The sequence below is a fragment of the Pantoea sp. BAV 3049 genome, assembly GCF_009765445.1.
In the GTDB taxonomy this organism is placed as follows: Bacteria; Pseudomonadota; Gammaproteobacteria; order Enterobacterales; family Enterobacteriaceae; genus Erwinia.
In genome coordinates this window covers 3,691,606-3,747,502 of record NZ_WHOY01000031.1, presented here as the reverse complement: position 1 = coordinate 3,747,502, position 55,897 = coordinate 3,691,606, and the positions used below count along the sequence as shown (strand labels likewise).

General features: G+C 53.8%; 58 protein-coding genes and 1 tRNA gene. 21 read left to right on the top strand and 38 right to left on the bottom strand.

Features of this window, described 5'->3' with window-relative positions:
* The first annotated feature begins 557 nt into the window (after positions 1-557).
* From metK to ruvX, 8 genes are all read left to right on the top strand, one after another.
* Complete coding sequence (gene metK, locus GSQ70_RS18605; RefSeq protein ID WP_158783918.1) at positions 558-1,712, top strand: methionine adenosyltransferase; 1,155 nt, start codon at positions 558-560, stop codon at positions 1,710-1,712.
* A 413-nt stretch (positions 1,713-2,125) separates the two neighbouring features.
* Positions 2,126-3,520 (top strand): sugar porter family MFS transporter, encoded by a 1,395-nt coding sequence (locus GSQ70_RS18600; protein WP_158783917.1) that lies wholly within the window; start codon positions 2,126-2,128, stop codon positions 3,518-3,520.
* A gap of 72 nt (positions 3,521-3,592) precedes the next feature.
* Positions 3,593-4,117, top strand: a complete 525-nt coding sequence (locus GSQ70_RS18595; protein WP_158783916.1) for a SprT family zinc-dependent metalloprotease — start codon at positions 3,593-3,595, stop codon at positions 4,115-4,117.
* A gap of 107 nt (positions 4,118-4,224) precedes the next feature.
* On the top strand, positions 4,225-4,938 hold the full coding sequence (endA, locus tag GSQ70_RS18590) for a deoxyribonuclease I (protein ID WP_158783915.1): 714 nt from the start codon (positions 4,225-4,227) through the stop codon (positions 4,936-4,938).
* A gap of 76 nt (positions 4,939-5,014) precedes the next feature.
* Positions 5,015-5,746: a 16S rRNA (uracil(1498)-N(3))-methyltransferase gene (rsmE, locus tag GSQ70_RS18585; protein ID WP_158783914.1), complete on the top strand. Its 732-nt coding sequence runs from the start codon at positions 5,015-5,017 to the stop codon at positions 5,744-5,746.
* A 30-nt stretch (positions 5,747-5,776) separates the two neighbouring features.
* On the top strand, positions 5,777-6,721 hold the full coding sequence (gshB, locus tag GSQ70_RS18580; protein ID WP_158783913.1) for a glutathione synthase: 945 nt from the start codon (positions 5,777-5,779) through the stop codon (positions 6,719-6,721).
* A gap of 92 nt (positions 6,722-6,813) precedes the next feature.
* Entirely contained in the window at positions 6,814-7,377 is a 564-nt protein-coding gene (locus tag GSQ70_RS18575) for a YqgE/AlgH family protein (RefSeq protein WP_158783912.1), read from the top strand.
* Entirely contained in the window at positions 7,377-7,799 is a 423-nt protein-coding gene (gene ruvX, locus GSQ70_RS18570; protein ID WP_199257281.1) for a Holliday junction resolvase RuvX, read from the top strand. Before GSQ70_RS18575 ends, ruvX begins: the two co-directional genes overlap by 1 nt.
* 27 nt (positions 7,800-7,826) lie before the next feature.
* On the opposite strand, the gene GSQ70_RS18565 is transcribed toward ruvX, so the two are convergent.
* Positions 7,827-8,828, bottom strand: a complete 1,002-nt coding sequence (locus GSQ70_RS18565) for a type IV pilus twitching motility protein PilT (protein ID WP_158783911.1) — start codon at positions 8,826-8,828, stop codon at positions 7,827-7,829.
* Between the two features lie 15 nt (positions 8,829-8,843).
* Here GSQ70_RS18565 and GSQ70_RS18560 point away from each other — a divergent pair, with 15 nt between their 5' ends.
* The 4 genes from GSQ70_RS18560 to hemW are packed head-to-tail and all read left to right on the top strand — an operon-like array spanning position 8,844 to position 11,868.
* Positions 8,844-9,551: a YggS family pyridoxal phosphate-dependent enzyme gene (locus GSQ70_RS18560; protein WP_158785371.1), complete on the top strand. Its 708-nt coding sequence runs from the start codon at positions 8,844-8,846 to the stop codon at positions 9,549-9,551.
* 8 nt (positions 9,552-9,559) lie between these two features.
* Positions 9,560-10,111 (top strand): YggT family protein, encoded by a 552-nt coding sequence (locus GSQ70_RS18555; RefSeq protein WP_158783910.1) that lies wholly within the window; start codon positions 9,560-9,562, stop codon positions 10,109-10,111.
* Positions 10,112-10,142: 31 nt separating this feature from the next.
* The gene (locus GSQ70_RS18550; RefSeq protein WP_158783909.1) at positions 10,143-10,736 is read left to right on the top strand and encodes an XTP/dITP diphosphatase; all 594 of its coding nucleotides are present in this window, start codon (positions 10,143-10,145) and stop codon (positions 10,734-10,736) included.
* A complete protein-coding gene (hemW, locus tag GSQ70_RS18545; RefSeq protein WP_158783908.1) occupies positions 10,729-11,868 on the top strand; it encodes a radical SAM family heme chaperone HemW in 1,140 nt (379 codons plus the stop codon). The genes GSQ70_RS18550 and hemW overlap by 8 nt, the downstream gene beginning before the upstream one ends.
* 310 nt (positions 11,869-12,178) lie before the next feature.
* Here the strand turns inward: hemW and GSQ70_RS18540 are convergent, their stop codons facing one another.
* From GSQ70_RS18540 to trmB, 3 genes are all read right to left on the bottom strand, one after another.
* Complete coding sequence (locus tag GSQ70_RS18540) at positions 12,179-12,892, bottom strand: DUF2884 domain-containing protein (RefSeq protein WP_158783907.1); 714 nt, start codon at positions 12,890-12,892, stop codon at positions 12,179-12,181.
* A 66-nt stretch (positions 12,893-12,958) separates the two neighbouring features.
* Positions 12,959-13,285: a YggL family protein gene (locus GSQ70_RS18535; protein ID WP_158783906.1), complete on the bottom strand. Its 327-nt coding sequence runs from the start codon at positions 13,283-13,285 to the stop codon at positions 12,959-12,961.
* Positions 13,285-14,004 carry a tRNA (guanosine(46)-N7)-methyltransferase TrmB gene (gene trmB, locus GSQ70_RS18530; protein ID WP_158783905.1) on the bottom strand — a complete coding sequence of 240 codons (720 nt, stop codon included), beginning with the start codon at positions 14,002-14,004 and terminating at the stop codon, positions 13,285-13,287. Before trmB ends, GSQ70_RS18535 begins: the two co-directional genes overlap by 1 nt.
* 153 nt (positions 14,005-14,157) lie before the next feature.
* On the opposite strand from trmB, the gene mutY reads away from it, so the two are divergent.
* From mutY to mltC, 3 genes are read left to right on the top strand one after another with little or no spacing between them, the layout of a single operon-like run.
* Positions 14,158-15,243: an A/G-specific adenine glycosylase gene (gene mutY, locus GSQ70_RS18525; protein WP_199257341.1), complete on the top strand. Its 1,086-nt coding sequence runs from the start codon at positions 14,158-14,160 to the stop codon at positions 15,241-15,243.
* Positions 15,243-15,515 (top strand): oxidative damage protection protein, encoded by a 273-nt coding sequence (locus tag GSQ70_RS18520; protein ID WP_158783903.1) that lies wholly within the window; start codon positions 15,243-15,245, stop codon positions 15,513-15,515. The genes mutY and GSQ70_RS18520 overlap by 1 nt, the downstream gene beginning before the upstream one ends.
* A gap of 51 nt (positions 15,516-15,566) precedes the next feature.
* Entirely contained in the window at positions 15,567-16,646 is a 1,080-nt protein-coding gene (mltC, locus tag GSQ70_RS18515; RefSeq protein ID WP_158783902.1) for a membrane-bound lytic murein transglycosylase MltC, read from the top strand.
* 75 nt (positions 16,647-16,721) lie between these two features.
* Here mltC and GSQ70_RS18510 read toward each other — a convergent pair whose 3' ends face one another.
* Positions 16,722-17,549 carry a phosphoenolpyruvate hydrolase family protein gene (locus tag GSQ70_RS18510; protein ID WP_158783901.1) on the bottom strand — a complete coding sequence of 276 codons (828 nt, stop codon included), beginning with the start codon at positions 17,547-17,549 and terminating at the stop codon, positions 16,722-16,724.
* Positions 17,550-17,551: 2 nt separating this feature from the next.
* Positions 17,552-18,772 carry a Tm-1-like ATP-binding domain-containing protein gene (locus tag GSQ70_RS18505; RefSeq protein ID WP_158783900.1) on the bottom strand — a complete coding sequence of 407 codons (1,221 nt, stop codon included), beginning with the start codon at positions 18,770-18,772 and terminating at the stop codon, positions 17,552-17,554.
* Positions 18,773-19,081: 309 nt separating this feature from the next.
* Here GSQ70_RS18505 and GSQ70_RS18500 point away from each other — a divergent pair, with 309 nt between their 5' ends.
* The gene (locus tag GSQ70_RS18500; RefSeq protein WP_158783899.1) at positions 19,082-19,696 is read left to right on the top strand and encodes a TetR/AcrR family transcriptional regulator; all 615 of its coding nucleotides are present in this window, start codon (positions 19,082-19,084) and stop codon (positions 19,694-19,696) included.
* Between the two features lie 110 nt (positions 19,697-19,806).
* On the opposite strand, the gene GSQ70_RS18495 is transcribed toward GSQ70_RS18500, so the two are convergent.
* Together GSQ70_RS18495 and GSQ70_RS18490 are read right to left on the bottom strand one after the other, a co-directional pair.
* Positions 19,807-21,951 carry an ornithine decarboxylase gene (locus GSQ70_RS18495; protein WP_158783898.1) on the bottom strand — a complete coding sequence of 715 codons (2,145 nt, stop codon included), beginning with the start codon at positions 21,949-21,951 and terminating at the stop codon, positions 19,807-19,809.
* A 330-nt stretch (positions 21,952-22,281) separates the two neighbouring features.
* Positions 22,282-22,518, bottom strand: coding sequence for a hypothetical protein (locus GSQ70_RS18490; protein WP_158783897.1), 237 nt, complete (start codon positions 22,516-22,518; stop codon positions 22,282-22,284).
* A gap of 231 nt (positions 22,519-22,749) precedes the next feature.
* Here GSQ70_RS18490 and GSQ70_RS18485 point away from each other — a divergent pair.
* Positions 22,750-22,825: transfer RNA gene (locus GSQ70_RS18485), tRNA-Phe, on the top strand.
* A gap of 182 nt (positions 22,826-23,007) precedes the next feature.
* On the opposite strand, the gene GSQ70_RS18480 is transcribed toward GSQ70_RS18485, so the two are convergent.
* From GSQ70_RS18480 to GSQ70_RS18425, 12 genes are all read right to left on the bottom strand, one after another.
* Positions 23,008-24,009, bottom strand: coding sequence for a site-specific integrase (locus GSQ70_RS18480; protein ID WP_158783896.1), 1,002 nt, complete (start codon positions 24,007-24,009; stop codon positions 23,008-23,010).
* Positions 24,010-24,066: 57 nt separating this feature from the next.
* Positions 24,067-25,710 (bottom strand): TraI domain-containing protein, encoded by a 1,644-nt coding sequence (locus GSQ70_RS18475; RefSeq protein WP_158783895.1) that lies wholly within the window; start codon positions 25,708-25,710, stop codon positions 24,067-24,069.
* A 150-nt stretch (positions 25,711-25,860) separates the two neighbouring features.
* Positions 25,861-27,285 carry a UvrD-helicase domain-containing protein gene (locus tag GSQ70_RS18470; protein WP_158783894.1) on the bottom strand — a complete coding sequence of 475 codons (1,425 nt, stop codon included), beginning with the start codon at positions 27,283-27,285 and terminating at the stop codon, positions 25,861-25,863.
* A gap of 125 nt (positions 27,286-27,410) precedes the next feature.
* On the bottom strand, positions 27,411-28,094 hold the full coding sequence (locus GSQ70_RS18465; protein ID WP_158783893.1) for an N-6 DNA methylase: 684 nt from the start codon (positions 28,092-28,094) through the stop codon (positions 27,411-27,413).
* Positions 28,095-28,204: 110 nt separating this feature from the next.
* A complete protein-coding gene (locus GSQ70_RS18460; protein ID WP_158783892.1) occupies positions 28,205-29,137 on the bottom strand; it encodes a DUF1281 domain-containing protein in 933 nt (310 codons plus the stop codon).
* 105 nt (positions 29,138-29,242) lie between these two features.
* Entirely contained in the window at positions 29,243-30,229 is a 987-nt protein-coding gene (locus tag GSQ70_RS18455; RefSeq protein WP_158783891.1) for an ArdC family protein, read from the bottom strand.
* Positions 30,230-30,310: 81 nt separating this feature from the next.
* Positions 30,311-30,658, bottom strand: coding sequence for a hypothetical protein (locus GSQ70_RS18450; RefSeq protein ID WP_158783890.1), 348 nt, complete (start codon positions 30,656-30,658; stop codon positions 30,311-30,313).
* Positions 30,659-30,854: 196 nt separating this feature from the next.
* Positions 30,855-31,328 (bottom strand): DUF3085 domain-containing protein, encoded by a 474-nt coding sequence (locus GSQ70_RS18445; RefSeq protein ID WP_233268362.1) that lies wholly within the window; start codon positions 31,326-31,328, stop codon positions 30,855-30,857.
* A 75-nt stretch (positions 31,329-31,403) separates the two neighbouring features.
* Entirely contained in the window at positions 31,404-32,051 is a 648-nt protein-coding gene (locus tag GSQ70_RS18440; RefSeq protein WP_158783889.1) for a hypothetical protein, read from the bottom strand.
* An 85-nt stretch (positions 32,052-32,136) separates the two neighbouring features.
* A complete protein-coding gene (locus GSQ70_RS18435) occupies positions 32,137-32,502 on the bottom strand; it encodes a hypothetical protein (protein ID WP_158783888.1) in 366 nt (121 codons plus the stop codon).
* 96 nt (positions 32,503-32,598) lie between these two features.
* Positions 32,599-32,973 (bottom strand): hypothetical protein, encoded by a 375-nt coding sequence (locus GSQ70_RS18430; protein WP_158783887.1) that lies wholly within the window; start codon positions 32,971-32,973, stop codon positions 32,599-32,601.
* Entirely contained in the window at positions 32,966-33,334 is a 369-nt protein-coding gene (locus tag GSQ70_RS18425) for a hypothetical protein (RefSeq protein ID WP_158783886.1), read from the bottom strand. Before GSQ70_RS18425 ends, GSQ70_RS18430 begins: the two co-directional genes overlap by 8 nt.
* Positions 33,335-33,797: 463 nt before the next feature.
* On the opposite strand from GSQ70_RS18425, the gene GSQ70_RS18420 reads away from it, so the two are divergent.
* On the top strand, positions 33,798-34,415 hold the full coding sequence (locus tag GSQ70_RS18420) for a recombinase family protein (RefSeq protein WP_158785370.1): 618 nt from the start codon (positions 33,798-33,800) through the stop codon (positions 34,413-34,415).
* Positions 34,416-34,481: 66 nt separating this feature from the next.
* Here the strand turns inward: GSQ70_RS18420 and GSQ70_RS18415 are convergent, their stop codons facing one another.
* Entirely contained in the window at positions 34,482-35,381 is a 900-nt protein-coding gene (locus GSQ70_RS18415; RefSeq protein ID WP_158783885.1) for an integrase domain-containing protein, read from the bottom strand.
* A gap of 1,022 nt (positions 35,382-36,403) precedes the next feature.
* Between GSQ70_RS18415 and GSQ70_RS26095 the strand changes: the two genes are divergently transcribed.
* From GSQ70_RS26095 to GSQ70_RS18405, 3 genes are read left to right on the top strand one after another with little or no spacing between them, the layout of a single operon-like run.
* On the top strand, positions 36,404-36,793 hold the full coding sequence (locus GSQ70_RS26095) for a DUF2913 family protein (RefSeq protein ID WP_233268360.1): 390 nt from the start codon (positions 36,404-36,406) through the stop codon (positions 36,791-36,793).
* Positions 36,794-36,805: 12 nt separating this feature from the next.
* Entirely contained in the window at positions 36,806-37,141 is a 336-nt protein-coding gene (locus GSQ70_RS26090) for a hypothetical protein (RefSeq protein WP_233268358.1), read from the top strand.
* Positions 37,142-37,186: 45 nt separating this feature from the next.
* Positions 37,187-37,786: a hypothetical protein gene (locus tag GSQ70_RS18405; protein WP_158783884.1), complete on the top strand. Its 600-nt coding sequence runs from the start codon at positions 37,187-37,189 to the stop codon at positions 37,784-37,786.
* A gap of 137 nt (positions 37,787-37,923) precedes the next feature.
* On the opposite strand, the gene GSQ70_RS18400 is transcribed toward GSQ70_RS18405, so the two are convergent.
* The 17 genes from GSQ70_RS18400 to GSQ70_RS18320 form a co-directional block, all read right to left on the bottom strand.
* Positions 37,924-39,288 (bottom strand): hypothetical protein, encoded by a 1,365-nt coding sequence (locus GSQ70_RS18400; protein WP_158783883.1) that lies wholly within the window; start codon positions 39,286-39,288, stop codon positions 37,924-37,926.
* Between the two features lie 148 nt (positions 39,289-39,436).
* Positions 39,437-40,417 (bottom strand): hypothetical protein, encoded by a 981-nt coding sequence (locus GSQ70_RS18395; protein ID WP_158783882.1) that lies wholly within the window; start codon positions 40,415-40,417, stop codon positions 39,437-39,439.
* 91 nt (positions 40,418-40,508) lie between these two features.
* Positions 40,509-40,967 carry a hypothetical protein gene (locus GSQ70_RS18390; RefSeq protein ID WP_158783881.1) on the bottom strand — a complete coding sequence of 153 codons (459 nt, stop codon included), beginning with the start codon at positions 40,965-40,967 and terminating at the stop codon, positions 40,509-40,511.
* Positions 40,968-41,154: 187 nt separating this feature from the next.
* On the bottom strand, positions 41,155-42,516 hold the full coding sequence (locus GSQ70_RS18385; RefSeq protein WP_158783880.1) for a VasL domain-containing protein: 1,362 nt from the start codon (positions 42,514-42,516) through the stop codon (positions 41,155-41,157).
* A 70-nt stretch (positions 42,517-42,586) separates the two neighbouring features.
* Positions 42,587-43,057 carry a hypothetical protein gene (locus GSQ70_RS18380; RefSeq protein ID WP_158783879.1) on the bottom strand — a complete coding sequence of 157 codons (471 nt, stop codon included), beginning with the start codon at positions 43,055-43,057 and terminating at the stop codon, positions 42,587-42,589.
* 38 nt (positions 43,058-43,095) lie between these two features.
* Positions 43,096-43,548: a type VI secretion system baseplate subunit TssE gene (tssE, locus tag GSQ70_RS18375; protein WP_199257280.1), complete on the bottom strand. Its 453-nt coding sequence runs from the start codon at positions 43,546-43,548 to the stop codon at positions 43,096-43,098.
* Positions 43,541-44,077, bottom strand: coding sequence for a type VI secretion system lipoprotein TssJ (gene tssJ / locus GSQ70_RS18370; protein WP_158785369.1), 537 nt, complete (start codon positions 44,075-44,077; stop codon positions 43,541-43,543). Before tssJ ends, tssE begins: the two co-directional genes overlap by 8 nt.
* The gene (gene tssG / locus GSQ70_RS18365) at positions 44,058-45,161 is read right to left on the bottom strand and encodes a type VI secretion system baseplate subunit TssG (protein WP_158783878.1); all 1,104 of its coding nucleotides are present in this window, start codon (positions 45,159-45,161) and stop codon (positions 44,058-44,060) included. The genes tssJ and tssG overlap by 20 nt, the downstream gene beginning before the upstream one ends.
* Positions 45,116-46,879, bottom strand: coding sequence for a type VI secretion system baseplate subunit TssF (gene tssF, locus GSQ70_RS18360; RefSeq protein WP_158783877.1), 1,764 nt, complete (start codon positions 46,877-46,879; stop codon positions 45,116-45,118). The genes tssG and tssF overlap by 46 nt, the downstream gene beginning before the upstream one ends.
* Positions 46,880-46,900: 21 nt before the next feature.
* Positions 46,901-48,496, bottom strand: coding sequence for a type VI secretion system protein TssA (tssA, locus tag GSQ70_RS18355; protein WP_158783876.1), 1,596 nt, complete (start codon positions 48,494-48,496; stop codon positions 46,901-46,903).
* Complete coding sequence (locus GSQ70_RS18350; protein ID WP_158783875.1) at positions 48,496-51,915, bottom strand: ImcF-related family protein; 3,420 nt, start codon at positions 51,913-51,915, stop codon at positions 48,496-48,498. Before GSQ70_RS18350 ends, tssA begins: the two co-directional genes overlap by 1 nt.
* Positions 51,902-53,056 carry a hypothetical protein gene (locus GSQ70_RS18345; protein ID WP_158783874.1) on the bottom strand — a complete coding sequence of 385 codons (1,155 nt, stop codon included), beginning with the start codon at positions 53,054-53,056 and terminating at the stop codon, positions 51,902-51,904. The genes GSQ70_RS18350 and GSQ70_RS18345 overlap by 14 nt, the downstream gene beginning before the upstream one ends.
* A gap of 3 nt (positions 53,057-53,059) precedes the next feature.
* A complete protein-coding gene (locus GSQ70_RS18340) occupies positions 53,060-53,326 on the bottom strand; it encodes a PAAR domain-containing protein (protein ID WP_158783873.1) in 267 nt (88 codons plus the stop codon).
* A 55-nt stretch (positions 53,327-53,381) separates the two neighbouring features.
* Entirely contained in the window at positions 53,382-53,951 is a 570-nt protein-coding gene (locus GSQ70_RS18335; RefSeq protein ID WP_158783872.1) for a tetratricopeptide repeat protein, read from the bottom strand.
* Between the two features lie 148 nt (positions 53,952-54,099).
* The gene (locus tag GSQ70_RS18330; RefSeq protein ID WP_233268356.1) at positions 54,100-54,678 is read right to left on the bottom strand and encodes a DUF2931 family protein; all 579 of its coding nucleotides are present in this window, start codon (positions 54,676-54,678) and stop codon (positions 54,100-54,102) included.
* A gap of 68 nt (positions 54,679-54,746) precedes the next feature.
* The gene (locus tag GSQ70_RS18325) at positions 54,747-55,394 is read right to left on the bottom strand and encodes a DUF2931 family protein (protein WP_158783871.1); all 648 of its coding nucleotides are present in this window, start codon (positions 55,392-55,394) and stop codon (positions 54,747-54,749) included.
* A 97-nt stretch (positions 55,395-55,491) separates the two neighbouring features.
* A partial coding sequence (locus GSQ70_RS18320; protein WP_158785367.1) for a DUF2931 family protein occupies positions 55,492-55,897 on the bottom strand: 406 nt, incomplete at its 5' end.

Here is a 55,897-nt window from a genome sequence, read left to right as displayed (position 1 = left end):
TCTGAAGTATAACATCAAACACGTTGGACTCCGGGGAACGGGTCAGAGAGCCAATAGCCAATCTCCCTCAGCAAAAATCTGAGAGAACCTGAAAAACAGCTTAAGCGAAGTTACCCGGCGCTGGTGTCGGTATGATTACCGGCCGGTGAAAAATCATGGAGGGTGAAAAGCCAGCGCCAAAAACCCACGGCTGACGTGCCCGCCGCAGGCCCGGAGTGCAGTGCAGAAATCACCGGGCGAAACGCAGCGGCGTTTTATACAGCCACCAGACCAAAAATGCAAAATCTAATTGTGCGAAATGCAGCAGGTGTCAGGATAATTTTCCACTTTTCACCTGCACTGAAATTTCGTTTCAGTAAAAAAAACTGGCAATCTGCTTAACGTGTAACCTAATATAGCCATCCAGATGTTAATCCATCTATACTGGTTAACTTCTAAGCGTCTTAATATTTGTACTGCTCATGGCTTTGCCTGAGGGGGGCGCTGGAACAACCGCCAGGTTCAGTTTTTTGCGCTAAGCAGTCGAGTTCAACCCGTTTCAGTAAGGTAAAGATTAAATGGCTAAACACCTTTTCACTTCCGAGTCCGTCTCAGAAGGACATCCTGATAAAATCGCTGACCAGATTTCCGATGCCGTGCTCGATGCCATTCTCGAGCAGGATCCGAAAGCCCGCGTTGCCTGCGAAACCTATGTAAAAACCGGCATGGTGCTGGTCGGTGGTGAAATCACCACTACCGCATGGGTCGATATCGAAGAGATCACCCGTAATACCGTGCGTGAAATCGGTTATGTCCATTCCGATATGGGCTTTGATGCCAACTCCTGTGCGGTGCTGAATGCCATTGGTAAACAGTCTCCGGACATCAACCAGGGTGTTGACCGCGCCGATCCGCTGGAACAGGGTGCGGGCGACCAGGGCCTGATGTTTGGCTATGCCACCAACGAAACTGACGTGCTGATGCCAGCACCGGTGACTTATGCTCACCGTCTGGTGCAGCGCCAATCCGAAGTGCGTAAAAACGGCACCCTGCCGTGGTTACGTCCGGATGCAAAAAGCCAGATCACCTTCCAGTACGACGATGGCAAAATAGTGGGTATTGATGCGGTGGTGCTGTCCACTCAGCATTCTGAAGAGATCTCGCTGAAAGACCTGCAGGAAGCGGTGATGGAAGAGATCATCAAGCCGGTTCTGCCAACTGAGTGGATCAACGCCAGCACCAAATACCATATCAACCCGACTGGCCGTTTCGTTATCGGTGGCCCAATGGGTGACTGCGGCCTGACCGGTCGTAAAATCATCGTCGATACCTACGGCGGCATGGCTCGTCACGGTGGCGGTGCGTTCTCCGGTAAAGATCCTTCTAAAGTTGACCGTTCAGCGGCCTATGCGGCCCGTTATGTGGCGAAAAACATCGTCGCGGCTGGCCTGGCTGACCGTTGTGAAATCCAGGTTTCCTACGCGATTGGCGTGGCAGAACCAACTTCAATTATGGTTGAGACGTTCGGTACAGAGAAGGTTTCAACTGAACAGCTGACCCTGCTGGTGCGTGAGTTCTTCGATCTGCGCCCCTACGGTCTGATTCAGATGCTGGATCTGTTGCACCCGATGTACCGTGAAACTGCGGCATACGGTCACTTTGGTCGCGAACATTTCCCATGGGAAAAAACCGACAAAGCGGCGCAGCTGCGTGAAGCTGCTGGTCTGAAGTAAGCTTCAGCCTGCAGGTCCGAGGGCACCCATGGGGTGCCCTTTTTGCTGCCTGAAGACTGGCACATTGGCTGCGGCTGGCTACACTCTTTCTGCCGCTGACAGGTGATAATGTTAACGGTTACAGTAAGAAACGTTTTGTTTCCTCTGCATTTAAGAATTAGCAGCCTTAACAATCAGCATCAAAATGCGCTATTTTCAGTGCTGTCCGATATTGGGGCAACAGGGAACCAGGCGAAACTATTTAGTGCTATGACTAACTGGTTATAAAGCGTAAGCACGTGTGAAAACCCCGATTTTAAGAAAGATCTGGTGTGTAACCGATTACACCATTGTGATCTGTCGCACAGTCTTGCGCCCCAGGGTTTTCTAACATTCATAACAACAATAAGCAGTACTACTTACATGGAGGCTACATGCCTGATAATAAGAAACACAGCAGAACATCGAACAAGGCCATGACCTTTTTCGTTTGTTTTCTTGCCGCACTAGCTGGTCTGCTGTTCGGACTGGACATCGGCGTGATTGCCGGAGCCTTACCCTTTATTGCTAAAGACTTTAACGTCACCGCACATCAGCAGGAGTGGATTGTCAGCTCAATGATGTTTGGTGCCGCAGTGGGTGCAGTCGGCAGCGGCTGGATGTCTTCCTATCTTGGCCGTAAAAAGAGCCTGATGATCGGCGCAATCCTGTTCGTTATTGGCTCCCTGTGGTCAGCACTATCCAGTAACCCGGAGATGCTGATTTTTGCCCGTGTACTGCTGGGTCTGGCCGTGGGTGTGGCTTCTTATACCGCTCCGCTTTATCTCTCGGAAATCGCGCCAGAGAAAATTCGCGGCAGTATGATTTCCCTGTACCAGCTGATGATCACCATCGGTATTCTGGGTGCTTACCTGTCCGACACTGCCTTCAGCTACACCGGCGAATGGCGCTGGATGCTGGGCGTGATCACCATTCCTGCAGTTCTGTTGCTGGTTGGCGTCTTCTTCCTGCCTAACAGCCCACGCTGGCTGGCAGCGAAAGGCGACTTCCGTACCGCGCAGCGCGTGCTGGATCGTCTGCGTGACACCAGCGAGCAGGCGAAACGTGAACTGGATGAAATCCGCGAAAGTCTGAAGATCAAACAATCCGGCTGGAGCCTGTTTAAAGACAACAGCAATTTCCGTCGTGCCGTTTACCTGGGCGTGTTGCTGCAGGTCATGCAACAGTTCACCGGGATGAACGTCATCATGTACTACGCGCCGAAGATTTTCGAAATCGCCGGCTTTACCAATACCACTGAGCAGATGTGGGGCACGGTAATCGTAGGTTTGATCAACGTCCTGGCGACCTTTATCGCTATTGGTCTGGTTGACCGCTGGGGCCGTAAACCAACGCTGATCCTTGGCTTCCTGGTGATGGCTGCAGGCATGGGCGTTCTTGGCACCATGCTGCATATGGGTATCCACTCTCAGGGCGCACAGTACTTCGCCGTTGCCATGCTGCTGATGTTTATCGTTGGCTTCGCAATGAGTGCCGGTCCGCTAATCTGGGTTCTCTGTTCTGAGATCCAGCCGCTGAAGGGCCGCGACTTCGGTATCACCGTTTCCACCGCGACCAACTGGATTGCCAACATGATCGTCGGGGCGACCTTCCTGACCATGCTGAACTCGCTGGGCAACGCCAACACCTTCTGGGTTTACGGCGGCCTTAATCTGTTCTTCATTATCCTGACTCTGTGGCTGATCCCGGAAACTAAAAACGTTTCGCTGGAGCACATTGAACGTAACCTGTTGAGCGGCAAAAAACTGCGCGACATCGGTCAGCGTTAAGCCCGACTGCTGGCCGGGGAAACCCGGCCAGATTTATTGAAATCCCCCCGTCCACATCGTATTCTCTGCCCTATGAAACCCCTTCGACTCCCGATTGCCCTGCAGCAGGCCGTGATGCGTTCACTACGTGAAAAATTGCAGCAGGCTAACCAGCGACTTGAGCGCAACTATCCCGAACCGAAGCTGGTATACCAGCAGCGAGGCACCACCGCAGGTACTGCGTGGCTGCAATACTGGGAAATCCGCCTGAATCCGGTACTGCTGATGGAAAATCAGCAGGCATTTATTGATGAAGTGGTGCCGCACGAACTGGCGCACCTTCTGGTCTGGAAGTATTTCGGTCGCGTAGCGCCGCATGGCAAAGAGTGGAAGTGGATGATGGAAAGCGTGCTGGGAGTCGCAGCCAGCCGCACCCACAAGTTTGAGATTAACTCGGTACGCAGCCGCGCTTTCCCCTACCGCTGTGGTTGCCAGCAGCACCAGCTGACCGTCCGCCGCCATAATCGTGTGGTCAGGGGCGAAAGTGAATACCGCTGTGTCCACTGTGGTGAACGGTTATTACCTGGCACTTTCCAGCACGCTGAAAAAACCACCTGATGGCGCAAAAAGAGAGCAATAACACGCTGATTTGACTGCGTTCATTTCCTCAAGCCACGGGTATCTGCTACTCTCGCCCCCTTGCCTGAATGACAGATATATGGACTATGTTTCGCAAAATTATCCGCTTCTTTTCACTCTCTCTGCTGTTCCCCGCATTCTTTTCTCATGCCCTGAACCCCGATAACTACCGTCAGAACAGTTTTTCTCAGGCCAAAGAGTATGCCGCGTATATTAACGCTGCTGCGCCAGGTACGTTCTATTGCGGCTGTAAAATCCGCTGGAAAGGCAAAAAAGGCGTGCCGGATTTGGCCTCTTGCGGCTATAGCGTACGTAAGAATGCCAACCGGGCAAAACGCATTGAGTGGGAACACGTGGTTCCGGCCTGGACCTTCGGCCATCAGCGCCAATGCTGGCAACAGGGCGGCAGAAAACAGTGTGCCAAAGATGCCGGTTACCGCCGGATTGAGACAGACCTGCACAACCTGCAACCGTCTATTGGCGAGGTCAACGGCGACCGTGACAACTTTATGTACAGCCAGTGGAATGGCAGCGAGCATCAGTACGGCCAGTGTGAAATGAAGATCGACTTTAAGAATAAGCAGGCAGAACCGCCTGCACGCGCCCGCGGGCCAATTGCCCGCACCTGGTTCTATATGCGTGACAGGTATCAGATTGGCATGTCCAGGCAGCAAACGCAGCTGATGACCGTCTGGAACAGGCAGTATCCGGTAACGCCATGGGAATGCGAACGCGACAATCGTATTGCCAGGGTTCAGGGCAACCACAACCCTTATGTACAGCAGGCTTGCCAGCGGTAAAATCACTGACCTAAACTAGAGGTCACTATTTTGGCCGTGCCTGCGGGTACGGCCAGCTACTTTTATCAGGATCCCCATGCGTATACCCCGCATCTTTCATCCCGAGCCGCTGACCGTGGGCAGTGAAGTTGCTCTGTCCGAAGACGCCGCTAATCATGTTGGCCGCGTACTGCGCATGAGCGCGGGTCAGCCCCTGGAATTGTTCGATGGCAGTAATCTGACTTTTGCCGCAGAGATCGTGCAGGCCGACAAAAAAAACGTGCGCGTAACGATTACTGAAAGCCGCAACGACAGCCGTGAATCCCCACTGTACCTGCATTTAGGCCAGGTCATGTCGCGCGGTGAAAAGATGGAGTTCACCATTCAGAAGGCGGTAGAACTGGGAGTAAATACCATCACCCCCTTGTTTTCTGAGCGCTGTGGCGTAAAGCTGGATGCGGACAGGCTGGCGAAGAAGATCCAGCAGTGGCAGAAAATCGTGATTGCCGCCTGTGAACAGTGCGGCAGAAACAGCGTGCCGGAAGTACGTGAAGCGATGACGCTGGAGGCATGGAGCGCTGAAGAGGAGAGCGGCTTAAAGCTGAATCTGCATCCCAGAGCCAGCCACAGCATTAATACGCTCCCACAACCGGTCAACCGCGTGCGATTATTGATTGGTCCTGAAGGCGGCCTGTCGGCAGAGGAGATCAGCATGACGGCCCGGTACGGTTTCACCGATATCCTGTTAGGCCCGCGCGTGCTGCGCACCGAGACCACAGCTCTGACCGCAATTACTGCTCTGCAGGTGCGGTTCGGCGATTTAGGGTAAGAAGAATTAAGCCATAACCGGAGAAACAGAATGATTAAGCTTGGCATTGTGATGGACCCTATTACCTCCATCAATATCAAGAAAGACACCAGCTTCGCCTTCTTGCTGGAAGCACAGCGCCGTGGTTACGAAATTCATTACATGGAGATGAAAGATCTCTACCTGCGCGGCGGTGAAGCACGTGCGCATACACGTCATCTTAGCGTTGAGCAGAACTATGACAAATGGTTTGAATTTGGTAGCGAGCAGGATATTGCGCTGGCCGATCTGAACGTTGTACTGATGCGTAAAGATCCCCCATTCGACACCGAGTTTATCTACGCCACCTACATCCTCGAGCGCGCAGAAGAGAAAGGCACGCTGATCGTGAACAAGCCGCAGAGCCTGCGTGACTGCAACGAGAAGCTGTTCACCGCCTGGTTTGCAGAGCTGACGCCGGACACGCTGGTAACCCGCAGCGCACAGCAGATCCGTAACTTCTGGCAGGAACACGGCGACATTATCCTCAAGCCGCTGGACGGCATGGGCGGCGCGTCAATTTTCCGCATCAAGAAAGAAGATCCGAACCTGTCAGTGATCATTGAAACACTAACCGAGCACGGCAATTTCTACTGCATGGCGCAGAACTACCTGCCAGCAATCAAAGACGGCGACAAGCGAGTATTGGTTGTGGATGGCGAGCCGGTGCCTTACTGCCTGGCGCGTATCCCTAAATCTGGTGAAACCCGCGGCAACCTGGCCGCCGGTGGACGTGGCGAAGCGCGTCCGCTGAGCGAAAGCGACTGGGAAATTGCCCGCCGCGTGGGGCCGACGCTGAAAGCAAAAGGCCTGATCTTCGTCGGCCTGGATATCATCGGCGACAAGCTGACTGAAATTAACGTCACCAGCCCAACCTGCGTGCGTGAGATCGAGGCCGCATTCCCGATCTCAATTACTGGTATGCTGATGGACGCCATTGAAAAACGCCTTGCCTGACGCTCTGAATGGGGTCAATGGGCCCCTGTGCTCACCCCGTTATCACGCTCTCCTGTCAGGGGGAGCGGTTAACCCGGATACAGAATCTCGATATGAATTTACAGCATCATTTTTTGATTGCCATGCCCACGCTGCAGGACCCGCTGTTCAAACGTTCCGTGGTTTACATCTGCGAGCACAATGAAGATGGCGCAATGGGCCTGATCGTGAATAAGCCGATGGAAAACCTGACCGTAGACGGTATTCTCAAGAAGTTGAAAATCATGCCTGTGCCGCGCGAACCTGACGTCAAGCTGGATAAACCGGTGTTCTCCGGCGGCCCGCTGGCGGAAGATCGTGGATTCATTTTGCATTCAGCGCAGCGTACCTTCGCTTCCAGCATCCGGGTTTCTGATAACACGGTGATCACCACCTCCCGCGATGTGCTGGAGACGCTGGGCACGCCTGACCAGCCCAGTTCCGTGCTGGTCGCCCTTGGCTACTGCGCGTGGGAGAAGAACCAGCTGGAAAGCGAACTGCTTGAAAATGCCTGGCTCACCACCCCCGCCAACAGCAATATCCTGTTCAAAACGCCGATTGCCGAGCGGTGGCGTGAAGCGGCGAAAAGCATCGGTGTGGATATCCACAGCATCACCAGCGATGCAGGACATGCCTGATGAGCCACATGACCCTGTTAGCCTTCGATTTTGGCACCAAAAGTATTGGCGTGGCGATTGGCCAGCAGCTGACCGGAACCGCCCGCCCGCTGGCCGCGCTCAAAGCTCAGGACGGTACGCCGGACTGGAGCAAAATAGAGGCGCTGCTGAAAGAGTGGCAGCCGGATCGCGTGGTGGTTGGCCTGCCGCTGAACATGGACGGCACCGAACAGCCCCTGACCGCGCGTGCGCGTAAGTTTGCTAACCGTCTGCATGGACGCTTTGGCGTCCAGGTCGATCTGCACGATGAGCGCCTGAGCACGGTTGAAGCCCGCGCAGACTTGTTCTCCCGTGGCGGTTTCCGCGCCCTGAACAAAGGCAGCGTTGATTCCCTTTCCGCCGTAATCATCCTCGAAAGCTGGTTTGAGAACGCCAGGCAGTAGCAGGCCTCTCCCGTTCATCGCGCATTCTTATCCGGATGCAATCAGCCCCGCTTTCTGCCTTGCGGCAATACTTTGCTCAAATGACTGCATCCCTGACTGTATGCCGGTCTGCACTATCGCCGGTAGCTGATGCGTCTTCCCCTCACGGATCAGATTAGCCACGGCAGGGGTATTGATCAGCACCTCAAATAGCGCCACCCTGCCCGTGCTGTTGCCCGGCACCAGCCGCTGGGCAACTACCGCTTTCAGGCTGCCAGCCAGCTGAGTGCGGATCAGCGCCTTCTCCTCACCGGGAAACACATCCACCAGCCGGTCTACCGCCTGTGCCGCCCCCCGGGTATGTAACGTTGCCAGCACCAGATGACCGGTCTCTGCTGCCGTTAAAGCCAGTTGGATTGTCTCGCTGTCCCGCAGTTCGCCCAGCAGTATGACATCCGGGTCTTCCCTCAATGCGGCCCGCAGCCCGTCACTGAACGATCCGCAGTGCATACCGATTTCGCGCTGCTGCACCAGCGAGCATTCGCTGTGGTGGATAAACTCGATCGGATCTTCGAGCGTAATGATATGCCGCTCCTGCAGACGGTTAATCTCACCGGCCAGCGCTGCCAGCGTGGTGGACTTGCCGCTACCCGTTGCTCCCGTCACCAGCACCAGGCCATCACGCAATTGCAGCAGTTGGCTGACCACCGGCGGCGCACCTAATGCTGCCAGCTCCGGGCACTCGCTGACAATCACCCTCAGAGCCAACGACATCCCCAGCCGCTGACGAAAAAGGTTACCCCTCAGGCGCGTGCCATCCGCTAATGTCACGGCAAAATCGAGCTGTCCGGCCCGCGCAAAGTGATCCTGTTGTGCGCTATCCAGCCAACCCCGAGCGGCACTTTGCAGCAGCTCATCGCTGACCGGCTGCACCTCCGCCATTTTCTGCAACCGGCCGTCACGCCGCCAGAACGGAGAATGACCACTGCAGAGGTGCAGATCCCCGGCATTATGCTTTACACTAAGGGCCACTATGTCCTCAATATCCATAATTTTTCCCTGACTATGACCTCGATTGAGCACAACTTACAGCAAGTCCGCGAGCGAATCTCAGCGGCAGCCGCACGCTGCGGCCGCGATCCAGAAGAAATTACTCTTCTTGCAGTGAGCAAAACCAAGCCTGCGATCGCCGTCGCAGAAGCGGTGAATGCCGGGCAGGAATGTTTTGGCGAAAACTACGTGCAGGAAGGCGTGGATAAGATTCAGCAACTGGGAAATTCCTCGCTGACCTGGCACTTTATCGGCCCGCTGCAATCCAATAAAAGCCGGCTGGTTGCAGAGCATTTCGACTGGTGTCACACCGTGGATCGGCTGAAGATTGCCACCCGGATGAACGAGCAGCGCCCGCAAGATTCTGCGCCGCTGAACGTGCTGATCCAGATAAACATCAGCGACGAACACAGTAAATCTGGCATCATGCTGGAGGCGCTGCCCGAACTGGCAAAAGAGATTGCCCAACTGCCGCGCTTAAGGCTGCGTGGATTGATGGCTATTCCCGCGCCGGAGGCAGATTATCAGCGACAGCTGGCCGTTTGTCAGCAGATGGCCGAAGCCTTCAGCAGGCTGAAAAAAGAGTATCCATCTGTCGATACGCTTTCTCTGGGAATGAGCGACGACATGGAAGCCGCAATTGCGGCAGGCAGTACCATGGTGCGAATTGGCACCGCCATTTTTGGTGCGCGTGATTACGCCACCACTCACAACAATAATTGAGGGAACCCATGCTGACGTTGACTTTCCTTGTCTCAACGGTGATTAACCTGTACGTGAAAGTGTTGTTACTCCGCATCTGGATGCAGTGGGCAAGATGCGATTTCTACAACCCGTTTTCGCAGTTCGTGGTCAAAGTGACCCAGCCGGTGGTCAAGCCATTGCGCCGGGTTATTCCGTCCATCGGGCCGCTGGATACTGCCTCGCTGCTGCTGGCATATGTGCTGAGCGTGCTGCTGTTTACGGTGATGTTTGCCATTCAAAGCCAGGTGCTGATTTTCGATCCGGTGTTCCTGTACTTTGGTCTGGTGTCACTGGTTAAAGCCGCGGGCGTGCTGGTGTTCTGGGCGATCATTATCCGCTCCCTGCTGAGTTGGGTAAGCCAGGGCCGCAACCCGGTGGATTATGTGCTGATCCAGCTGACTGAGCCGCTGATGGCCCCCATCCGCAGGATCATCCCGGCAATGGGCGGCATCGATTTCTCCGCGATGGCGGTGATCCTGATCCTGTATATGCTGAACTACCTGGGGATGGACTTCATCCCTGGCTGGTCGCAGCTGTAATTCTGTTGATGTAAAAGAGTCTGGACCTGATATGCAAAAAGTTGTGCTCGCCACCGGTAATCCGGGAAAAGTTCGTGAACTGGCTGATTTACTGGCCGCCTTTGGCCTCGATATCGTGGCGCAAACCGAGCTGGGCGTGGAGTCAGCCGAGGAAACCGGCCTGACGTTTATTGAAAATGCCATTCTGAAGGCACGTCATGCGGCAGCAATCACCGGCTTACCGGCAATTGCCGATGATTCGGGACTGGCCGTGGATGCTCTGGGCGGTGCGCCGGGGATTTACTCGGCGCGCTATGCCGGTCCCGATGCCAGTGACCAACAGAATCTGGAAAAGCTGCTGCAGGCGCTGGAAACGGTGCCGGACGGCGAGCGTAAAGCGCAGTTCCACTGTGTGCTGGTTTATCTGCGCCATACGGAAGACCCGACGCCGCTGGTATTCCACGGCAGCTGGCAGGGTGAGATCACCCGCAGTGCGGCGGGTGAAGGCGGTTTTGGTTACGATCCGATTTTTTTCGTTCCGGAGCTGGGGAAAACCGCGGCTGAGCTGAGCAAGGATGAAAAGCGTGCCGTGTCCCATCGCGGTAAAGCGCTGGCTCTGCTGCTGGATGCGATGCGTAATGCATAACCTCCCTCCCCTGAGCCTCTATATCCACATTCCCTGGTGCGTGCAGAAATGCCCCTACTGCGATTTCAACTCGCACGCACTCAAGGGAGAGGTGCCTCACGAAGAGTACGTGCGTCATCTGCTGGCCGACCTGGATGTTGATCTGCCGCTGACTGCAGGCCGTGAAGTGAGCACTATCTTTATTGGTGGCGGCACACCGAGCCTGTTAAGCAGCGAAGCGATGCAGATGCTGCTGGATGGTGTGCGGGCGCGCCTGCCGCTGTCACCCACGGCAGAAATCACCATGGAAGCCAATCCGGGCACGGTTGAGGCAGACCGCTTCAGCGGCTACCAGCGGGCCGGGATTAACCGCATTTCAATCGGAGTGCAGAGTTTCAGCCAGCAGAAGCTGGATCGTCTGGGACGCATTCACGGGCCTGCTGAAGCGAAGCGTGCGGCGACTCTGGCAACCAGCCTGGGGCTGCGCAGCTTTAACCTCGATCTGATGCATGGCCTGCCGGACCAGTCACTGGAAGAGGCCCTGGACGATCTGCGTCAGGCGATTGAGCTGGATCCTCCGCATCTTTCCTGGTATCAGCTGACCATTGAACCGAACACGCTGTTCGCTTCCCGTCCGCCGGTGCTGCCGGATGACGATGCGCTGTGGGATATTTTTGAACAGGGTCACCAGTTGCTGACGGCTGCCGGTTATCAGCAGTACGAGACATCGGCCTATGCCAAACCGGGCTATCGTTGCGAGCACAACCTGAACTACTGGCGTTTTGGTGACTATCTGGGGATCGGCTGTGGCGCACACGGCAAGCTGACTCAGACGGATGGCACTATTATCCGCACCAGCAAAACCCGTCATCCACGGGGTTTTATGGCGGGAAATTATCTGGATCGCCAGTTCGAAGTGGCCGACAGCGAGAAGCCGTTCGAATTCTTTATGAACCGTTTCCGCCTGCTGGAAGCCGCGCCGCGTGAAGAGTTCCAGCGCTACACCGGCTTAACCGAAAGCACCATCCGCCAGCAGTTGGATGAATCTCTGAGCAAAGGTTATCTGACCGAAACGGCGGAGAGCTGGCAGGTGACGGAAAAAGGAAAGCTGTTTCTGAATTCACTGCTGGAGCTGTTTCTGGCCGAAGAGTAGGGTCAACTGATCAGTCCCCCTTTCCCGAACTTTCTGTTGAACGCTTTAAAGCCCGGAGTACCATTCAGATGGTACGGCAAATAGCCGTACATAATGACAAATATGTAGTGACTACTTTATGAGACACTCGGATTCATTAAATTATAACCTACTGATGGTTGGCTGGTTTACTTCTACCCTGCCAATTCCTTTGCGAATCTGGCTACCCAATTTCCTTTCTTACACCTGATACAGCGGGCGGAATAAATTCCGCCCCGACAATGCAGATCATCCCGGCAGAGGACAAATTTATTCCGTCCCGCAGGCAAAATTACTTCAGCCCGGCCACCAGCCCTTTGCGCTGCTGCTCAAGATTGGTCACGCGATTACACACCTCATGGCCGAAGTTCTGGAAATCTTTCTCCTGATCGCCCCACTCGGCTTGCAGAGACTGCTGCAGACCGCCAAGATTACCCATGATCGCCTGTAGCGGGTTACCGCCGTTGCCAGACTGCTGGCTGCCCATCTCGTTCAGGCTGTCCTGCAACACGCCGCCCATCGCGCTCTGTACCAGCTTCTCGCCGTCCTGACGCACCTGATCGATGGCCTGATGATGGAAAGTCAGCCCATCGCTGCGGTGTTCAATGATGCGGTTCATCTGCTCTTTCAGCTGTGTATCCAGCTTGCTCAGGCGATTGCGAACGTTGCTGTTGCTGCCCAGCTTCTCCACAATCACTTTATCCAGTGCCACACGCCCCTTCTCCAGGCGGGTACGCGCGCCCTGATCCACCCACGGCAGATCCCGGCGCAGTGCGGTCTGATAATCGATAGCTTTCTGACGGGTGGCGGTGTCCACCGTCGCGGCCTGTCCGTTACGCTGCACATCGCCCGCAGGGGTAATGACCAGGTTGCCGTTGGCGCCCACCACCTGCACGGTCTGCGGCGTGATCACCACGTCATCCTGTGGTTTCACGCTGCACTGATAATCTGCCTGCGCCTGACCTGCCACCAGTAACAGTGCGCCAACCATTAACGCTTTACGCATTTGCTTTCTCCTGAGAGTGAAAAGGCCACGCAAGCGTGGCCCCGACGGACATCCGTTCTTGTCTGCTTAGTCCCACCAGACGTCAAAAAGTTCGGTAACCTGAATGTTGTTCAGCTTACGTTCGGACAGCCACTTGCGCACAATCTCGCGGTGCTCGTCAGTGCATTTGCCGGTCTGTTGCAGGCAAATCAGCCCTTCCCACTGCAGATAGCCACTGCCATCAAAGGCCAGGCCGTTCGGGTCGATAACTTCTTCAATCAGTGCATCTAAGGTGCTGTCGATCGTCTCTTCGTTGCTGCCTTCCGGGAAAGCGAAACCAATGGAAAAGCCTAATTCCTGGAACTCATCGATATGCATCTTTTTGCGCAAACGACGACTGCGTTGGGTAGCCATTATTTAATCCTCTCGAACATAAGATCCCAAACACCGTGGCCCAGACGCTGGCCGCGCTGCTCAAATTTGGTCAATGGTCGTGACTCCGGACGCGGCACATAGTCCTGCGTTTCCGACTGGTTTTTGTAGCCCGCAATGCTGTTCATCACTTCCAGCATATGTTCTGCATAGGCTTCCCAGTCCGTCGCCATATGGAACACGCCGCCCAGCTTCAGCTTACGCAGCACCAGCTCAGCAAACGGCACCTGCACGATACGGCGCTTATTATGGCGCGCTTTATGCCACGGGTCCGGGAAGAACAGCTGCACCATACGCAGTGAATTATCCGGGATCATGTGGTTCAGCACGTCCACCGCATCGTGGCACATCACGCGCAGATTCTCCACGCCTGCCTCATCGGCGGCGCTCAGGCAGGCCCCCACACCCGGTGAATGTACTTCAATACCAAGAAAGTTCTGCTGCGGATTGGCCTGCGCCATGGTCACCAGCGAGGCCCCCATACCGAAGCCAATTTCCAGCACCACCGGCGCTTCACGCCCAAAAAGTTCTGCCAGATCAACAGGCTCAGGCTGGTATTCTACGCCGACATCCGGCCAGAAATGGTCCAGCGCATGCTGCTGGCCTTTGGTCAGACGGCCCTGACGACGAACGAAGCTACGAATACGGCGCAGCGGACGGCCGTTTTCATCAAACTCCGGAGAAATAACATCATTCTTCATGTTTTTGCCTGTTGGTCTGCAATATCTGGAAAACGGGCATTATGCAAAGTTACAGCGGTTAAGCAAGCCCTGGAAACTTCCGGTTTACAGCATAGTTGGTCTGTGCTGGAATCCCAGCCTGATTTTCAATTAACCGGGGTTTTCTCTGACATGATGCAAGCGCAGCAGTTCTCCAGCCAGGTCCTTGACTGGTATCAGCGCTTTGGCCGCAAAACCCTGCCCTGGCAGCAGGAAAAAACGCCCTATAAAGTCTGGCTTTCTGAAGTCATGCTGCAACAAACGCAGGTGGCGACCGTTATACCCTATTTTGAACGGTTTATGGCCCGCTTCCCCACCGTCACCGACCTGGCAGCAGCTCCGCTGGATGAAGTGCTGCACCTGTGGACCGGGCTGGGTTACTATGCCCGCGCGCGCAACTTACATAAAGCAGCAATTCAGGTGGCGGAGAAGCACGGCGGCAAATTCCCGGAAACCTATGACGAAGTAGCTGACCTGCCAGGAGTGGGACGTTCTACTGCCGGGGCAATCCTTTCCCTTTCCCTCGGTCAGCACTTCCCGATCCTCGACGGCAACGTTAAGCGCGTGCTGGCGCGCTGTTATGCTGTCGCCGGTTGGCCGGGCAAAAAAGAGGTGGAAAAACGCCTGTGGGAAATCAGCGAAGACGTCACGCCCGCAGCAGGCGTCAGCCAGTTTAATCAGGCGATGATGGATCTGGGCGCGATGGTCTGCACCCGCTCGAAACCGAAATGTGAAATTTGCCCGCTGAACCTCGGCTGCATGGCCTACGCCAATAACAGCTGGGCGAACTATCCGGGGAAAAAACCAAAGCAAACACTGCCGGAGCGCACCGGCTGGATGCTGATGATGCAGCGCGACGACGGCGTTTGGCTGGAACAGCGCCCGCCTGTCGGGCTTTGGGGCGGCCTGTTCTGCTTTCCCCAGTTTACCACCCGTTCAGAGCTGGAAAACTGGCTGAGCGAACGTCTTATCGACAGCAGGGCGCTGCAACAGGGCATCGCCTTCCGTCACACCTTCAGCCATTTCCACCTTGATATCGTGCCAATGTGGCTGAAACTGCCTGCGGCAGGCGCGGTAATGGATGAAGGCGCTGGTCTCTGGTATAACTTAGCCCAGCCACAGTCCGTCGGGCTGGCAGCGCCGGTGGACCGCCTGCTACAGCAGCTGCGCCAGCCACAACAAATTACGCCGGGCATTCGCGCAACAGAAGAGGAAGAGTAATGAGCAGAACCATATTTTGCACGTTCCTGCAGCGTGACGCTGAAGGGCAGGATTTTCAGCTGTATCCGGGCGACCTGGGCAAACGCATCTATAACGAGATTTCCAAAGAAGCCTGGTCGCAGTGGATGACCAAGCAGACCATGTTGATCAACGAGAAGAAACTCAGCATGATGAACCCGGAAGATCGCAAACAGCTGGAACAGGAGATGGTCAATTTCCTGTTTGAAGGCCGCGACGTTCACATCGAAGGTTATACCCCGCCGGAAAAATAATCATTGGGCCTCGCGATGGAGGCCCTCTCAATTTGGGCGAAGCACGACACAATGAATAAAAAGCTGATTAGTTTACTGATCATCGCACCGTTGTTGATCTCCTGTTCCGGCAATAAAAAACCGAAGTTCCACGAAGAGTGGGTTAAGGACACCAACGGCTTTGACATATTGATGGGGCAATTTGCCCACAACATTGAGAATATCTGGGGCATCAATGAAGTGCTGATTGCCGGCCCCAAAGACTACGTTAAGTACAGCGATCAATATTACACCCGCAGCCACATCAACTTTGATGCCGGTACCATCACCATCGAGACCATTGCCGGGACCGATCCGATGGCCAGCCTGCGTCAGGCTATAATCACCACGCTGCTGATCGGTGATAACCCGGGCAACGTCGATCTCTACTCCGATGCCAATGATATTGAGATCGGTAAAGAACCGCTGCTCTATGGCGAGGTGCTGGATAATACCGGCCAGCCGATCCGCTGGCAGGGCCGCGCGGCCAGCTTTGCCGACTACCTGATCCAGAACAAGCTGCAACGCCGTAACGCCGGGCTGCATGTAATCTGGTCGGTAACCATTCCAATGGTGCCGAACCACCTCGACAAGCGTGCACACAAGTACCTGCCGATGGTGCGTGAAGCGGCAGCGAAATATGGCGTCGATCAGTCGCTGATCCTGGCGATCATGCAGATTGAATCAAGCTTTAACCCGTATGCCGTCAGCCACTCTGACGCGCTGGGTCTGATGCAGGTTGTGCAGCATACCGCTGGCGTGGATGTGTTCCGGATGAAAGGGAAATGGGGCAAACCAAGCCGCAGCTACCTGCTTGACCCGGAGAACAACATTGATGCCGGTACAGCCTATCTCTCCCTGCTGCAGGGCAGCTATCTGTCAGGGATTGTGAACCCGACCTCGCGGCGTTACGCGGTGATCACGGCTTATAATGGCGGCGCGGGAAGCGTGCTGAAAGTCTTCTCCAGCGACAAGAATCAGGCTTTCGCTAACATTAACAATCTGTCGCCGTCTCAGGTTTATCAGACACTGACCACTAACCACCCTTCGGCCGAGTCGCGTCGCTATCTGTACAAAGTGAGCAGCGCGCAGAAAAGCTACCACCAGTACTGATCGGACAGAAAAAAAACGGCGGATCTTGCGATCCGCCATCCAGAGGGGGGAAAAATTCCCTGATGTTGGTAAAAATTAACGATTTATATTTTTAAATTGTTTTGTCGTTTCAGTCAGTGCGACCTCGGTTGGCAAACGCTCCATGGAGCTTGCGCCGTAAAAGCCGTCACACTGCGGGCAATGGTCAAGAATGTACTGTGCATCTTCCGGACTGGAGATTGGCCCTCCATGACACAACACAATCACATCCTTGCGCACATTCTTTGCAGCCTCTGCCCACTGATTAATAAGCGGCACGCAATCCGATAACTTAAGCGCGGTCTCTGCACCAATATTTCCACCGGTGGTCAGGCCCATGTGCGGCACGATAATATCAGCCCCGGCTTCCGTCATTGCCACCGCATCCGCTGCGCTGAACACATACGGCGTGGTCAGTAACCCTTTCTGATGGGCCAGAGCGATCATCTCCACTTCCAGCCCGTATCCCATGCCGGTTTCTTCCAGATTGGCGCGAAAATTACCGTCAATCAGCCCCACCGTCGGGAAGTTCTGCACACCGGAGAACCCCATCGCTTTCAGGTCGTCGAGAAATTTGTCGAAATGGCAGAAAGGATCGGTACCGTTGACCCCCGCGAGAACCGGGGTCTTTTTCACTACCGGCAGCACCTCTTTCGCCATATCCACCACGATTTCGTTGGCGTTGCCGTAAGCCAGCAGCCCAGCCAGCGATCCGCGCCCGGCCATACGATAACGACCAGAATTGTAGATAACGATCAGATCGATTCCACCCGCTTCCTCACACTTAGCCGACAGACCGGTTCCGGCTCCGCCGCCAATAATCGGTTCACGACGGGCAATCATCTCATTGAATTTTTTCAGTATTTCCTGACGGGTAAACGCCATATTCAGAACTCCTTCTCTGCAAGCTGACGGAACTGCTGTACCGCCGCATGAGCGAATTCAGGGGTGTTAATGTGGTAAGGCAGACGGACGATTTTACGCCGCCGGGTCTGCAACAGAGTCTCTTCGAGCGTGGTGATAAAGGCCAGGTTCGCGTCGGGTGACCAGAATGGCTGCTCCGGCGCATCGAGCGCGGAGAACCCGCCCACAGGGATCAGAAAGACCATATCCCCTTCACAGCGGTTCAGCTTCTCTGCAATCCACCTCGCCATCGCCACGTTCTCTTCCGGCGTGGTTCGCATCAGCGTAACCTGCGCATTGTGATGGTAGAACAGGCGCCCGGCATATTTCTCCGGGATGGTGGAAGGATGGCCGAAGTTCACCATATCCAGCGCACCACACGAAATCACGCAGGGGATTTTCTTCTTCGCCACAGCATCGAAGCGGGTTTCATCGCAGGCCAGTACGCCATCGAACAGCAGATCACAGACTTCGGTAGTGGTGAGATCCAGCAGCCCGGAAAGCATACCGCTGTCGGTCAGTTTCTCCATCGCCCTGCCGCCGCTGCCGGTGGCATGGAATACCAGGCAGTCATAATCCTTCTCCAGCTTCTCGCTGACTTGCTGAATGCACGGCGTGGTAACGCCGAACATGGTCAGCCCCAGCGCCGGTTTCTCATCATCATCACTGTCCGTTTCGAACAACACCGCACCAGCAATCTGGTGCGCCGCGTTGCCCAAAACCTTTCGGGAAATGCGATTCAGGCCGGCAACGTCCGTGACCGAATAGACCATGCTGATATCGCTGGCCCCAACATAGCCGGAAACTTCACCGGAAGCCATGGTCGACACCATCACCTTTGGCACGCCGACCGGCAGCGCCTGCATCGCCGGGGTAATCAGCGCGGTACCACCGGACCCGCCCAGGCCTATTACTCCGGCCAGGTTCTGACGCCTGCTGAGGAAAATCTTAAATGCCAGCGCCATCGCATCGATGGCCTTACCGCGATCTTTGCAGAACACCGCATCGCGCCCATCGGGATGAAAATCGGCCACCAGTTCCGGCGGGAAATCCGCCCTGGAAGTGCCGTTAACTGATTGAGTCGACAGGTCTACCGTTAAAACCTCAGCACCCGTTTCGGCAATGCATTCGCTGACGTAAAACAGTTCCCTTCCTTTAGTATCTGCCGTCGCTGCGGCATAGATATAACCGGTATAATTAGTCATAGTCGTAACAACACCCTGTTATCAGACGTAATAAAAACTTGATAAAACAACAGTAAACACGTAAATAACCACAGAGGTATATTGACTCTGCATGTTGTGAGATAACAGTATCACCTTCATTAATGATAAATCAATTGAATGGAATGTGCGTCTCACCGGGAAGTTGGCTATGCTTGTTGTGGGATCTGAAATACAGGTTCTGACTGGCGATAACACAGCCCCTCCCCTGAAGTTATCAACCAATTGATTTGTATGATTATTTAACGATTGAATGAGGTTATTGTGGAGCAAAGGGATTCCGCTGGGGTTATGACATTAACCGCCACACGAGCAAGAACACGTCGCTTACTTATTGAAACTGCTATGAAAATGTTTGACAGCGGCGCATTTCCATCCATCACAGAAGTCGCCGCCGAGGCACAACTCTCCCGGGCGACAGCCTACCGTTATTTTCCCACTCAAAGCGCGCTGGTTTCCGCCATCGTGACGGAAACGCTCAGCCCGATTAAAAACTGGCGACCTTCGCGTAAAGAAGCATCCGAGCGAATCGATGAACTGCTGACCTTTGCCTTTCCACGAATGCTGGAGCACGAAGGCACCTTGCGTGCGGCGTTGCACCTTTCGCTGACGCAGTGGGCGCAGTCGCAGTCCTCCACCGAAAAGCTGGAAAAAGATCGCCTGGTGAGAGGTAACAGGAAGGCGTTACTGCAACACGTCGTGGAACCCCTGAACAGCGAACTGCCGCCGGCAATGGTGGAGCGGGTCATTCAGTCGCTGTCGCTGGTATATGGTTCAGAGATTTTTCTGGTGATGAAGGATATCTGGGGCTGCAATAACGATCAGCTGCAGGATATTGGGAAATGGATTGCCAGAGCGATTGTCCGCCAGGCCAGGGAAGACAGCAAAGCGCTGGAAGCCAGCTGAAAGCCGGAGCAACAGGATACCAGGCGACCGATATGGCAGACACTTCGAGACCTGGTAGCCGCTGACCGCCGGATTGCAGGGGGGATGGCAATCGCCCCCCGCGGACAGGATTACTCGTTGATCATATAGCCAAACAGGCGTTTCACGCCGTGCTCATCCGCCTCAGCATAGACGCCCTGCAGTTCCGGCGAAAAGCCCGGCAGCAGATTGAGTCCCTCTTCCAGCGCGAGGAAGTAGCGCTGCACCGCCCCACCCCACACTTCGCCCGGCACCACACACAGAACGCCCGGTGGATAAGGCAGCGCACCTTCCGCAGCAATACGCCCCTCGGCTTTGGCAATCGGCACCAGCTCAACGTTGCCACGGATAAATTCCCTGTTAGCATCCTGCGGGTTCATCACCGCTTTCGGCAGACTTTGCTGGCGGAACATCGCTTTCTGCAGGTCTTTCACCCCGTAGCTGACGTACAGCTGGTGCATCTCCAGACACAGCCGACGCAGGGTATAACCCGCATAACGAGCCGCATTTTTGCGATAAATCGTTGGCAGCACATCGCTCAGCAGCGCATCTTCCTTCACGTGCTGTTCAAACTGCGCCAGCTTCGCCACCAGGTAAGCCATTTTGTCGCTGCTCTCTGCCGGGGTGAGCAGGAACAGGATCGAGTTCAGATCGCACTTCTCAGGCACCACGCCGTTTTCACGCAGGTAGTTAGCCAGAATCGTTGCCGGTATACCAAATGAGGCGTACTGGCCGCTGGCCGCATCAATGCCGGGCGTGGTCAACAGCAGCTTGCATGGATCGACCAGGTACTGATCTTTTTCGTACCCCGCAAAACCGTGCCAGGCCGCGTCAGGTTCGAAGCTGAAGTAACGCGGATCGGAGGCGATAACTTCGGTCGGCGTATCCTGCCACGGCTTGCCGTCCACCTCATCAGGGATAAACGGTTTGATCATCCCGCACTTCTCAATGATCGCTTTACGGGTGGCAATGCCCAGCGTGACGCATTCATGCCACAGGCGGCGCCCGGCCTCACCCTGATGCATTTTGGCGTTAACGTCCAGCGCGGCAAACAACGGATAAAACGGGCTGGTTGAAGCGTGCAGCATAAAGGCATTGTTCAGACGCTTGTGGCTGCAGAAGCGCTGCTGTCCACGAATGTGGTTATCTTTCTTGTGGATCTGCGAGGTCTGCGAGAAACCGGCCTGCTGCTTGTGCACCGACTGAGTGACAAAAATGCCCGGATCGTTTTCATTCAGATCCAGCAGCAGCGGGGAACAGGCTTCCATCACCGGGATAAATTGCTCGTAGCCGACCCACGCCGAATCAAACAGGATGTAGTCACACAGGTGTCCGATGCTGTCGAGTACCTTACGCGCGTTGTAAACCGTGCCGTCATAGGTGCCGAGCTGGATCACGGCCAGACGGAACGGACGGGCATCGCTGGCGCGATCCGGCGCGACCTGTTTGATCTGCTTACGCACGAACTCTTCATCAAAGCAGTGTGCGTCAATCCCGCCAATAAAGCCGAACGGGTTACGGGCCGTCTCCAGATAAACCGGCGTTGCCCCGGCCTGGATCAGCGCACCGTGATGGTTGGATTTGTGGTTGTTGCGGTCGAACAGCACCAGATCGCCCCGCGTCAGCAGAGCATTGGTCACCACCTTATTGGCGCTGGAGGTGCCGTTTAGCACGAAATAGGTTTTATCGGCGTTAAAGACCTTCGCGGCAAATTTCTGCGCGTGCTTGGCCGATCCTTCATGGATCAGCAAATCACCCAGCTTCACGTCGGCATTACACATATCAGCGCGGAAAATATTCTCGCCGAAGAAGTCAAAAAACTGACGGCCAGCCGGATGCTTTTTGAAGAACTCGCCTCCCTGGTGGCCGGGACAGGCAAAGGTGCTGTTATCCATCGCCACGTATTTGGTCAGCGTGTTGAAGAACGGCGGCAGCAGCGCGGCCTGCCAGGCAGAGGCTGCCGCTTCCAGCCGGATCGCATCATCATCAGCACCGGTCAGCAAGCCGGTCACTGCAGGCAGATCCTTCGCCTGATCCGGGGAGTCCAGCGAGATAAACACCGGCAGATTAAAGCCGGTATGCTTTAACAGCGCCAGCATGCCGCTGCGTGAATCGGCCACGGAAACAACCACCGCCGCGATATCAGTAAAATCAGTTTTTTCCAGCGTGACGACCTCGCGGCCGGTCTGGAGATGGATAGCCACGGTAGTGCTGGCTGCAATTTTCAGTGGTGTCATAACACAAATCCTCAGGCGTCAAGGATGAGTGGGTGCCAGGGGCACAGCAATGGGCAAAGGCTGGCCTTTGCCCGGCGAAAGGATGTCTGGTGGTTTCAGGCCAGTTGGTTTCAGCTTTGACCAATAGGCATCAGTAAAATCAGATCGAGTCTGTCTTTACTCATGCCCAACAGTAAGCGTATGAAAACCTCACCGCATGGTGAGAGAATTTTTCGACAGGATGTGACAGACAGATCGGCACGCACACGGCATCAGCAGATGACCGGAACAGTTGCTGGCAGACTTCAGCAGTGATCCTCGCATGGCGGCGACCTCAATTAAGGGATGACGTTACACGTCAGAATGGGCGCAATAATCGCACTTTTTTTTTACTGGTTCAAGACACCGGCAGGCCACCATTTGCTGCGCGACCACATCCAGCGTGCAGTCCAAGTCGATCACCAGCGGATGTTTGTCCATAAACGCAATACAGCTTTTGCGCTCATACCGCTCGCGGAAGAACAGTCGCGCAGTGAGGTTGCGGGAACGGGACGATAAAGTGCTCAAAGGTTGTGAGAAGTATTCCATCTTGCTGAACCCGTTCTGAATGAAGATGAACAGAATACTGCGGAATTGTAACCGCTGTCAGGAGAAGCGAGGAAAATCTTATGACGATGAATTATGCCAGCGAAACAAAAACCGACAGCAGAATCTTATGCTGATCGGGTGGCAGTTTTGGTGGAAAAGAATGCAGTCAGTTCGCTTTTGGCAATAAAGCCGTTGACGCCTTGCGGTCAGTAAGGTTTAATGCGCCCCGTTGCCCGGATAGCTCAGTCGGTAGAGCAGGGGATTGAAAATCCCCGTGTCCTTGGTTCGATTCCGAGTCCGGGCACCACTATTCGAAGCACGCTGGTCAGAGGTGAGAAAACTGACGGGCGTTTAACGGGAGTGGCACTTGTTGATGTTGATCCTCACATCAGCATACATCAAGAAGTTACCCTCTCGATTAGGGAGCCTGTTCACAGCAGGCTCCCTTTTCTCGATCACTGTGAATAATTACAATGACGTGACTGAATGTCAACCATTGTAAAACATCTCTTCAGCCTTATCGGTGTAAAGTGCCATTTCCTTTTCCAGCGCCTGGCTAACAATATCCATACTGATATCAACATATTCCATTGTCGTACTCACGTTGCGGTGCCCAAGTAACCCCTTGACCAGTTGCAGGTTTCGTTCAGGCGAGCTCATCAGTGTCGTGGCAAGGGTGTGCCTGAACCGGTGGGGCGAAACATCAAACCCGCACTCTTTTGACAGCCTGCGAAAAAAAGAGCGTAACGGTTGCAGCGATGGTTTTTCCGAAAGAGACGCCCTTTCTGCAGGCGAAGAGACAAACCGCTCATAGTGAAAAAGCGAATCATTATTGCCGGCACCGCAGTCCCTTGCACGCTGGAGCAACGCTTCCAGTCTCGGTCGTAAATGACTAACAACGGGAACCCGCCATTCCCGGTACGTTTTACTGCCTTCCGCTCTTAATTCAATCCACCCATCGTCAAGACACACATCTTTCAGACGTATATGGAGCAGTTGATTTTGTCGCATACCGGTATAACGCAACGTGTCCAGGACAGTCAGCCTGTACCATACTGGCCTCAGGGCGCATTTAGACCCGGTTCTGGGCTCAGAAGCAAATTGCTGCATAGTTAGCCAGATTTTTGTCATCTGGTTTTTTGTGAGAGTTTTTTTACGCTTCTTGTCCTGTTTGACCGATACGCCATTGAAGGGATTTTTACTTAAGCTCGTCAGTTGAGAAGTGATGGCAAAATTGTACAGGGCACGCATATGGCTGACCTTATTGTTCCAGGTATGTGCAGAAAGGCACTGCTTTTTGAGTACATGCCTTCGCCACTCAAGCACATCACGACTGGTTATGCCGTAAGGCGGACAGGCTTCCCCGATATGCTTCCTGAAACCACGAACAACCTTCTTATAACTCCACTCGGTATCTTCGCGCAGCGATTTACAGAAAAAGTACTCATCCATAAGTTCCTGCCAGAGCCAGTCAGCACTATTTTCGTTCATTTTTTCCATTCCTCTCTTAGTAACAGTAACGCACCAGATGTCAGACCGACGTTGTGGTCAGGGGAACAAAATGAACTGACTGTCCTGAGGGATGGTCTTTCTGTATACCCGCCTGCTTTTCACCAGGTAGCCTTTTACCCGTTTGAACCTCCCGGACTTGTCGGGTGTATCGTAAAGCTGAGCAAAATAAAATCTCCTGTTATCACGACGCTTATGCAAGTTAAGTCGCTCAAAAGAAGCCTGAATGCTTTCCCGTTGAATAGTCGAACCAGTGGCCTTAAGGTAGTCGAAAAAGATACCGGGGACGGGTAAAAAGACATAGCCGGCAATAACATGGATTTTGTCTGCTTTACCATTAAAACTAATATCTCCCCGATTGAGTCCCTCCCGGAGCCAGTCAAAAAACTGTTCTCCTTCCGCTACGTCAGTACCGGAGACTGCTACGGGTACGGAATCTGATCTTTCATCACATTTGTTAACAATTGCAACCTGAGAATAGTCTGAGTTTCCTTTCGCAAACGGTTCCTTTTCATTTGCGGGGTCTTCTTGCTTTTCAAGGGGTTCTGACGATTGCTGCTCCTCTGCAATCACAACGGACACTTCTGCCTGTACCTCATCTTCATTTTCTGAAGCTTTAGCATCTCCTGACATGTCGAAAAGAGACAGGAGAGCATCAGCATCATCTTCAGAGGGCAGAGGGTCAGAGCCAGTACTTTTTACGATTTCGCTTAAATCACTTTCTTCTTCGTTTTCTTCAGGGCTTTTAACCGGTGAATCACTAAGTGTAGTGGGGTTATCAATACCTGTGGCAAGTGTAAAGATCTCAGGGGAAGATGGATCAGTTGCCCCGCTAAGTGCTGTTTGTTCAGATAACATATCTTTAGGTAAAACCGTAGCGCCCCCCTCATTTGAAAGGGCTGTATTTTCTGAAATTTCACCTGCATGAGAACTTAAAATTTCCGCAGGTTTCCTCTCCATCAAAGGAGACTCTGTTTTCTCAGCTGCTTGTTTCATCAGGCTTCGAATCAACGGCATTGCCGGATGCTGGTTCCATAAGGCCCCGGCAAAATTGCCCAGAGCTTGGGGATTTTCTGCCAGCCAGCCTGTCGCTTCTGCTGGCATAAGTTGTCCGGCTGCCAGCGCTGCAAAAGCTGAGGAGTTGTCTGCTTCCCGGAAGCGAAATCGATAAGGCGAGTCCGGAACGGTTATTCCCGGAAGCCAGCGTTTACCATCAAGCAGCTCACCCTCCAGAGACGCCAGGAGCGGCAAATGCCAGAACAGTGCAGACCAGAAAATGACCGCATTCCACATCACGTTTTGCTCTGCCTGCTCTTCTGGCGCAGCGCCGGGTGGAAACATGTATCCTTTGGCCAGTCTGACCGCACAGGTTGTGAACTGCAGCGTAAGGTCCCCGAAGCCGTCTGACTGCGACCACCTTCCCTGCTGTGTTGCCGGCACATTCTGTGCCCTGGCCAGTAAGCCATGCAGTGGCGTTATGTAAAACCGGTGATAAACATCCGCCGGAAGTGAGCTGTTTACCCATATTTGTTGCAGGCAGGTTTTCCTCAGCGGACTACTGCACAGCGTATCGACCGTACGCGGAGTGTGGTAGCCGACAGGTGTGACAGCGGATACATGATGTGCTGGTTCCGGTTCACCTTTTGAAAACAGAAACCTCAGAGTCCTGATTCTGTCGCGCATGATTTTCTCCTGGTATAGGGCTGCCCAGTGTTCTGACACTCCCCGCGCTTCACCATAAAAAACCAGTTACTCACTCTCAGAAGTTTTTCCCGTTTCTTCGTGCCTGTCGGTGCTCTCTCAATTTCCGGACGGTACAGTTTCGTGCGTCGTCTAGCGGTTTTTCCCGCTTTCATCGCTCAGCCAGCGCATCAGCTCGTTAAGCACAAGTGTTCTTCTGGCCCGGGTTACAGCCACGTACAGCAGGTTAGTCTCATCCTGCCGCTCATCCTGCGAAAGAAGCGGATCGGTAATGTCAGTAAAATCCTCATTCAGCATTACCACCGGCCATTCCAGCCCTTTGCTGCGGTGTGCGGTTGAAACCGTGACCTGAGCGTCTTTTTCATGGGTGACGACCTGGCGGCGCATAATTGCCAGCTTTTGAGGGAGCGGGAAAAAATCATCGAGCAGGCGAATAGCCTGATTCATCTCCACGTCCTGGGTGGCCTTTGCTATCGAGCAGTATTCATCGAAATCCCGGTAGTCCCGGCTGAGGCGCGGGGACTGCATATTTTCAGGCATATCGGCCGAGAACCAGTACAGGTCTTCCAGCTCCTCCGTTTTGTAGCCTTCAATCCCCCCGACCCAGAAGACTTTTTTCTCCATGAGACTTGCCGTCAGGGCGTTCCCAATCACGCCGGACACCGTCCGGCTCAGTACAGCTACGTGCTCAGCCTCATCCGGGATGCTGCTGACGACGGCGTCCTGCCCCCCGTTACCCGTCACCCACTTTTCTTCTCCGGCACGCTCCAGCAGGATATTGGCCATACGCGCGACCTCAGGGCCAAACCGAAAACTCGCCGTCAGCCATAACCGGTCCGCCTGCGCCAGCTGGCTGGCATTGAGCGCATTATCTGCCCCGCGAAACCGGTAAATCTGCTGGTAACGGTCGCCGACCAGAATGACCCGGCAGGGCTGATTCAGAACAAACGCACTGGTCACCGGGTTGGCATCCTGCGCCTCATCAAAAAGGATGGTGTCCCAGCGTTTAGACAGGTCAGGCTGAGAAAGCTGGAACAGTTTGAGGTAGGTATCGTGCGTAACGGGGAAGGTAGAATCGGTCCGGCTCATTTCATACCAGAGGATCTGAATCGCCCCCAGTATCTTACCTGCATCAAGACCGTGGCGATCATCCTCTGCCGGCAGATGTACCAGTCCGGGCTCAGGGTCGGCGCTGCAGAGGAACATGTTCAGCCCGCTGAGGGCCAGTCTGGCCAGCGGCCAGTGGCGGGTGTTAAGTTTTCTGGCCACATCCGTAATGCGCAGACTGGCTGTCAGCCGGTCACGGAAATGTTTCCCAAAGCGGGCCCATGCCAGCTGATGTGATGTTTTACACTCTACGTTATAGGGAAACCTGCGTTCAGCCTCATCCCGAACAGCGCGGTTGTAGGCAAGGTAAAGCATCTTACTTTCCGGGTTGGCTTCAGCGTAATACACTAACGTGGAGGTTTTTCCTGTGCCGGCAAAAGCATTCACCACGAGATGACTGCCCTTCCACTCGATGATGGCGTTTTGCTCGGCTGTGGTTTTCCAGGTCATGGGGTTCTCCGGCAGGCGCTTATAAAAAAGCCAGACTGGCAGCGGGAAGCGTTAACTGCGATAAAAAACCAGATACCCTGCTTCAGAAATAAAAAACGCTCCCGGTCGGGAGCGTGTGGATGTGATTATGCTGCCTGAAAATGCCGTGGATCCAGACGAACAGGCCAGCCGCCGAGATAGTGCCCGGGCGTGTAGAGTATCCGGCGTCGCTCATTCGCCAGGGTGTTACCTACCACTACTTCTCCGGCGATCCCACTCAGGGATAACTGTATGTAAGCCATACCGGCCGCAAGCGGATCGATATCTGTCGCGGATACCCACAGATACCGGTGCGGTGGCCACCCCGCCTTTTGCAGAACATCAGCAAATGCCAGCACCATGCAGCCGGCACCGCACGCCGGTTCACTCAGGGTGATGAAGGGTCTGTCACGGAACAACGCTCCCGTGTCGCCCAGCTGCATGGCAGCCATCATTCTGGCCACGTCCCAGGGCGTGAAAAACTGCCCACGGTATTTGTCACCCAGTTCCAGTTGCATGAAGACCCGGCCAAGGAAGTCTCCCGGCGCTTCACCCAGCCCGTTAACAACGTGGGCAAGCAGCTGCGCCATGCGCGTGACGTCCTCCTTCTCGTATCCACGAACTATACGCAAATACTTCTGCTCCCGCGCCTCACTGAAGCAAAGCCGGTTTTCCAGCGCGATGACGCTGCAGCTGATGAAGTCTTCGAACACTTTAAACCGGTGATGATACCGGGCCGTCTGACTGAGCAATTTAACAAAGGCTTTTTCGTGGTTAATCATGCCAGGCATGCGTCTTCTCCATAAAAAAAGGAAACACGCACCCTGACCAGGGGACGTGTCCCCCCTGAGGGTAAAAAGCCACGGCATTGCCGTGGCCGGGTTAACGGAGGAACAGGCTTTTACCCCCGGACCTCACGATATGATGCAGCGTCCTGAGCCGGTGACGCTGGCTCATCGCTGACGAGATAAAGCACCTGACCGGGCTGAGACGCGCCGGCCGCACCTTTATGTCCGTCGACATGTTCGCCGCCGTCATAGCAGTCGTAACCGCTGAGCCCGCTCACGGGCTCGCTGTAGCTGTGACGCACCTCGCAGTCAAACACCGCAGAAATTTCCCCGACAACCTCACCTGAAGGCGGGAACCAGGGCGTATCCATCTGCAGCGTAAGACTGTTTGGCGTATGGCGCTGCCAGTTGACATTGTGCCCGGCCGGCCACTCCATGCCGTACTGCCGGCAGTAAAGGCTTGTTGTGGTCGACACACCGGACATCAGCCCACCGGCACCGTTCAGCTCTGCTGCCAGCCGCGTAGGTATGACGGCCAGCATGTCGCAGGGCTGGGAACGTTCAGGATACTGGCTGAGCCGCTCCCAGACAGTTGTGGCATCAGACTCATCGCCGGCGCTGACCAGACCAAACCAGTCGGTATACTGTCTGGCAATCAGCTCCGCCATAACCTCACGTGCCGGGCCGGGAATATTCTCCCATTTCAGCGCGCCCAGACCTGACTGGTGATAAAGCCGGTCCACGGCTCTGATGGTTTCCGCATCGAGGATGGCATCCTTCAGCAGGAGCGCCAGCCAGCTTTCAAACGCCTGATTGGCCGCAGTGGAAAGCCCTGTTCCTGCACGGACCAGCCCCTGACAGGGCGGATACGACGTGGTCCGCACCGGCTTGAGTATCCCCGCCGCGCCAGCCAGAAACAGCTGAATGCTCTGCTGCACGGCGTGGCGGTGACGCGGGACGTCAGTTCCGTTTATCCACTGCAGCATGACATCGATGCAGACAGACTTACCGGTGATTTCCAGGCGGTTATGACACCATTCGGACATAGTGAATACTCCTCTTTCATAAAAAAAAGAGGACACAGCCCCGTGAGGAGCGGTGTCCTCACGGGACGGCGACAGTTACGGAATAACCGCCACCGGATAAGTTAATTACGCCGCCACAGCCTGACTTTCAGGCAGTGCCAGCAGATATTCCGACGCTTCCCGGGCATGCCGACAGGCGCGGAACAGGGCCTTTTTGTCAGATTTCAGCACCTTCAGCCAGTGGTCCACATAGCTGTCGTGCTGAACCTCACCGATCACGCCGAGCTGGGCACACAAAAACGCGCTGCCCATTTCGGCGATGAGCTCCTCAAAGGCATACACCGGGTCCCCGAACTGCCGGGATGAGGAGGTTATCCCCTCCCGGTTAAGTCGCTTCGCATGACCGGTACTGTGTACCAGCTCATGCAACAGCGTGGACCAGCAGTCCGCTTCCGTAAAAAACTGCTCAGCCATCGGCATCACAATTTCATCCGTCAGCGGGCGATAATAAGCCCGGTTCTGAGGCAGCATCCGGTGTTTAACCCCTGTGGCGTTAAACATCCGGATCACCCTGTTCATCACGTCCGGACAGAGTATGCCGTCCTCATCCACAGTCGGGGGCTGTTCAGGAGAAGCCGCAACCTCTGCCGGCAACCCCTCACACTGCTCAGCGTTGAACAGCTGCAGGGGTTTAAGCATCGGCACGGTTTCCATCAGCGGTTTACCGTCACTGTCATAAAGGCGGTTGCCTTCGCGATCCTCCGCCTGCTTCGTCCAGTCCTTATAAACCACCGCCAGGGTGGCTTTCTCACCTTTTCGCACCTGCCCGCCAGCCTGCTGCGCCTGCCGGTAAGTCATCCAGCGGTTATTGCGAAAACCCTGCTCTTCCGCTGACATCCAGAGAAGCAGGACATTCACGCCGCTGTAGTGACGTCCGGTTGTGGCATTCAGGGGCAGACCGGCCAGACCGCTGCCGGCAGCCGCGCGCCACGGCTTACGCCAGGGCGCGACGCCGTTTTCCAGCGCGACAACAATGCGGTCAGTGATCTGACGATAAAGGTCAGTCTGTTTTGCCGGGCGGCGGGCCGCCTTGTGTGAAGTCGTTTTTTTCATGAGATATACCTTTAATCAGAGGCATACCCCTGCGCCGGCGGGCGCAGAGATACGCCCGTCGACGGGAAATTCAGAAGTCAGTTACCATGCGGCATAAAACCACAGGTATTCATGTTCAAAGTCAAAATCACTGAGCAGGCTTTCAAGCCTGTCACGCAGGGTGAAAACATACTGCAGCCGGCGCTGAAGAAGCGGATTATCCTCATTACCCTCTGTAAATGTCGCAATCGCACAGTCCAGCCTCTCTTTCAGTTGCTGAATATGCTCGCGTGACAGTTCCAGACAGGTCGAGTTTTCCACCTCACCGACGTGCTTATCCACCCAGGTAACCAGTGAAAAATCGCGGCTCAGTTCACACACCGGATGATACGGTGCCGGTACTGCGACGATCTGCCGGTGCTGACTGTAGAGAAAAATATCCAGTCCCATACGGCCCTCCTTCGGTTCAGAAAGAGGCAGGAACCTTTCCGGCAGGAAAAGTCCCTGCCGGGGTGAGTTAACGTCCGGTTATTCTCAGCGCCCCCTGCGGGCTCACCTGCGATAACCTGGCCTGAAGCCTGCCACAGGCGTTCAGAAAGGTTTGATGATCTTCAGCCTTCGCCCGCTTACAGCTGATGAAGGCCACCTAGGTCAGCAGACGCACGGCATTTTCACGCCAGCGGCAGAGTTCATCAGGCCCGACACAGGCACTGAAGTGACAGACCGCACTCGCCAAAAGCTGATCGGCCTTCTGGCGGTACTCCGCGACTTTCACCCGATCAGTCGCTGCGGTGAGCACCTGTATCTGTGTGTCGGTAATCAGGATCCTCAGGTCCGTCCTGCCGGACAGTACAGAGGTGGCTACCGCGTCGCTTATCGACAGTGATTCAATGAAATCATCGCCGCCGGCAAGCAGGCGTGCCGTGTCGTACCAGTCCTCATTTTTCTGAGGGTGACACCCTGCGGCATACGCAATACGCGGCACCGGATCGTTGCCCTGCCAGGCACCGGTGGCCAGCATAAGATAAACACCCTCATCCTTTGCCAGGTGAAGCTGACCTCCCTGCATGCGGGCGGTCAGCAGGACGTTCGTCAGGTCTTTGTTGTCGAAAAAAAGCATGGGGCTCTCCTGTAAAAACGGGAGAGCCGCCCCGTCCGGAGTGATCTCTCCCGACGGGGTTAAAGTCAGTACTGTTTACAGCGCGTCAGTTTTTTCCGCGACCCGTTTCAGTTCATACAGCTGAAATTCAGCCTTCGTAAACGCATTCCAGTCATCGTTGCTCAGCACACGCTCACCACCGGAGAGCAGTTGCAGCAGCAGGGAATCAAACGCGCCATCGCTCACCGGCGTTTTCAGTACCGGCTGAGGCGGGGTCAGCTTCAGTTGCTCAGAGAGGCCGAGATGCTGTTCAATCCAGCGTAACGGTAACGCCCAGCTGCGCCCCTCGTCTGAAGAATGTATCCGGAAGCTGTCCGGACACAGGTTATGCAGCAGGACCATCACAATACGTGCAAAAAAATCGCAGGGCTGATGTTGAAAATCCAGCTCCTGGATACTCAGCGTATTGCAATTACGTTGCCGTCCTATAGTCATATTGGTCAGCCAGGCGTTCTCGCCTGTATCGCCACAAAACGCCATGACATCAGCAACCGGAAACAGGTCAGCCGCGCGATTAAGCGACGGAAGATACGTATTCCCCGGACGCAGACGCACCGGCAGCTGCCAGAAAGTTTCTGTGACAGCCAGAACGAAAGCATGCCATTGATGCAACGGAACCGTGCTGACGTGCTCAATGGTGTAAATAACCGGCCTGAAGGCCGGGGAAGAAGACAGGTTTCTCATTGATAAAATCCTCCGCAATTAAAAAAAGGGGGATTTATCCCCCAGACGGGAGTAAATCCCCGTCAGGGTGTGTTCTGTCTGCTGGTTACATCCGTTCGAGAGCCGCTATAGCCCGATCACACCGGGCATCCTGGATACCTTCATCCACGGCCTTCTCCCAGAAGGGCCGGTTAATTTCTTTTCCCAGCTCGTCCAGCGTGAAGAGCAGATTTTTAGACGTATCAGGCAAAGGCGGAATATCGCCTTCCCCGAGTAAAAAGACAAACCAGCCATAAGCTGTGCCGGTGCCAATGATGGCATCTTCCAGAAACGTCAGTTCATTCGGTTCATCCCGGTCCGTATGAAGATCGAGACGCTGGAATGCCCTGATGCTCAGAAGTTCACTCTCAAGCAGGCAAAGCCAGCTGAGCGTGTCCAGTGGAGTTTTAAGCGTATGAACGTCTGTGTGCATGGGTATATCCTCAGGTAAATAACGGGATATCCCCTCCGACGGAGAGATATCCCCGTCAGGGTCCACAACATTTTCTGACCGGCGTTCATCAGCCGATCAGTTCAGTGCATATGAATCAGATTGCTCCTGATACACATATTCAGGATTAAAGCGCAGGCTTTTCAACGCAGCTACCGACAGTGGATCTACGGAATTTATGCCCGAAACGGCCACGCCATCCAGTATGTCGCCAGCCTCCACCCGGGGAGAATATCTGTAATACTGACACCATACACAGAGTTCGGGGTCAGCCGGATCACAATCACCGAGCGGTGCGACAAAAACCTGTTCGCCACAGGAGACGTTATCTCTGAGGATTTCGCCCCGGATGAAAACGCCACTTACGGGGCCATACTGAGCGGGACATACATCCCGTCGCGCCTCAGACATCGACAGAATACGGAAAGTGACTTCGTGCGGTGCTTCAGCCATGAGAATGCCCTCCCGAAAGAAAACGGTAGCGCAGGTGTGCCAGATGCTGTGCCTGACGGCAGGCATGGCGGTATGCGTTTCGACGACCTGTTATTTCCTCAGGAAAGGAAACCGGCAGGCGGTGAAAAACATACTCGGCGCGGTGGCAACCTGTACGAACGGTAAGAAAGACATTAATGCCCGGGTCTTTGACAGAGGTGATATGCGCACGGACGGCATAATTGCCCGAACCGTTGACATACCAGCTGCTGTTGCGATGCAGATAAATGAAAGATTTCAGTCTCCGGACCGCTGCGTCAGCAGACTGCTGAAGCTGAGTAAGGAGATGTTCAGGGAAAACCGCAGAAGAGATGACAGACATTGTGTTTCTCCATAAAAAAAGGAAACACCTGCCTGACCGGGAAGTGTTTCCCGTCGGGGAGTCAGAAAAAACAACATTCTGACTGTCTGATAAGTTGAAATGACCTCAATCACTATTCAGTGATATCCGTTTCCAGAGGTTAAACGGATTTACCACCCGAAGGTATCCTCTCTCAGGCTGCGAGGATTTTCCGGTCACCCGAAGGTGTTTCTCTCAGACCGGTAAAACGTTGGCTGGCAGTCACCCGAAGGCGCTCCTCTCAGACTGCCGGAGCATTAGCTGGTTGCATGTAGCAACAAGTAAGCCTGTCTATTTTCAGAGCAAATAGTAATTATGTCAACCTGGGTATCAAATGGGTATACCTATTAAATACTATCCAATTTATTGATAGAATATAAATAAGTTACCATTTAAATGATACTGATTGGAATGTGACTATTTTAATGTTACTGCCGGAGGAACTTTGTTTATATTTGGATATCTTCGTGCTTCAACCCAGGAACAGGATGCACTGCGTGCAAAATCGAGGCTCAAGGACTTTGCTCAACAACACAAGCATCGCATTGCTGGCTGGTATGTTGAAAATGCTTCAGGCGCAGCATTGCACCGACCGGAACTGATGAGACTGCTTCAGGATACAGAGCCAGGGGATGCGATACTTATAGAACAAGTAGATCGGCTTTCACGCCTGGATGATAATGGCTGGGAATCTTTAAAAAAGATGATTAATGAGAAATCGCTTTCAATAATAAGCCTTGATTTGCCTACAAGTCACATTGCTCTGTCCACACCATCAGCTTATGACTTTACTCATAGTATGCTCCGGGCAGTGAATAATATGATGCTGGACATGTTAGCTGCCATCGCCCGTAAAGATTATGAAGATCGTCGCAGAAGGCAGATGGAGGGAATTACAACCGCCAGGGAAAAAGGAAAATACAGCGGGAGGCTAGCAGACAAGGAAAAACATGAGTTAATTAGAACGCTCCGCAAGAAAAACGGAAAATCAATAAATGAAACGGCAAGGCTCGCCGGCGTTTCACGCATGACAGTTATTCGAGCATGTAAATATACGGATTGAAATTTAGAAAAGCCACAGCCCTGAATGAGCTGTGGCGCTACGTCCTGAAAATTCAGTGGGTACAACTTATTCTGTTTCCCCGCGAAAATAAACTTGTTTAATATAACGGCCACGACCATCTCCATGCCCCAAATCCATCGATACTAATGCTTCAGCTTCGTCGCGGCTCATTCCATTTTTAATATGATGATTTACTGCATCACGTGAATAAGCGTAACGCAAACTATGCGGGGCATTTTTACCATTCATCCCTGCCTCTCTTACAATATTACGGTAGCGATCAATAGCAGTATGCAAAGAGGGTTTATCAATCAGTTTTCCGTTATGCTCACTGACATAATTAATTGCCTTATCAAGAATTGATAAAACTTTTTCACGATTGAAAACTGTTGTCTCTCTCGGCCGCCCGCCTTTAGTCCCGAAAACAACACGGACACGCTCATTATTGTTAATCAATGACTGTTTCCATGTTTTTAAAGACTTTGCGGACTGCACGGTTTCTTCTGTTCTCAACCCAAGGTATCTTGAAAGTTGTACCGCGAGCGCAACACCTTCATCTTTTTTAAGCGCAAAATTCACAACCGCATTTAGTTTTTCATCTGTAATAGGGAGTTTAGTGCCATCCCGGTTAGCCCCAGAAATTCCCAGGGCCTGATTACTCAGGCTGGTATGATTGGGATCGGCCAATTTATTTCTTCCTGCTGATAATAAAACAGAGCGGATAGCAGACATCTCATTCTGTAACGTCCTGAGAGACAAACTGTCTGCCTTCCTGCTCTCAATATACTTTTCAATATGGGAAGTTTTGATATGTTTTACGTCCCTAATCTGAATATTCAGTTCAGACAGACGTTCAGAAAAACGTTCTGCAATTCTTGAGCGGTCAGCCACAGTTTTATAACTTCCCCGTCCCTGACGAGCAAGTGTGACAAGTTGTTTGCACAGCTGTTTACTGAATCTGGACATTCCTATATCTCCACAGGGATACACGTCCCTCTGCTTGTAAATAAGCAGACGGATCTGTACCCCAGTAATTCATTCCCCGACGACACGGTTGCTTTTGCGCTTCCTGCGTCTCGACTGGTATCTGTGCATCGGGGCGGCGAATTGTTGAGTTCTTGCGAGGCACCCCAGATCTCTGATCTGTTTGCTGCTTATGCAGAGCTGACTTACGTCAAGCTGCCTCCAACACTACTGTTCGTAGTGTCGCCATCGATACCGGGTCGATTTCCTCCTTACTGATAGTTGAACGTTCAAAACGGGTTTCCCGTCGTAATTACGTTGAAGTGAATGAGTGTTTAAAACCGTACTGACACGGACTACATGTTGGTCAGATGGTAGTAAAACGTTGAAAGCCACGTCGTGCGTGGTTTGAGACGTTATGCGCTACGCGCGTCACTTGGTAGTGTCTTCGCCACTTCACAAGTGACGCGCGCTCCTCTGCTCCTAATGAGACTCACGTAAGCGGCCAAATATACCCAATGGCCTTATACGTGCGTTCAAAAGTCGCATCGTCAGCAACTCGTCAAAAAGATAAAAGAATCAAATTGTTGAAGCGTAAAACCTCGCCCTGCGAGCTTTATAGCTGAAAGACGTAATACATACGTTATTGGTGAAAGGAACCGTACCAGAACTGGCGCGGTTGAGTCGTTAATAAACCTTCATCACTGTCGTGATCTCCGTTCTCAAAGGTTAAACGGAGGTACCGCCACATGGGCATCCTCTTCAAGGCTACGAGGATATTGTGACCACCCGAAGGCGTTTCTCTCAGGTCACATGAAACATTGGATGGCACTCACCCGAAGGCGCCTCTCACAGAGTGCTGAGACATTGGATGGTCGTCCGGGGACGACAGTACGACTCAATCAGACTATGCGATCGGATAGATCAACGTCAATACCTTCGCCTTTTCCAGTGCCGAAACTACGGTGGACATCCGGCCGAAATGCTGCAACCATGGCGTCAACTTCGTTATACTTTGTGCCCCCATGAAGAATTCACAAACCACAACATCTCCAGAACGCGTCGTCGCTGACCTTGCCCATTTTGCCTGGTGCGCACTGATAGCACTGCATATCATGCAGCAGGACGGCCAGGCCTCTTCCCCGCTGGCCACACATGCCTTTTTACTGCGCTGGCTTGCCGGTGCACAGAAACAAAAACGCTTTCCCCGCACCGTCGCGCAGGACATTGAGAGCCTGCTCACACTGGGCCGTCAAAAAGGGCCGGCGGCACAGTTGCGAAAACGCCTGAATTATCTCTGGAGCTCCTGTGCCGGACCGCTGTTACACCAGTCCGACCTGTTTCGGCTCACACATGCAGTAGAACATATTCGCTCGCAGGGCTGGGTAAACGCCGTTGTTGATGACGCTGACTGAAACTGCGAACAGTTGCTGGCGGAATACCGTACCGCTCCTGCCCTGCTGATTAAAAAATCAGATCTGGCCAGTAGCTTCAGTGAAGACGGTACATTACTGGCTCCGGTGCATTTTCTGGTCACAGGTGATACAGAGACGATTGTTGAGATATTGATGGCCCGCGAATTAAGTGCAACAGTCACCGACCCGCAGGCTGAATGGGGAATGGTCACGCTGCAACCCGGCGTGCTCAATAAAGAGGATTGTGGTGCTGCGGAAGCAACCGACAGGGGGAAGAACGCTGTCGGAAAAAATACCGGCACAAACGAGATTAATGGCGGGAAGTCAGGCGAAGTGATAACGATATAATATGACTTTTCCGGGAAACAGATATTGTGGAGGGTGGAGAGAAGAATGGAATGGCAATGTGAATGTGGCGAATGCCAGTTCAGCGCAGAACAACAGGAAAGGCTTAATCAGTTTACCCGGGTGGAACTGCTCAATCTCATTTATGAGCTTGCTTGCAATAACCCCAGAGCAAACAGTATTCTGAAAAATAAATGGCTGACAACACCACCCGACATCTTGTCCAGGGTAAAAGAAGAATACGAAGAGAGAACCCGTGAGCAACTGGATTTTTGGGACGAAGCCAGAATATCTTCATGGCTGAATGATTTATACTATGCTATTCTGGTCCCACTGAAAAATGTCATTCCCGTCTTACCACATCAGTCTGAAGAACTCATTTTATTTTTCATTTCTGACTGGCATCGTCTTTATGAGGAAATTATCCCGGCAGGTGATGATGACTCATGGCATGGCTATTTAGTGGATTTCTGGCTAAAAGCCATCTGTAAAAGCACAAATGGTGATATTAATAACATCACAACTAAAATTGATAACATAAACAAAAACACTCATATGTCCATCACATTAACATCAATAATCGCCTCCATACATAAACTCCCGAAAGGAACGATAAAGGATGGTTTAATCAAGCGATATGATATGTAAACCAGAGAGTTTCAAAAATAAAATCTTCACAAGACCAGAATCACCCTACCAATAAAATGTTCAGGTTTATTCCCTGTAAATTTCATCCCATTCCCCAGTTATTATCCAGACTAAACCAATTTAAATCACGAAGAAGGTCAGTATTCAAGGTAATCATTTACTATCGCCCCTACCCTCTCCGATTCGCCCTTTAGCGCCGCATTCAGCAACTTCCGGTAATCCGTACTGCGAACATTCAGGGAGTGGCCCGGCTTATAGTTAATACAACGCCCACTATCCAGCGCATGGCAGGAACGGCTGCTTCGATAAGCGATCAGGTAATACCAGGCACAATGCCCGATAACCGCAAATAACCGGTACGCCGGATCATCAATTCCCGTCTGCGGTCTTATTTCAAAGGACTGGCATTGATCACCACCGTTGGTGATATGCTCCCATAACGAAACCGTATCAGCCACACCGGTTTTCGACAGGTCATAGACCGTATTTCCTGTAGGATCGTCCGTATTCAGCCCCACCAGTCCGTAGAGTACATCCTGCTCCGCACCGCTAAGGGGTAACAGCGACCTGTATTTATTCTTTTTGATCTGACTTAAGATCGCAGAATAATGATCACCGTCAAAATGATGGGACAGCGCCCGGGCCAGTCGATCAAACTGAGACTCGAGGCAGCGTAATGCAATCAGTATCTCCTTCTGCCAGGGGCCTGAGGCCGGCTCATCGTCATCCCGGACTTCAATGTTATTAGCTGCATACCCGTATTCAAAACCATAAGCCGTTTGCCTGGCGGGGCGCCAGCCGGCAGAGTTCAGTATCACGTCATTAGAGGATGCGACGCTGAGGCTGGCTTCGTTCACCTGAAAATCATCAGGAAGTGGCGGGTTTAGCGGTCGTTCAGGTTGATATCCTGCCGGATACAGCCTCGCGACAACCTCCCGAATGGCCGGTGACAACCTGTCGCTCAGGTAAGTCCGTTTTTCATCCCTGGCATTCAGCCTGTCCAGCGAAAGCGGCCAGGGCTCCCTCACGCCATCCACCGGTTCCGGCACGTCTTCCCCATGAGCAAAAATATGCGGATAACGCTGATGATGCCTCACCGTTGAGGAGAATTTTTTATCCCCCCGGGCTGGATACTGATATGCAATGCCTTCCTTATCAAGCCAGTCGAAGAATACAACATCCAGGCACGCCTCAAGCCGCCGGTCAATAATCAGCACATCCGGTTTCCCGGTTATTTCCTGTACATGTTGGTTTGAGTAACTGCGGGACCAGAAATCACAAAGAAACCTAGTTGCTGAAAACGGCGCTTCAGAAAAGAAGAACTGTCGATAATGAAGCGGTAAATTTTCCACTGAAATTCCGGCGACATACGCCGCCCTGAAGCCATACTCATCTGCGTTTGCGATCATATCGTCAAACCGCACAATGCCGAACTCCGGGTGCCGGAATACGCGTTTACATTTCTGAACGGTAAAATAGTGGACCCGTTGATACAATGGCATTACTGCTCTCCTGCGTTGAATGAATCTGGCATGTCAATGTGAGGGAGGCTGATACGACAGTGTGTTGCTGTCTCTGCTGAGGCCGTAAACAGCCACCCTCATCCTCCCCTTCAGCATCTGTTCTTAACGTTAAAACACAACCCGCACATCACACCAGACGCCAGCGTCGACCACCAAAACGCTTGCTGTACAGTGCGGTTATTCTCTTCTCCTCGCGCCGGGTATCCGCAACCGAATCCTGGTTACCGCGTATCCGCAGTATTTGCCGCAAGACCTTTGACCGATCGTCTTCCCTGCCCTGAACAAAAAACAGCAGTTCAAGGTTTTCCCTTTTTTTGAATTTTTCGCAGGCTTTCTTCGCGTTATCCAGCCTTCCCCTGACGTCATCAATCCCGTCAAGTACAGAAACCCAGCGTTTCAGATGCAAAAATGAAACCCGATCGGGATCGCAGGCGATAACTTCTGTCAGTATGTCCTGTGCCCATTTTATGTCGCGAACCAGGGCCTGTGTATGCCCCTCTTCCGGAATAGCGGCAAGTCGGCCTGGCATATCAGGGAACCATTCTGAGGTTTCCCTCGTCTCTTCCTGCCCGTCAACCATCACCGTTTCAGTGCTGATATGCTCCGTTTCAACCACAACGTTCCAGTTTGCCGTTTTCTGCGCGTTATAAATAAAGCGCAGGATGCCGGGCTGAAAGCTCTTATACCAGTCGCTCATCAGCGCATTGAGTTGCAGGGCTTCCCAGTTCAGCGAGGAGAGCTGTGCCTGCAGGGCGTCTTTTTGCGCCATCAGCGCCTGATACCGCGTTACAATGCGTTCCCTTTCAATCTCGGTATTAATTCGCTTGCGCTCAAGCGCAAATTTCATGTCGGATTTAAAATACTTGCCGGCGCACATATTGCCGATAAGCGCCTCCCGACCATCCTTCATCACGCCGATACAGCCTTTTTTATGCTTCTGATGACAGACGCCCGCAGGCGTTCTGACCTGGCAAATCACTTCCTGTCTGAAGCTGTAGGCGCCCACCAGGCGTTCAAAGTTATCGGGACTGATTTCCGCCTCAGTATCAAAATGGCGCCGCGCACAAACTTCGCTGAATTCAGTAAACCAGATAGATTTTTCAGACACGATGTCACTCCCATGCAACAGACCGCAGTCGACAATTGACCTTCACCCGGAACGCTTTGCCATCATGATGAACACGCGTATTGACGGGATTTTATACGTTCCCGACATTTTTCCTGGACCTCATCGCGACGTGACGTCGCTGTTTTGTGCTGCCCATCAGCCTGGTGTGGGCCTGTTTTACGGCGTGCAGGCTTCGCCCGGGAAGCAACTGCACCAGCTCAGGTAACGTCAGATGCAGGTTCTGTTTCAGTATCGCCCATTCGTCGTCATACCAGGCCTGATTATTGCCGCCCCCCCCCTGGTCAACACCCAGCTCACAGGCCTTTAATTTTACCGCATCTGCCGTTCTGCCAGGCAGACGTTCTGCGGTCTTTCGGCCTTCTGACGGATAATAGTTTTTCAGAATAGCGCACTCTTTCTGACTCCAGCGTGAGGGCCGTTTTATACCCAGTTTATCGGCCATTGCAAGAATGGTTCCCCGCGTCCGGCCCGGCAGCAGCGCCATGACATCCTGCATGGGCATACCGGCGGCGTAATGCACGTAAATCACCGCTTTTTCCTCTTCAGTCCAGAGCTCTGCTTTCCTTCTGGTGACACCTAACTTGCAGGCTATGCATGCCACAGATGAAGCGGGTCGGCCCAGACTGGCGCCAGTGTCTGCCGCTGTCCGGGGCGCGTAGTGCTTTTCCACATAACGCATCTCCTGCAAAGTCCGGCACGACCGGCGATTCCGGCACTCAGCGGGCGTTTTCATCTGTCCCTCTGCCCGGCAGGGCATAACGCGCCAGTAATTGCTTCAGGTGCAACGCAGTCTGCGCACGCAACGCGGCCGGGGCGGGCTGGTCTGCCGGTTGCTGTGCCAGCTGGCGAAGCTGCTCTTCAACCGGTACCGTCTGGTTAAATGCCCGTGTTATCGCAAACACCTGCGATTTCAGTTCGCTGACCGTCATGTATTTTCCCTTCTGACCATCCAGCTGGTTCAGCCTGTCCGTCAGCTGTTGCAGTTTCATCATCCCCTGCTGCCAGCCCCCCAGACTGTCCGGCGGCGTCGCAGAAGCCTCCAGTTGCTGTTGCCACTGTCGCGAGACAGCATCGGCTACCGCAGTGTCAGGCCGCAGCACCTGCACCTGGCGAACCAGCGCCGTGCCGTATGCCAGTGGCCAGTCCGGTGGCATCGCAGCCAGTTGCTCCAGTTGCTGCTGTGTCTGTTTTACCCACTCCGTGTGCTCTTTCAGCCATGGCGGATTCGTTCGCTGCAGCGAACGCAGGGCCTCCTCCGTCAACGGAACCGGCAGGGGAGCCACAGATGCCATCAGCGCGTCCTGCTGCGGGTTACGGGTCAGAGCGGCATGCCCCCACCACAATAACCCGCCCGTCAGCAACGTGGTCAGCATGCCGGCCACAAAGGGTTTCCAGGGCTTTACGCCCCGGGCAGGTGCCACGCTGACCCGGGGCGCTGACGCAGGCTGCACCACATATACCCACGGAGACGACATCTCTCCGGAGTCTTCCCGGGATACTGCCGCCTCTGGTGTCAGAACGACAGGTGATGTCGTAAAGTTTCCTGTATCACCGCTGTTGTTTTCCAGGCGGGCAGCCACGGTGTGAAGCTGCTGACGCAGGTCGTCCAGGCCCGTCTGATGTTTCAGTTCCAGACGCTGCAGGGCTTCAGTGATGACGGTAAGGTGTTTTTCAGCCTGATACAGCGCGCCCAAATCGGTGTAAACCCAGGTCTGCGTACGCCCGAATTGCTGCAGGCGCTGACTCAGCCCTGCCAGTATGTCGATGCGCGCATGGACCGGCTGCGGCCAGAGGTTTCCCCACTGCCGGGCGACCAGCGCCTCCAGAATGGCCAGCCCCTCATTCAGCCCGGGTAATCCCGCCATATGGGTACGTGCAAGTGTGTACCCGGCCGCCGTCTGAAGTTCGACGCCGTTTTGCTCAAACAGTGACAGGCAGCGTTTTTCCACCTGCCGCCAGTCGACATCCGGGCGCGCCGGATGCGTCAGTTTGCTCAGTTCATCGCGCAGCGCGGTGAAATCAGGGAGCGACCGGGGGTCGCCTCCGGTCCGGATATATCGTGGTTCAGTGCTTTGCATTGCGGCGTTATCCCCCGAACATGCAGGTAAATAAAAAAGGCCCGACTCCGGATAACAACCCTGGTGCCGGTTAAGGCAGCAGGGGGGCAATCACCGTAAAGAAGGCCTCCTCATCGAACGTCACCCGTTGCCCGTCAGGTTTCCGGGCGGCTGTGTACGTCCAGTTCCGGTTTTCGGCCGAACGCATAAACAACCGGCACAGAGGCGATACCGGTTCAGCGGCTGCGAGGGTCACGTCCACACCCCCCGTCACGCCCTGCCCGTATAAAAATACCGGCGTGAATTTCACCACCCGGTTTTCATAATGAAGTTCAAAGCAGGGAACCGTGAATGCGCGGTTGCTGATAAGCATTTCCGTCAGGGTGCAGTGACGGGTGATGAGCGTTATCCCGGTTTCCGCGAGCCAGGTTTCGGTGTTTTCCCGGAGTGCGTCCAGACGCTGACAAAACGTGGCCAGGTCAGCCTGGCCTTTACCTGCGTATGTGTCTGTGCGCGGCTGTTTATCCTGAAGCTTTTGCAGAAATCGTGTTTTTGCTGACATAGCGGTTGTTCTGACCTGATGGCAGAGGATTGTTCGCACTACACTCGGGCCTGGCGACCAAGAAAGTTTTGCTGTTTCATATGGCGTATGAGCACTCGGCCTTCGGGCATAAATTCTGTACCATAGCGCACAAGGCCCACGCCTTTCAGTTCAGCGTCAATGGCATAGCGCAACTCGCCCGGTTGCGTCTGTTCAAGCAGGACAACGTTAATACTTTTCAGACGTGGCTCATATTTGAGCAACACGTCGGAAAAGGTTTTGAGCAACTGGTGTGCAGTTCCCGGCATCCCCTGCAGGATTTTTGTCATATCGGGCAGGCCATAGTCCGGCAGATGCGCCAGCGTACCGGCACGACAGTTAAGGATGCGCTGCATATTGTCGAGTACGGACAATATGACCTGGTTCTGCTCACTGAGCTGATGCAGGTCGAGGCCACCGGTGAAGTTGCCAAAGAGCGTTTCATACAGCGACGGACGTGGAATTTCATTCATCTTTCAGCGCCTGCAGGGTCAACTGGTTGTTGCCCGCTTCAATCACCCAGGCCTTGTCCGGGTCAAGGTCATCACGGCTCAGCACCACCCGCCAGGTGTTGTTCTCCTGGTCAGGTGACATAAACATCCCGGCCACCGCCACGTACTGCGCATTTTCCTCCATCGGCATATCCACCATCACCGCCCCGCCCGGCTGCAGGCGGATATCTTTCTCAGCTACCAGGTCTGCTTTAATGGCCTGACTGTCCGCCCTGAACAGTGACGGGTAGTCCGTCGTGTCGAATGTTTTTCGGTCTTTGAGCTGGTAAATACGCACCACCGTCGACAGTGCCACGCCGCCGGCATTGCTGTTCACGGCCTCGCGGGCCCGAATATCCAGATGCAGGGTCTTTATCTGCTTATAAAAAATCGATTTGGTCACGGCAACGGTGCCGTCTGTCACTTTTTGAGTCAGCCCGCAACCCGCCAGTATCAAGGTGATACCAGCTGCCAGCGCAGCCAGAGAAAATTTACCAGCGGTAATCTCCATCTTCATCGGTCTCCCTGCGGTGAATATTTTCCTGTACCCGCTCATAGCGGCCCAGATTAATGGTGATTGTTTTTGGGTGTGATGCGGTCTTGGCCGCATTCAGCGGCCGCATCACGGCGGTACGGCCCAGTTGCACTGCTCCGGCGTCGGGTTTAGTGCTCATTGTCGCGTCCGGCAGCAGGCTACGGTCGACACACAGCTGCAGACGCACATCGAGGCGGGAGCCAAGATAGACATGCAGCAGCGCCATTAAATCCGTGTGAAGCTCCCCACCCGGTAACCAGCCCTGCACTTCTGCCGGGTCAGAGGTGGTCAGGCGCATCAGCACCTGACTGTTTACGTCAGTGGCATAGTTGCCCATCACCGGACGGTTTGTCAGGGTGACAGGCTGGCGCACGCTCATGGTCAGGGGCTTCTTCAGGGGCACACGGCGTTTGTCGTGGTGCCAGATTTTCGCCAGCGTGTTGGGTGCCAGCAGGCGCACCAGTGAGGCCATACCTTCTGCGGTACGTCCGGGCAATAACATGACCGGCAGTAGCGCCAGAAAGCGTGAGGCCGGGGCCGCTATGCTGTCCGTGCAGCCGTCAATGCCGAGCCCGGCCAACCCCAGCAGATACTGTGAGGTTTTGTCCTTACCGCCCTCTACGAATGTCGCAGGGTACGAGTATTTACGCCAGATGCGGTAGTACTGGGCAATCAGCCGGTGGTTAAAGATATCGAGGAAATCGGCGGTGGCCTCATACCCTTCCCGTCGCTGGGTAATGTCATCGATATAGTGCGTCGGCAACGGGGACTCCACGCCGTAGAGTCCCATAAAGGTGATGCGCACAGTCGGAGGCAGATGCGAATGCTCAGACTGCTCAATCCCTTTGATTTCAGATGCCGGAAAGCCCATCCCCGGGTGTGGCCGAAAACGTACCGGTTCATGACGTACCTGCCAGGTGCTGCCGGTGACCGGTTTATCCGGCTGGCTCTGCTCCAGTAGCTGACAGAAGCGGTAAAAATTCATGTGCGGCAGCCGGTCACCCAGCTGCGCTATCAGCCGGGCAGGCGCGGACTGTGGTTCTCTTTCCACCGGATGCATTTTCCTTCTGGCTGAACAATAAGTGTCAGTTGGTTAAACTGATTCATGTCGGCATAGAGCGCCAGGAAGCGGTTGAGCATTTCGCCAAACAAATGGATGTCACCCTCCCCCGTAAACCCGTTGCTGTCGAGGGTGACTTCGATATCCAGGCCCCGCAGCAGGTAGCCCTGTTCAAAACGTTGCAGACGATGGTGCTCCACATGCTGAATCGCCTCCAGACGCCGGGTGTTCAGTTCATCTGCCTGCCAGTTATAGAGTGCCAGTGTACCGCGCAGCACTTCGGCAGTACTCATCATGTTCAGGAAACCGGATCCAAGGTGACTCAAAACCCGCCAGTGGAAACGGTCTTCGGAAGGCGGATAGACTGGCAGCGTTGGTTTGCAGAGATTGCGTACTGAAAGCGGTGTACTGACCACCTGTTCACAGCGGTCAAGCAGCGTGCTCTGTAATGCCCGGCGCGGCAACTGACCGTTGGTGCCGGTGATTTGCAGCGACACGGCTTCACGGTCGACCAGACGGTCAGCTTCCCACTGATGACCACCAAGTATGAGCCAGGTGTCATACAGCCCGGTCACACTGCGCTTCACACGGGTGTGATAGTAACGGGGTGGCGCATGACGGCGCATCATCCCGCCCTTGTGCCGGAAGCTGCTGAACGGCACATACTCCGCGTCACTGGTCCGGTTTGAGCCGGTGACCGAATCCACCGAATAAATCTCGGTATGTCCGTCCTGCAGCCGTTTAGGGCGCAGCAGGTACTCACTTTCAAGTCCGGTGATGGTGAGCGGGTCGGCTTCCAGGGTGAACAGGTTAATCACCGGTACGCAATGCAGCCGAACCGCATCATCGGTAACCGGCAGGTCAGACGGCCATGGCGTACTGAACACCACTTCAATATCGAAGTACTCCGCACCGGCAGGTGGCGTAATGCCCTCCAGACCATTGAGGTGGACAAACATAAACTTGTCGCGGAAGGTGAAGTACTCCAGCAGCAACTGGTAGCCACTGAACGCAGTATCGCCTTTCGACCACAGGCTGTCTTCGTCACGAAAGCCGCCCGGCGAGAAGTACCCGTCAAGCCGGATACGTTCGGTCTGGCCGGGCAGGCGCATGTACAGCGCCGCCTGCCGTTTGGTCAGCATCAGGTGCAACTGGCTGCTGACCAGTGCATCGGCTCCGAGATACAGGCTCAGACGGCTGAGGTCCGCACCGGACCAGTCTGCCTGGCTGCTGCAGGCAAAGCGCATCCGCAACAGCGAACGGCCGTCAGGCTCAGTGGTCATGGTAATGCCCGAAACGCTCAGGGGGTTGAGCATCACATCCCGGGTGGTGCGGTAGCGACAGACGGTATTCTTCGGCCCTACCGGACGGGAATATATCTCAAGGCCTGCGGGCACCACTTCTGCCATTTTCATGGCATGCAGGGCCGGGGTCAGTGCCACCACTGAGAGGGACGGAATGGTGCGCAGGTAGTGTGGCCAGAGCATGCTGACCAGCCCCTCCGTCAGTTCCGGCAGGTCGTCGTCAATCTTCTCCCGCAGCCGCCCCATTGAGAAGGCAAATCCTTCAAGCAGGCGTTCAACATACGGATCGGGTGTGCCAGCCTTATCCAGGTCGAGCATTGCCGCGCGATCGGGATGGGTTTGCGCGAACTCTTTCGCGGCTTCACGCAGGTAGCGCATTTCCGCATCGAAATAGCGCAGGGTTAAATCTTCCATTTTGTTCATTTTCCTGTGGAACTAACCGCAAAGCACGGCGGCACGAGCAGGGTCAACGGTTATCAGCCCGGCAAGTAACTGGTTCATTAACGGCGTAAGACGTATTTTGTCAGCTTCACTGCGAGCGGCTTTCAGTCGGAGGAGTTTCAGATGGCGGGCCTGTACCTCGAACAACAGCTCCGGCTCCCAGTCACTGAGGGTCACTTCTCCGGCACGCTCACCCAGTTCTGCAAACAAATGCATCGCCAGCTCATTCTTTCCGTACTGCTCCGCGATACGTCCCATCAGCAGACGCAACAGCCACTTCTGACGGTCGGTGGTCATACCCGGCCGGGTCTGCAACCAGACCAGCGCGGCATCCGGGCCTTCGCTGTCCGCCAGCGCCACCGCTTCCGGCTCCAGTGCCAGGATGTCATCGTTACCGGCGCTGACCGGGGCTGATGGCGTGTCATTGCCCCACCCGCCTGTGGTATCGAGCACGCTCTGCTTTATCCAGTTCAGCGTCACTTCATCCGCAAACGGCGTTCCGTCACTGAACGCCAGCGTTTCCAGCCCGGACAGGCGGGTCAGCAGTCCTTTCAGGTCGGCAGCAATGATGCCAGCCAGAGTGTCCTGGCCTGATTTCGTCAGCGCCTGGTGGATATACCACTGCAAATCCAGCCACAGATGATTAGCCCCGCGGGAAAAGGTGCTGTCCGCCGTTTCCAGCATCTCAGCCCAGTTCTGCTGCAGGTAAAGGCGTTTGAGCAACGCACGCTGGTCTGCTCTTGGCGGTTCGATGCGGGTACGCCCCTGTGCGTCCGGGGCCGGAATGGCCCGCAGGGTGTCATGACGCAGGCTTTTCATCAGATGGTGGGCTGACAGCCAGCCATCGGGCTGCTCACGCAGGTATTCGGTGAGGGCGCGGGCCTGTGACAGCAAATCCTGACCGGAAGTGATACGCCCGATTGAGGGAGCATCACTGTGGCCAGTCGTGGAAAGTGTTTCGCTGGTGCTGGCATTCTGCGGCACGACCGCATCCACGCCACCCGCTTTCTGCAGACGGCTTTCCAGGGCACCGTACAGCGCGTTCAGTTCAGGGCGTATTTCATCCGGCTCATTTTCGGTAAGCTGCGCAATCAGCAACAGCGCGCCAGTGGTACGCATCGCATCGATCCTGACCACTTCCGGATACAGGGAGAGTGAATCGGTCATGCGCGAACCGGCCAGCCATTCCAGCGCCGCCTTACGACTGCGGTCACGCTGCGGGTGCAGCTGCAAACCAAAGCGTTCCAGCAGGCCGGCCAGCAGTTCGAGTCCTTCGGCCAGCCCCTGCTCACCCTCACGATGCAGCTTTGCCCAGCAGTAGTACGTCGCGACACGAATGTCTTTGGCGGTGGTGGTCAGCAACTTATCCCCCAGGCGGCAGATAAGCTCGGTATCCGAGCCGGAGAGTTTGTTGACTTCTTCGCGCATCTGCTGGAAGTCATCGTCATAGGTCGGGTCTTCTCCCGCGGGCGAGGGGCCGGAGAGTGGCTGCAGCCAGTTATCCCACTGCGCCACACGCTCACGGGTTGTTACAAGTAATGGTTCCTGTTCTGTCTGGCAGGCACTGAGTAAGGCATTGAGCGTGCTCATCAGTAGACCTCCTCTGCATCACTGTTCGCACTGGCGACCTGGTCTGACGGTGCGATACCGGTGGTGCTGAAGATGGTTTCCGGCAGACGGAAATTACGCAGTTTCAGCAGCGCCAGCGGACCCTCGCCAGCTTCGGTACGCAGGGTATAATTAAGTGTGCGGCCGTCCTGTGCCTTCCAGCTCAGGCTGTAGCTGCTTCCCACCCCCGGATACGCTTTCACGCTGGCTTTATCGAGCAGGCGGATCCAGCCCCAGCCACCCGGAATATCCGCGTACTGGCGGGTACCCGCCTGGGTGCTAATCCAGCTCAGGTTAGCCCCCGGAGCCTCAGTATCTGCAGGCCATGTGAAGCGCTTCCACACCGGCATCTGATTCACGTAAGTCAGCTTCTGGCTGTCGATAATCATGTCAGTCTGCATTACCCCAGCGGCGGTGCCCGGTCGCAGCTCAAAGTGCATACCGGCATTGCCTTCGGTAAAGGCCACATCCGAGATATGGCTCAGGGTGTTGATGGCACTGAGAAATGCCGGGTTAAACACCAGCCCCTGCGAGTTGATGCTGTCCGGCACCCAGTGGTTGCCTTCCTTGTGCAGGACACCTTTCAGGCGGTTTTGCAGGAACTGGGCGATACGTCCGGAATCCGCATTGAGGTATTTGGCCAGCAGTGGCAGGGACACATCGCTGCTGGAGTTGTTGAACGGATAGCGTCCGCCAAAGGCGGAGTTCCATTCACTCACCACTGCCTGCTGCCACTGGGCGTTGAGGCTGTCGGCGGCTGGGGTCAGAACCTGCTGCCAGGCCTGCTCCATCGGGTTCACAAACACCGTGCGGCCAAAACCGCTCCACTCCTGACCTAGCCCGGCGGCAATCAGGCTGCCGTAGTCGCGGGTTTCGGTCAGGTCCACGGCTTTTCCCTGGAAGACCGTCTGGGCAATGGTCTGGGTCATCGCCTGCGGGTCGGCGGCGTTGGTCACCTGCTGCAGGCGCAGACGTACCTGCGTCACGCGGGTCAGATATGACTGCAGACTCAGTTCCTGCGCCCCGGTGCGGCTCTTGTCCATCAGCGCCAGCACCGGACCAAAGGTCGCATCCAGCGGCCCGTGAACACCGGCACTCTGGTCAATGGCATCCCTGTTGTCACCACCCAGCAGGTTTTTCGCGGATTTCACCAGGGAGTCAGAAATCGCCTCGCCGGTCTGCCCGGTGCGCCCCTGCACGTTCAGGGTGTTCATCAGCGCCACCAGCGGCGACTGCCGCACGTCGGCCATCAGGGTCAGCTGGTCAATGGAATCCGACAGCGTCGCGGCACGATCCCAGCGCAGGCTGTTGAGAAACGCCAGCCATGCCCCGCCGAAGTCTGCAAAGTAACGCTCCGTCAGGCGCTTTTTCAGGGCTTCCGGCGAGGCCTCGTCCTGTTTATTTACCTGACGCTTGCTGTCCGTGAGCACCCAGTCGAGTTCGTCCCGGCGTGCTTTTACCACTTTTTCGATTGCAGGCTGTACGGCCTGCTCCCAGGCCTGGCGGGTAAACATCCCCGGTACGATTTCGGTGGTACTGAACAGGCGGGAAGCGTCGGTATCACCGGTCATATCTTCAAGTCGCATATCAACGTACAGGTGTGACACCTGTGAGAGCATCTTCTGGTACAGCGTTGATTCGCTGTTACGCACGCCCATCAGGCGGACCAGCAGGGAGCGCGCCTGGCTGACCATGCCCTCATCGGCACGGAGTTTCCACTCCGGGTGCGCAATCAGCTGCGCTCCCCAGAACGACAACAGAGAGGGAGCCATTCCCTGCCAGACGCCGTCTTTCACACCGTTACGCTTCGGCCAGTCGTTCAGCAAAGCAGAGCTGAACCATACCGCATCCATATGCTCCGGACGTGCCAGCATCAAATAGAGCTTGAGCTGGTCATAGGTGCTTTTTGCCATCTGTTCTCGCAACGGGCTACCCGGCGGCAGCGCATTAAAGGCACTGACCTGCTTCTGCAGATGGTCTGCCGCTGCATCCCTTAACAATGGCTGTGCACTGTCCTGATAACGGGGCCAGAGTGCGGTCAGTAGTGCATCATTCTGACTGAGTCCGGCACGTTCATACCATGGCACACCATGCTCAGAGCGGTACTGAAGACGAGCCAGGGTCTTCTGCAGTTCCGACAGCGCATGCAGACGCTGCTCCAGCGGCTGATTCTCCCGGGCGGCAAGAGATGCCTGAGCATTTGCGCCAGCAATCTGGTTACGGTTGGTGACATACGCGACACTCATCCACACAGCCCAGCTCACCATCGTAAGCGCAGCAGCAGAAGCCAACACCCTGCGCCACGGAATGCCCGGTTTCACGGGACGCAGCGCGGCAGGAAGCATCCCGACAGATTCAGGCAAGACATCCCAGCGCCTGTCCATGCCCCAGTGATGCGTCACGGCACGTTCAGCACCGGCAGAAAGCTGGCTGAACACGACGCCCGCCAGCGGTAGCGGGCGGTACGGATTGAGCATCACCGACAATGGCGCGGTCACGCTCTCCGGTTCCCGGATAAGCTGGTCGGCAAGCGTCAGCAGGAAGTTGTGTTTAACATCATCACAGGTCTGTTGCAGACCCTGCGAGGTCAAATCTGACGTCAGGGCAGAAAGTTGTTCTGCCAGTCCTTCGGTACGACAACCGGCAGGCAGCAGACAGCCTGTCGCCTGCACGGTGCGGCCTTCCGGCTGACCGGCGCGCGGGTGCAGGGACCAGACATACAGCGGGATTGTCCAGCCAAGCGTTTCCATACGGGCGCTGATGGCATGAGACAGGGAGTCCATGGTGCTTTCAGACGGCACCGGCAGCGGCTGCTCCAGTCCCGGCGCTGAAAGCTGGTCGAACGCCGAGGTCACCCATACAAGGCCATCCACCGGGCAACGGCGCAGTTTGCGCAGCGCGGTCAGCCAGGCACTGTCGGCTGGGGTATTGAGGTCACCGCCCCATAGCAACAGCGTGCCGCGGTCTTCCTGCCAGAGCTGGCCCGTCAGGCCTGGGGTCAGTTGCTCCACTTCAGCGGCGGTGCCGGTTATCAGCAGAATGCGTGTTTTACGCCCCCAGCGACGACCATAGAGGTTGCGCATGGCGAGGCGGATAGTGTCGACGGTGACATTGTGTGGCGGAGTCTGCTTAACGCGACCTTCATCAGCAGGCAGGACACTTTTACGCTTCGCCTGAAAACGCGACCACTGTTGTTTAATCGCGAGGCTAATTGTTTTGCCATGACGAAGCATCAGTAACAGAAATAACGCACCGGCAAACACCAGGCTTTTCGTGAGCGTAGTGTGCAGCCCAATCTGGTCGCCAAAATGCCAGATTAACCAGGCAGTCCCCCCTGCTATGAGAGCAGAGAACCCCAGCCGACCCCACCCTCCACGCCATGACGAATTACCCGTTATCATTATTTCTGTTCCCTGTTTGCACTGTATTAATAAATTTCTGCTCGCCATCTGTAGAAAGCATCAGACAGTCTGCTTTTTGTATATTCACAATATCGCTGGCTACTGCGGCCATTATCCATGGAGAAAAGGGGCCGCTGAGCCCGGCATATTTTTCCAGCCAGTGGAGTTGTTCAGGTTTCCAGTGACCGCCATAGCTTTGTGCTGCGTCAAGCAGACCGGGAAATGCATTTCCCCATTCCACATTGTCGCCAACAACACTGGCGGTGGCACAGTTCTGAGTTTGAGTCGAGAAAAACGTATCCAGTGACTTTTCTGAAATCGCCATATCAAGAGCCATTGGACGCAAAAGACGGGCGTTAGGCGAAAGATTATATTTTGTGGCAACATCATCGGAGGTCAACAGCAGGACGGCCAGCGCATCACTGTACGCATCCCGCCCCTGTGTCTGGTAAATCAGGATTAAATCTACATCCAGCGTCGGTGATTTAATTCGCTCATCAAGTGAGAGGAAGGTCTTTGACGTAAGAATGGTCAACTGCGGAACACAACGATCCAGAATGGCTGCCTGCCAGGCATGTGCAAATCCATCCTGCAATACCAGAGGGTCATCGTGAGAATCCGTCAGCAGAGTGACGGCGGGTTCTATATCTGAAGGCAACTTTGCCAGAACTGGACCTAATCCTCCGAGCAGAACAGAAAAATGGGTCTCATGATCTTGCAGACAAATTCGTTGGGTCAGAGATGTGCTTTGCTCCAGCGCAGGCGGAGCAGCCAAAAAATTTTGAGATGTCAGATTTGCAGGCAGCATTACACCGCTGTGCAGTACTGTGATATTGCGTCCAGCCCAGTCCATCCACTGTTGTTGCGCATATTCTGCCTCACCGGCTTCAAATTCGTGCCTGTCAAACGCATTGTTGTAAAGCCAGCCACGCAGGCAGAGAAAGAAAAACCAGACAACTGCAGGGCATGCGGTGACAGCCCAAAGATTAAATGTTTGAAGTGGCCCGGCCAGTTGATTGGCATGCAAGACAAACAACAGTACGCACCCAACCAGCGCGAGAACCCCCAGCATCATCCACAGGATGAATGAAGGTTCTTCGGGCTTAGCCGATATCGTTGATTTCTGACGCTCCCAGCCCATTACTTATCCTATTACACAATCCGGTGCACTGGAGATCACCTGACAACCGCACTCACAGTGACAACCATCCACAACTACAGCTTTGCCATCAGAGGTCCATTCAGGCGATCCGTCAATAATGGTATTAATGCCATGCCCATCTTTTGGGCAGCTGACTTTATCACCAACGAGAGCAACCTTTTTGCCATTTACTACCATTGTTGATGAGGCAGAAATAACCTGTCCGCCGTGCGTAGTGTCATCACCAATCAATACAAAGCCTTTAGACATACGAAACTCCATTTTTTTATTTCCACATATGCATTTCTCTATGCAGATAAGAATATTATTTTTCTGTTTTAATTTCCTTTAACTTATCGCACGCATTCGAATCACCTTCGGAGCAGCTTTTTTTGAATAGTGGGATAGCCTGGTTTTGATCTTTAGTTACGCCTTTACCATCAAAGAACATCGTACCCAAATGATACATAGCTGAAGGCTCGCCTTGTTTAACTGCAAGCTCAAGAAAATTTTTGGCTTTATCATAATTCACTGCAACTCCCTTGCCATTAAGGTATGCGTAACCTAAATACATCTGAGCTTTAGCGCTGTTGTTTTTCGCAGCTTTCTCATACCAGTAATTGGCCTTTTCGTAGCTCTGAGTGGTTTCTTTTCCAGAATAATACATATCGCCTAAATCGATCTGAGCATCCGTGTTTCCGAGTTCAGCTGCGACCTGATAGAGTTCAAATGCTTTTTTCATATCCTTCGGAACCCCCATGCCCATACGATACATATTGGCAATTGAGTTCGCATCATCCGCTTTAGTTTTTGCGGACGTAGGATCGATAACAATTGATTGAGAAAAAACAGGGGTAGAAATAGACAGCAAAAATATGTAGAAAGATGATTTCATAAAAACCTTTACCGCAGAAAAATCACAAAATAAAATTGGGAGTTTGCTGGCAAACAATTTATTTATAAAGGATATAGTTCACCATGCCCCATAAGGATATTTTTTCCCATTTATAAATTTATTTATACCCTCGCTATATTCATATCCATTAGGATAAGTTCGTTACTCCCTTGCACATGTCCAGCTCCTCCCCTGAAACTGTCGTTATTCTTGTATCATTTAAAGGAATATCTGAATGGCCATATTGCCTTAACCAGACTCGTACTTTCCCCTCCGGGGCCAAACCTATCAGCATCGTCTGTCGGTAGGCATTTTTTGCAGATTCTAAGACATCAGGATAAGGGGTAGTCATCTTATTCCATGTATCTTGAGTAAAGAATAAAGTGGACTGATAAACCTTTTTATCAATGATTGAGTCCCAGCAAAATATCATTATCTGCGGCAATCTGTCGGCTTTATTAAATTGTGTATTCCCCGCAGAGTTACGTTCACTCCATTTACCTACACTGATCCCTTGTGGCTGATCGATAGTCCGATATGTCGATGCATAACCATCAACATCCAAAAGCTTCAATAGTGTAACCTGTGCCGGTAAAGCTTTGGGGGTAGTAAAGGCAAAGTACCATTTATCCCATGGAGTTTTGAGACTGTTAGGTTGCTCAATGGCACAGGCGTTAACAAAACCCACAAGTAATAAAACCGAAGTTATTCTGGTGATTGATTTCATGATCTTCCTCCCTGCATACTTAGGCTACGCGAATGCAATATATTGAAAAACCAACTATTACTGCGCTTTCACCAGTTTCCATAAGGATACTTTTTACCTTTAATAAAATCAGGAGTATCTCCATAGTAAACATATCCATCAGGATGCCCTGTAACCCCTTTACACATATCGAGATCTTTACCTGTAACAGTCGTTATTTTGGTATCAATTAATGGGATATCCGAATGGCCATATTGCCTTAACCAGACCCGTACTTTTCCTTCCGGCGCTAGTCCTATGAGCATTGTTTGCCGATATGCATTTTTTCCAGGCTCTAAGACATCAGGATAAGGGCTAATCATTTTATCCCATGTATTTTGAGAGAAAAATAAAGTTGATTGGTATGTTTTTTTATCAATAATTGAATCCCAGCAAAACATCATTATTTGCGGCAATCTATCGGCCTTATTAAACTGTGTATTCCCAGCAGAGTTTCGCTCACTCCATCGCCCTACACTGATGCCTCGAGGCTGATCAATAGTCCGATACGTCGATGCATAACCATCGACATCCAAAAGCTTCAGTAGTGTAACCTGTGCCGGTAAAGCTTTGGGGGTAGTAAAGGCAAAAAACCACTTGTCCCAGGGAGTTTTGAGACTGTTAGGTTGTTCACTGGCGCAGGCGCTAGCAGAACCCACTAGTAATAAAAGCGAAATTAGTCTGATGATTGATTTCATGATTTTCCTCCCTGCATATTCCAGGCTACTTAAAACGACCAAAAGTTCAGACGACTAGAGAGTATTGAACACGACACCATCTTTAAAATACGATTATTCACCATGAACCATAAGGGTATTTTTTACCCTTGATGAACTCTTTGGTTGTATTACCATACCCATAGGAAAAATCACTTCCCGTTACCCCCTTACACATATCCAAATCTTTTCCTGAAACAGTCTTTATTTTTGTATCATTTAATGGGATATCCGAATGGCCATATTGTCTCAACCAGACCCGAACTTTTCCTTCCGGAGCTAATCCTATCAACACAGTCTGCCTGTATGCATTTTTCCCAGGTTCTAAGACATCAGGATAAGGGGTAGTCATCTTACTCCATGTATCTTGAGTAAAGAACAAAGTGGACTGATAGACCTTTTTATCAATGATTGAGTCCCAACAAAATATCATTATCTGTGGCAACCTGTCGGCTTTATTAAATTGGGTATTCCCCGCTGAATTC

What these genes read in the sequence shown, in the direction of transcription:
- GSQ70_RS18490 (WP_158783897.1), bottom strand. Translation starts at nt 22,518, where the DNA reads ATGGAATACTTCTCACAACCTTTGAGCACTTTATCGTCCCGTTCCCGC.
- GSQ70_RS18330 (WP_233268356.1), bottom strand. Translation starts at nt 54,678, where the DNA reads ATGAAATCAATCACCAGAATAACTTCGGTTTTATTACTTGTGGGTTTT.
- GSQ70_RS18495 (WP_158783898.1), bottom strand. Translation starts at nt 21,951, where the DNA reads ATGACACCACTGAAAATTGCAGCCAGCACTACCGTGGCTATCCATCTC.
- GSQ70_RS18560 (WP_158785371.1), top strand. Translation starts at nt 8,844, where the DNA reads ATGACCTCGATTGAGCACAACTTACAGCAAGTCCGCGAGCGAATCTCA.
- GSQ70_RS18520 (WP_158783903.1), top strand. Translation starts at nt 15,243, where the DNA reads ATGAGCAGAACCATATTTTGCACGTTCCTGCAGCGTGACGCTGAAGGG.
- GSQ70_RS18550 (WP_158783909.1), top strand. Translation starts at nt 10,143, where the DNA reads ATGCAAAAAGTTGTGCTCGCCACCGGTAATCCGGGAAAAGTTCGTGAA.
- gshB (WP_158783913.1), top strand. Translation starts at nt 5,777, where the DNA reads ATGATTAAGCTTGGCATTGTGATGGACCCTATTACCTCCATCAATATC.
- ruvX (WP_199257281.1), top strand. Translation starts at nt 7,377, where the DNA reads ATGAGCCACATGACCCTGTTAGCCTTCGATTTTGGCACCAAAAGTATT.
- GSQ70_RS18340 (WP_158783873.1), bottom strand. Translation starts at nt 53,326, where the DNA reads ATGTCTAAAGGCTTTGTATTGATTGGTGATGACACTACGCACGGCGGA.
- GSQ70_RS18535 (WP_158783906.1), bottom strand. Translation starts at nt 13,285, where the DNA reads ATGGCTACCCAACGCAGTCGTCGTTTGCGCAAAAAGATGCATATCGAT.
- GSQ70_RS18445 (WP_233268362.1), bottom strand. Translation starts at nt 31,328, where the DNA reads ATGCTTTTTTTCGACAACAAAGACCTGACGAACGTCCTGCTGACCGCC.
- GSQ70_RS18540 (WP_158783907.1), bottom strand. Translation starts at nt 12,892, where the DNA reads ATGCGTAAAGCGTTAATGGTTGGCGCACTGTTACTGGTGGCAGGTCAG.
- GSQ70_RS18500 (WP_158783899.1), top strand. Translation starts at nt 19,082, where the DNA reads ATGACATTAACCGCCACACGAGCAAGAACACGTCGCTTACTTATTGAA.
- tssE (WP_199257280.1), bottom strand. Translation starts at nt 43,548, where the DNA reads ATGAATGAAATTCCACGTCCGTCGCTGTATGAAACGCTCTTTGGCAAC.
- hemW (WP_158783908.1), top strand. Translation starts at nt 10,729, where the DNA reads ATGCATAACCTCCCTCCCCTGAGCCTCTATATCCACATTCCCTGGTGC.
- rsmE (WP_158783914.1), top strand. Translation starts at nt 5,015, where the DNA reads ATGCGTATACCCCGCATCTTTCATCCCGAGCCGCTGACCGTGGGCAGT.
- mutY (WP_199257341.1), top strand. Translation starts at nt 14,158, where the DNA reads ATGCAAGCGCAGCAGTTCTCCAGCCAGGTCCTTGACTGGTATCAGCGC.
- endA (WP_158783915.1), top strand. Translation starts at nt 4,225, where the DNA reads ATGTTTCGCAAAATTATCCGCTTCTTTTCACTCTCTCTGCTGTTCCCC.
- GSQ70_RS18435 (WP_158783888.1), bottom strand. Translation starts at nt 32,502, where the DNA reads ATGCACACAGACGTTCATACGCTTAAAACTCCACTGGACACGCTCAGC.
- metK (WP_158783918.1), top strand. Translation starts at nt 558, where the DNA reads ATGGCTAAACACCTTTTCACTTCCGAGTCCGTCTCAGAAGGACATCCT.
- GSQ70_RS26095 (WP_233268360.1), top strand. Translation starts at nt 36,404, where the DNA reads ATGAAGAATTCACAAACCACAACATCTCCAGAACGCGTCGTCGCTGAC.
- GSQ70_RS18460 (WP_158783892.1), bottom strand. Translation starts at nt 29,137, where the DNA reads ATGTCCGAATGGTGTCATAACCGCCTGGAAATCACCGGTAAGTCTGTC.
- GSQ70_RS18600 (WP_158783917.1), top strand. Translation starts at nt 2,126, where the DNA reads ATGCCTGATAATAAGAAACACAGCAGAACATCGAACAAGGCCATGACC.
- GSQ70_RS18430 (WP_158783887.1), bottom strand. Translation starts at nt 32,973, where the DNA reads ATGGCTGAAGCACCGCACGAAGTCACTTTCCGTATTCTGTCGATGTCT.
- GSQ70_RS18565 (WP_158783911.1), bottom strand. Translation starts at nt 8,828, where the DNA reads ATGGATATTGAGGACATAGTGGCCCTTAGTGTAAAGCATAATGCCGGG.
- GSQ70_RS18465 (WP_158783893.1), bottom strand. Translation starts at nt 28,094, where the DNA reads ATGCCTGGCATGATTAACCACGAAAAAGCCTTTGTTAAATTGCTCAGT.
- GSQ70_RS18325 (WP_158783871.1), bottom strand. Translation starts at nt 55,394, where the DNA reads ATGAAATCAATCATCAGACTAATTTCGCTTTTATTACTAGTGGGTTCT.
- GSQ70_RS18505 (WP_158783900.1), bottom strand. Translation starts at nt 18,772, where the DNA reads ATGACTAATTATACCGGTTATATCTATGCCGCAGCGACGGCAGATACT.
- GSQ70_RS18350 (WP_158783875.1), bottom strand. Translation starts at nt 51,915, where the DNA reads ATGATAACGGGTAATTCGTCATGGCGTGGAGGGTGGGGTCGGCTGGGG.
- GSQ70_RS18595 (WP_158783916.1), top strand. Translation starts at nt 3,593, where the DNA reads ATGAAACCCCTTCGACTCCCGATTGCCCTGCAGCAGGCCGTGATGCGT.
- mltC (WP_158783902.1), top strand. Translation starts at nt 15,567, where the DNA reads ATGAATAAAAAGCTGATTAGTTTACTGATCATCGCACCGTTGTTGATC.
- GSQ70_RS18475 (WP_158783895.1), bottom strand. Translation starts at nt 25,710, where the DNA reads ATGCGCGACAGAATCAGGACTCTGAGGTTTCTGTTTTCAAAAGGTGAA.
- GSQ70_RS18455 (WP_158783891.1), bottom strand. Translation starts at nt 30,229, where the DNA reads ATGAAAAAAACGACTTCACACAAGGCGGCCCGCCGCCCGGCAAAACAG.
- GSQ70_RS18575 (WP_158783912.1), top strand. Translation starts at nt 6,814, where the DNA reads ATGAATTTACAGCATCATTTTTTGATTGCCATGCCCACGCTGCAGGAC.
- GSQ70_RS18335 (WP_158783872.1), bottom strand. Translation starts at nt 53,951, where the DNA reads ATGAAATCATCTTTCTACATATTTTTGCTGTCTATTTCTACCCCTGTT.
- GSQ70_RS18480 (WP_158783896.1), bottom strand. Translation starts at nt 24,009, where the DNA reads ATGAACGAAAATAGTGCTGACTGGCTCTGGCAGGAACTTATGGATGAG.
- GSQ70_RS18345 (WP_158783874.1), bottom strand. Translation starts at nt 53,056, where the DNA reads ATGGGCTGGGAGCGTCAGAAATCAACGATATCGGCTAAGCCCGAAGAA.
- tssJ (WP_158785369.1), bottom strand. Translation starts at nt 44,077, where the DNA reads ATGGAGATTACCGCTGGTAAATTTTCTCTGGCTGCGCTGGCAGCTGGT.
- GSQ70_RS18400 (WP_158783883.1), bottom strand. Translation starts at nt 39,288, where the DNA reads ATGCCATTGTATCAACGGGTCCACTATTTTACCGTTCAGAAATGTAAA.
- trmB (WP_158783905.1), bottom strand. Translation starts at nt 14,004, where the DNA reads ATGAAGAATGATGTTATTTCTCCGGAGTTTGATGAAAACGGCCGTCCG.
- tssA (WP_158783876.1), bottom strand. Translation starts at nt 48,496, where the DNA reads ATGAGCACGCTCAATGCCTTACTCAGTGCCTGCCAGACAGAACAGGAA.
- GSQ70_RS18385 (WP_158783880.1), bottom strand. Translation starts at nt 42,516, where the DNA reads ATGCAAAGCACTGAACCACGATATATCCGGACCGGAGGCGACCCCCGG.
- GSQ70_RS18405 (WP_158783884.1), top strand. Translation starts at nt 37,187, where the DNA reads ATGGAATGGCAATGTGAATGTGGCGAATGCCAGTTCAGCGCAGAACAA.
- tssF (WP_158783877.1), bottom strand. Translation starts at nt 46,879, where the DNA reads ATGGAAGATTTAACCCTGCGCTATTTCGATGCGGAAATGCGCTACCTG.
- GSQ70_RS18425 (WP_158783886.1), bottom strand. Translation starts at nt 33,334, where the DNA reads ATGTCTGTCATCTCTTCTGCGGTTTTCCCTGAACATCTCCTTACTCAG.
- tssG (WP_158783878.1), bottom strand. Translation starts at nt 45,161, where the DNA reads ATGCATCCGGTGGAAAGAGAACCACAGTCCGCGCCTGCCCGGCTGATA.
- GSQ70_RS18415 (WP_158783885.1), bottom strand. Translation starts at nt 35,381, where the DNA reads ATGTCCAGATTCAGTAAACAGCTGTGCAAACAACTTGTCACACTTGCT.
- GSQ70_RS18555 (WP_158783910.1), top strand. Translation starts at nt 9,560, where the DNA reads ATGCTGACGTTGACTTTCCTTGTCTCAACGGTGATTAACCTGTACGTG.
- GSQ70_RS18440 (WP_158783889.1), bottom strand. Translation starts at nt 32,051, where the DNA reads ATGAGAAACCTGTCTTCTTCCCCGGCCTTCAGGCCGGTTATTTACACC.
- GSQ70_RS18470 (WP_158783894.1), bottom strand. Translation starts at nt 27,285, where the DNA reads ATGACCTGGAAAACCACAGCCGAGCAAAACGCCATCATCGAGTGGAAG.
- GSQ70_RS18450 (WP_158783890.1), bottom strand. Translation starts at nt 30,658, where the DNA reads ATGGGACTGGATATTTTTCTCTACAGTCAGCACCGGCAGATCGTCGCA.
- GSQ70_RS18510 (WP_158783901.1), bottom strand. Translation starts at nt 17,549, where the DNA reads ATGGCGTTTACCCGTCAGGAAATACTGAAAAAATTCAATGAGATGATT.
- GSQ70_RS18380 (WP_158783879.1), bottom strand. Translation starts at nt 43,057, where the DNA reads ATGTCAGCAAAAACACGATTTCTGCAAAAGCTTCAGGATAAACAGCCG.